This is a genomic window from Micromonospora sp. NPDC005291 (assembly GCF_040607415.1).
In the GTDB taxonomy this organism is placed as follows: domain Bacteria; phylum Actinomycetota; class Actinomycetes; order Mycobacteriales; family Micromonosporaceae; genus Micromonospora.
The window spans coordinates 286288-341435 of sequence record NZ_JBEXGR010000005.1; the positions used below are offsets into that span (position 1 = coordinate 286288).

56 protein-coding genes (2 of these 56 only partly in view) are annotated in these 55148 nt (G+C 71.9%); 30 read left to right on the plus strand and 26 right to left on the minus strand.

What is annotated here, in order from left to right:
* From ABZT18_RS09935 to ABZT18_RS09950, 4 genes are all read left to right on the plus strand, one after another.
* Positions 1–1292, plus strand: partial view of an NADP-dependent succinic semialdehyde dehydrogenase gene (locus tag ABZT18_RS09935; RefSeq protein WP_354993857.1) — the 3' portion only. Its footprint begins 124 nt before the window's first position; the window shows 1292 of its 1416 coding nt (coding positions 125–1416); its start codon lies off the left edge, out of view; its stop codon occupies positions 1290–1292.
* Between the two features lie 80 nt (positions 1293–1372).
* A complete protein-coding gene (locus tag ABZT18_RS09940) occupies positions 1373–2338 on the plus strand; it encodes a TIGR03885 family FMN-dependent LLM class oxidoreductase (protein ID WP_355250951.1) in 966 nt (321 codons plus the stop codon).
* Positions 2339–2376: 38 nt separating this feature from the next.
* The gene (locus ABZT18_RS09945; protein ID WP_354993855.1) at positions 2377–3948 is read left to right on the plus strand and encodes a Na+/H+ antiporter; all 1572 of its coding nucleotides are present in this window, start codon (positions 2377–2379) and stop codon (positions 3946–3948) included.
* Positions 3945–4202: a UBP-type zinc finger domain-containing protein gene (locus ABZT18_RS09950; protein ID WP_354993854.1), complete on the plus strand. Its 258-nt coding sequence runs from the start codon at positions 3945–3947 to the stop codon at positions 4200–4202. Before ABZT18_RS09945 ends, ABZT18_RS09950 begins: the two co-directional genes overlap by 4 nt.
* Before the next feature lie 58 nt (positions 4203–4260).
* Here ABZT18_RS09950 and ABZT18_RS09955 read toward each other — a convergent pair whose 3' ends face one another.
* Positions 4261–5460: an MFS transporter gene (locus tag ABZT18_RS09955; RefSeq protein ID WP_354994056.1), complete on the minus strand. Its 1200-nt coding sequence runs from the start codon at positions 5458–5460 to the stop codon at positions 4261–4263.
* A gap of 258 nt (positions 5461–5718) precedes the next feature.
* On the opposite strand from ABZT18_RS09955, the gene ABZT18_RS09960 reads away from it, so the two are divergent.
* A complete protein-coding gene (locus ABZT18_RS09960; protein ID WP_354993853.1) occupies positions 5719–6294 on the plus strand; it encodes a winged helix-turn-helix domain-containing protein in 576 nt (191 codons plus the stop codon).
* Positions 6294–7505, plus strand: coding sequence for an MFS transporter (locus tag ABZT18_RS09965; protein ID WP_354993852.1), 1212 nt, complete (start codon positions 6294–6296; stop codon positions 7503–7505). The genes ABZT18_RS09960 and ABZT18_RS09965 overlap by 1 nt, the downstream gene beginning before the upstream one ends.
* A gap of 69 nt (positions 7506–7574) precedes the next feature.
* Here ABZT18_RS09965 and ABZT18_RS09970 read toward each other — a convergent pair whose 3' ends face one another.
* A complete protein-coding gene (locus ABZT18_RS09970; protein WP_354993851.1) occupies positions 7575–10184 on the minus strand; it encodes a glycoside hydrolase family 9 protein in 2610 nt (869 codons plus the stop codon).
* 261 nt (positions 10185–10445) lie between these two features.
* On the opposite strand from ABZT18_RS09970, the gene ABZT18_RS09975 reads away from it, so the two are divergent.
* Positions 10446–11171, plus strand: coding sequence for a protein phosphatase 2C domain-containing protein (locus ABZT18_RS09975; protein WP_354993850.1), 726 nt, complete (start codon positions 10446–10448; stop codon positions 11169–11171).
* Between the two features lie 7 nt (positions 11172–11178).
* Here the strand turns inward: ABZT18_RS09975 and hrpB are convergent, their stop codons facing one another.
* From hrpB to ABZT18_RS09990, 3 genes are read right to left on the minus strand one after another with little or no spacing between them, the layout of a single operon-like run.
* Complete coding sequence (gene hrpB, locus ABZT18_RS09980; protein ID WP_354993849.1) at positions 11179–13770, minus strand: ATP-dependent helicase HrpB; 2592 nt, start codon at positions 13768–13770, stop codon at positions 11179–11181.
* A gap of 29 nt (positions 13771–13799) precedes the next feature.
* The gene (locus tag ABZT18_RS09985; protein WP_354993848.1) at positions 13800–14000 is read right to left on the minus strand and encodes a DUF397 domain-containing protein; all 201 of its coding nucleotides are present in this window, start codon (positions 13998–14000) and stop codon (positions 13800–13802) included.
* Between the two features lie 41 nt (positions 14001–14041).
* Positions 14042–14866 (minus strand): helix-turn-helix transcriptional regulator, encoded by an 825-nt coding sequence (locus tag ABZT18_RS09990; protein ID WP_354994055.1) that lies wholly within the window; start codon positions 14864–14866, stop codon positions 14042–14044.
* A 183-nt stretch (positions 14867–15049) separates the two neighbouring features.
* On the opposite strand from ABZT18_RS09990, the gene ABZT18_RS09995 reads away from it, so the two are divergent.
* Genes ABZT18_RS09995 through ABZT18_RS10005 form a run of 3 tightly spaced genes read left to right on the plus strand, consistent with a single transcriptional unit; the run spans position 15050 to position 17824 of the window.
* Positions 15050–15676: a GPP34 family phosphoprotein gene (locus ABZT18_RS09995; RefSeq protein WP_354993847.1), complete on the plus strand. Its 627-nt coding sequence runs from the start codon at positions 15050–15052 to the stop codon at positions 15674–15676.
* Between the two features lie 46 nt (positions 15677–15722).
* Complete coding sequence (locus ABZT18_RS10000) at positions 15723–17237, plus strand: APC family permease (RefSeq protein ID WP_354993846.1); 1515 nt, start codon at positions 15723–15725, stop codon at positions 17235–17237.
* Positions 17234–17824: a GNAT family N-acetyltransferase gene (locus ABZT18_RS10005; RefSeq protein WP_355250954.1), complete on the plus strand. Its 591-nt coding sequence runs from the start codon at positions 17234–17236 to the stop codon at positions 17822–17824. The genes ABZT18_RS10000 and ABZT18_RS10005 overlap by 4 nt, the downstream gene beginning before the upstream one ends.
* Before the next feature lie 124 nt (positions 17825–17948).
* On the opposite strand, the gene ABZT18_RS10010 is transcribed toward ABZT18_RS10005, so the two are convergent.
* Entirely contained in the window at positions 17949–18773 is an 825-nt protein-coding gene (locus ABZT18_RS10010; RefSeq protein ID WP_354993844.1) for a SigB/SigF/SigG family RNA polymerase sigma factor, read from the minus strand.
* A gap of 319 nt (positions 18774–19092) precedes the next feature.
* Between ABZT18_RS10010 and ABZT18_RS10015 the strand changes: the two genes are divergently transcribed.
* Positions 19093–19845 carry a hypothetical protein gene (locus ABZT18_RS10015; RefSeq protein WP_354993843.1) on the plus strand — a complete coding sequence of 251 codons (753 nt, stop codon included), beginning with the start codon at positions 19093–19095 and terminating at the stop codon, positions 19843–19845.
* Here the strand turns inward: ABZT18_RS10015 and ABZT18_RS10020 are convergent.
* Positions 19794–21383 (minus strand): phospholipase D-like domain-containing protein, encoded by a 1590-nt coding sequence (locus ABZT18_RS10020; protein ID WP_354993842.1) that lies wholly within the window; start codon positions 21381–21383, stop codon positions 19794–19796. The genes ABZT18_RS10015 and ABZT18_RS10020 overlap by 52 nt on opposite strands.
* A 133-nt stretch (positions 21384–21516) precedes the next feature.
* Here ABZT18_RS10020 and ABZT18_RS10025 point away from each other — a divergent pair, with 133 nt between their 5' ends.
* Positions 21517–21645, plus strand: a complete 129-nt coding sequence (locus tag ABZT18_RS10025; RefSeq protein ID WP_354993841.1) for a hypothetical protein — start codon at positions 21517–21519, stop codon at positions 21643–21645.
* Between the two features lie 37 nt (positions 21646–21682).
* Here the strand turns inward: ABZT18_RS10025 and ABZT18_RS10030 are convergent, their stop codons facing one another.
* Both ABZT18_RS10030 and ABZT18_RS10035 read right to left on the minus strand, forming a co-directional pair.
* Positions 21683–22669, minus strand: a complete 987-nt coding sequence (locus tag ABZT18_RS10030; protein WP_354993840.1) for a pirin family protein — start codon at positions 22667–22669, stop codon at positions 21683–21685.
* 9 nt (positions 22670–22678) lie between these two features.
* Positions 22679–23161, minus strand: coding sequence for a MarR family transcriptional regulator (locus tag ABZT18_RS10035; protein ID WP_355250957.1), 483 nt, complete (start codon positions 23159–23161; stop codon positions 22679–22681).
* Between the two features lie 86 nt (positions 23162–23247).
* Between ABZT18_RS10035 and ABZT18_RS10040 the strand changes: the two genes are divergently transcribed.
* On the plus strand, positions 23248–23793 hold the full coding sequence (locus tag ABZT18_RS10040) for a GNAT family N-acetyltransferase (protein WP_354993838.1): 546 nt from the start codon (positions 23248–23250) through the stop codon (positions 23791–23793).
* Here ABZT18_RS10040 and ABZT18_RS10045 read toward each other — a convergent pair.
* A complete protein-coding gene (locus ABZT18_RS10045) occupies positions 23783–24271 on the minus strand; it encodes an FBP domain-containing protein (protein WP_354993837.1) in 489 nt (162 codons plus the stop codon). The genes ABZT18_RS10040 and ABZT18_RS10045 overlap by 11 nt on opposite strands.
* Before the next feature lie 59 nt (positions 24272–24330).
* Here ABZT18_RS10045 and ABZT18_RS10050 point away from each other — a divergent pair, with 59 nt between their 5' ends.
* Entirely contained in the window at positions 24331–24900 is a 570-nt protein-coding gene (locus tag ABZT18_RS10050) for a WHG domain-containing protein (RefSeq protein WP_355250960.1), read from the plus strand.
* Between the two features lie 33 nt (positions 24901–24933).
* Entirely contained in the window at positions 24934–25521 is a 588-nt protein-coding gene (locus ABZT18_RS10055; protein WP_354993835.1) for a DUF1684 domain-containing protein, read from the plus strand.
* Positions 25522–25568: 47 nt separating this feature from the next.
* On the opposite strand, the gene ABZT18_RS10060 is transcribed toward ABZT18_RS10055, so the two are convergent.
* Positions 25569–26156, minus strand: a complete 588-nt coding sequence (locus ABZT18_RS10060; RefSeq protein WP_355250963.1) for a general stress protein — start codon at positions 26154–26156, stop codon at positions 25569–25571.
* Between the two features lie 122 nt (positions 26157–26278).
* On the opposite strand from ABZT18_RS10060, the gene ABZT18_RS10065 reads away from it, so the two are divergent.
* The 3 genes from ABZT18_RS10065 to ABZT18_RS10075 all read left to right on the plus strand — a co-directional run bounded on the left by ABZT18_RS10065 (position 26279) and on the right by ABZT18_RS10075 (position 31725).
* On the plus strand, positions 26279–28108 hold the full coding sequence (locus tag ABZT18_RS10065) for a glycoside hydrolase family 15 protein (protein ID WP_354993833.1): 1830 nt from the start codon (positions 26279–26281) through the stop codon (positions 28106–28108).
* A 150-nt stretch (positions 28109–28258) separates the two neighbouring features.
* Positions 28259–31141 carry a ricin-type beta-trefoil lectin domain protein gene (locus tag ABZT18_RS10070; RefSeq protein ID WP_354993832.1) on the plus strand — a complete coding sequence of 961 codons (2883 nt, stop codon included), beginning with the start codon at positions 28259–28261 and terminating at the stop codon, positions 31139–31141.
* Positions 31142–31224: 83 nt separating this feature from the next.
* Entirely contained in the window at positions 31225–31725 is a 501-nt protein-coding gene (locus ABZT18_RS10075) for a metallophosphoesterase (RefSeq protein ID WP_354993831.1), read from the plus strand.
* Positions 31726–31817: 92 nt separating this feature from the next.
* Here ABZT18_RS10075 and ABZT18_RS10080 read toward each other — a convergent pair whose 3' ends face one another.
* The 3 genes from ABZT18_RS10080 to ABZT18_RS10090 all read right to left on the minus strand — a co-directional run bounded on the left by ABZT18_RS10080 (position 31818) and on the right by ABZT18_RS10090 (position 32936).
* On the minus strand, positions 31818–32033 hold the full coding sequence (locus ABZT18_RS10080; RefSeq protein ID WP_354994054.1) for a DUF3072 domain-containing protein: 216 nt from the start codon (positions 32031–32033) through the stop codon (positions 31818–31820).
* 277 nt (positions 32034–32310) lie between these two features.
* Entirely contained in the window at positions 32311–32664 is a 354-nt protein-coding gene (locus ABZT18_RS10085) for a hypothetical protein (RefSeq protein WP_354993830.1), read from the minus strand.
* Positions 32661–32936: a hypothetical protein gene (locus tag ABZT18_RS10090; protein WP_354993829.1), complete on the minus strand. Its 276-nt coding sequence runs from the start codon at positions 32934–32936 to the stop codon at positions 32661–32663. Before ABZT18_RS10090 ends, ABZT18_RS10085 begins: the two co-directional genes overlap by 4 nt.
* A 252-nt stretch (positions 32937–33188) precedes the next feature.
* Here ABZT18_RS10090 and ABZT18_RS10095 point away from each other — a divergent pair, with 252 nt between their 5' ends.
* The 3 genes from ABZT18_RS10095 to ABZT18_RS10105 all read left to right on the plus strand — a co-directional run bounded on the left by ABZT18_RS10095 (position 33189) and on the right by ABZT18_RS10105 (position 35361).
* Positions 33189–33986 (plus strand): helix-turn-helix transcriptional regulator, encoded by a 798-nt coding sequence (locus tag ABZT18_RS10095; RefSeq protein WP_354993828.1) that lies wholly within the window; start codon positions 33189–33191, stop codon positions 33984–33986.
* The gene (locus ABZT18_RS10100) at positions 33973–34161 is read left to right on the plus strand and encodes a DUF397 domain-containing protein (RefSeq protein ID WP_354993827.1); all 189 of its coding nucleotides are present in this window, start codon (positions 33973–33975) and stop codon (positions 34159–34161) included. The genes ABZT18_RS10095 and ABZT18_RS10100 overlap by 14 nt, the downstream gene beginning before the upstream one ends.
* 240 nt (positions 34162–34401) lie before the next feature.
* Positions 34402–35361, plus strand: a complete 960-nt coding sequence (locus ABZT18_RS10105) for an FAD-dependent oxidoreductase (RefSeq protein ID WP_354993826.1) — start codon at positions 34402–34404, stop codon at positions 35359–35361.
* 50 nt (positions 35362–35411) lie between these two features.
* Here the strand turns inward: ABZT18_RS10105 and ABZT18_RS10110 are convergent, their stop codons facing one another.
* The 3 genes from ABZT18_RS10110 to ABZT18_RS10120 form a co-directional block, all read right to left on the minus strand.
* Positions 35412–36707, minus strand: a complete 1296-nt coding sequence (locus ABZT18_RS10110; RefSeq protein ID WP_354993825.1) for a cation:proton antiporter — start codon at positions 36705–36707, stop codon at positions 35412–35414.
* Positions 36708–36812: 105 nt separating this feature from the next.
* The gene (locus ABZT18_RS10115) at positions 36813–37490 is read right to left on the minus strand and encodes an HAD family hydrolase (RefSeq protein WP_355250966.1); all 678 of its coding nucleotides are present in this window, start codon (positions 37488–37490) and stop codon (positions 36813–36815) included.
* A 27-nt stretch (positions 37491–37517) separates the two neighbouring features.
* Positions 37518–39656 carry a SpoIIE family protein phosphatase gene (locus tag ABZT18_RS10120; RefSeq protein ID WP_355250969.1) on the minus strand — a complete coding sequence of 713 codons (2139 nt, stop codon included), beginning with the start codon at positions 39654–39656 and terminating at the stop codon, positions 37518–37520.
* A 199-nt stretch (positions 39657–39855) separates the two neighbouring features.
* Here ABZT18_RS10120 and ABZT18_RS10125 point away from each other — a divergent pair, with 199 nt between their 5' ends.
* Positions 39856–40665 (plus strand): hypothetical protein, encoded by an 810-nt coding sequence (locus ABZT18_RS10125; RefSeq protein ID WP_354993822.1) that lies wholly within the window; start codon positions 39856–39858, stop codon positions 40663–40665.
* Between the two features lie 67 nt (positions 40666–40732).
* Here the strand turns inward: ABZT18_RS10125 and ABZT18_RS10130 are convergent, their stop codons facing one another.
* Positions 40733–41086 carry a DUF6401 family natural product biosynthesis protein gene (locus tag ABZT18_RS10130; RefSeq protein ID WP_354993821.1) on the minus strand — a complete coding sequence of 118 codons (354 nt, stop codon included), beginning with the start codon at positions 41084–41086 and terminating at the stop codon, positions 40733–40735.
* Positions 41087–41248: 162 nt separating this feature from the next.
* Here ABZT18_RS10130 and ABZT18_RS10135 point away from each other — a divergent pair, with 162 nt between their 5' ends.
* Entirely contained in the window at positions 41249–41698 is a 450-nt protein-coding gene (locus tag ABZT18_RS10135) for a hypothetical protein (protein WP_354993820.1), read from the plus strand.
* On the opposite strand, the gene ABZT18_RS10140 is transcribed toward ABZT18_RS10135, so the two are convergent.
* On the minus strand, positions 41695–41904 hold the full coding sequence (locus ABZT18_RS10140; protein ID WP_355250972.1) for a hypothetical protein: 210 nt from the start codon (positions 41902–41904) through the stop codon (positions 41695–41697). The two genes, ABZT18_RS10135 and ABZT18_RS10140, sit on opposite strands and share 4 nt — an antisense overlap.
* 158 nt (positions 41905–42062) lie before the next feature.
* Here ABZT18_RS10140 and ABZT18_RS10145 point away from each other — a divergent pair, with 158 nt between their 5' ends.
* Entirely contained in the window at positions 42063–43370 is a 1308-nt protein-coding gene (locus ABZT18_RS10145) for an MFS transporter (RefSeq protein WP_355250975.1), read from the plus strand.
* On the opposite strand, the gene ABZT18_RS10150 is transcribed toward ABZT18_RS10145, so the two are convergent.
* The 4 genes from ABZT18_RS10150 to ABZT18_RS10165 all read right to left on the minus strand — a co-directional run bounded on the left by ABZT18_RS10150 (position 43328) and on the right by ABZT18_RS10165 (position 45695).
* On the minus strand, positions 43328–43585 hold the full coding sequence (locus tag ABZT18_RS10150; protein ID WP_354993817.1) for a hypothetical protein: 258 nt from the start codon (positions 43583–43585) through the stop codon (positions 43328–43330). The genes ABZT18_RS10145 and ABZT18_RS10150 overlap by 43 nt on opposite strands.
* A 98-nt stretch (positions 43586–43683) precedes the next feature.
* The gene (locus ABZT18_RS10155) at positions 43684–44145 is read right to left on the minus strand and encodes an SRPBCC family protein (protein ID WP_354993816.1); all 462 of its coding nucleotides are present in this window, start codon (positions 44143–44145) and stop codon (positions 43684–43686) included.
* A gap of 52 nt (positions 44146–44197) precedes the next feature.
* Positions 44198–44614, minus strand: a complete 417-nt coding sequence (locus ABZT18_RS10160) for a DUF2795 domain-containing protein (RefSeq protein ID WP_354993815.1) — start codon at positions 44612–44614, stop codon at positions 44198–44200.
* Between the two features lie 100 nt (positions 44615–44714).
* Positions 44715–45695 (minus strand): YihY/virulence factor BrkB family protein, encoded by a 981-nt coding sequence (locus tag ABZT18_RS10165; protein WP_354993814.1) that lies wholly within the window; start codon positions 45693–45695, stop codon positions 44715–44717.
* A gap of 175 nt (positions 45696–45870) precedes the next feature.
* Between ABZT18_RS10165 and ABZT18_RS10170 the strand changes: the two genes are divergently transcribed.
* Complete coding sequence (locus ABZT18_RS10170; protein ID WP_355165992.1) at positions 45871–46272, plus strand: ChaB family protein; 402 nt, start codon at positions 45871–45873, stop codon at positions 46270–46272.
* Positions 46273–46342: 70 nt separating this feature from the next.
* On the opposite strand, the gene ABZT18_RS10175 is transcribed toward ABZT18_RS10170, so the two are convergent.
* Entirely contained in the window at positions 46343–47776 is a 1434-nt protein-coding gene (locus ABZT18_RS10175) for an aldehyde dehydrogenase family protein (protein ID WP_355250978.1), read from the minus strand.
* Positions 47777–47848: 72 nt separating this feature from the next.
* Here ABZT18_RS10175 and ABZT18_RS10180 point away from each other — a divergent pair, with 72 nt between their 5' ends.
* Positions 47849–49456 carry an NAD(P)/FAD-dependent oxidoreductase gene (locus ABZT18_RS10180; RefSeq protein ID WP_355250981.1) on the plus strand — a complete coding sequence of 536 codons (1608 nt, stop codon included), beginning with the start codon at positions 47849–47851 and terminating at the stop codon, positions 49454–49456.
* A gap of 56 nt (positions 49457–49512) precedes the next feature.
* Here the strand turns inward: ABZT18_RS10180 and ABZT18_RS10185 are convergent, their stop codons facing one another.
* Both ABZT18_RS10185 and ABZT18_RS10190 read right to left on the minus strand, forming a co-directional pair.
* Complete coding sequence (locus ABZT18_RS10185) at positions 49513–50280, minus strand: polyprenol monophosphomannose synthase (protein WP_354993810.1); 768 nt, start codon at positions 50278–50280, stop codon at positions 49513–49515.
* Between the two features lie 184 nt (positions 50281–50464).
* On the minus strand, positions 50465–50911 hold the full coding sequence (locus tag ABZT18_RS10190) for an SRPBCC family protein (protein WP_354993809.1): 447 nt from the start codon (positions 50909–50911) through the stop codon (positions 50465–50467).
* Positions 50912–51179: 268 nt separating this feature from the next.
* On the opposite strand from ABZT18_RS10190, the gene ABZT18_RS10195 reads away from it, so the two are divergent.
* The 4 genes in view from ABZT18_RS10195 to ABZT18_RS10210 are tightly spaced (each overlapping or abutting the next) and all read left to right on the plus strand, a layout consistent with a single transcriptional unit that may run on beyond the window.
* Complete coding sequence (locus ABZT18_RS10195; protein WP_355251022.1) at positions 51180–52742, plus strand: HAD-IIIA family hydrolase; 1563 nt, start codon at positions 51180–51182, stop codon at positions 52740–52742.
* Positions 52739–53713 (plus strand): glycosyltransferase, encoded by a 975-nt coding sequence (locus ABZT18_RS10200; RefSeq protein WP_354993808.1) that lies wholly within the window; start codon positions 52739–52741, stop codon positions 53711–53713. Before ABZT18_RS10195 ends, ABZT18_RS10200 begins: the two co-directional genes overlap by 4 nt.
* Positions 53698–54915, plus strand: a complete 1218-nt coding sequence (locus tag ABZT18_RS10205) for a glycosyltransferase (RefSeq protein ID WP_354993807.1) — start codon at positions 53698–53700, stop codon at positions 54913–54915. The genes ABZT18_RS10200 and ABZT18_RS10205 overlap by 16 nt, the downstream gene beginning before the upstream one ends.
* A protein-coding gene (locus ABZT18_RS10210) for an SIS domain-containing protein (protein ID WP_354994052.1) crosses the window boundary here: on the plus strand, positions 54912–55148 show its start. The gene runs 480 nt beyond the window's last position; only the first 237 of its 717 coding nucleotides appear in the window; it begins with the start codon at positions 54912–54914; its stop codon lies off the right edge, out of view. Before ABZT18_RS10205 ends, ABZT18_RS10210 begins: the two co-directional genes overlap by 4 nt.

A 55148-nucleotide genomic window follows, 5' to 3' on the forward strand; every position in this document is an offset into this window, starting at 1 on the left:
AGACCACCGTCGACCAGCGTGCCCGGTGGATGAACGCCGCGGCTGACCTGCTCGACGCCGAGCGCGACGAGATCGCCCGGATCATGACCACGGAGATGGGCAAGACCTACGTCGCGGCGCAGGCCGAGGTGACCAAGTGCGCCGCGGCTGCCCGCTTCTACGCCGACAAGGCCCCGGCGTTCCTCGCCGACGAGCCGGCCGACGCCGCGGCCGTTAAGGCGATCCGTGCGTTCATCCGCTACCAGCCGATCGGCGTGGTGCTCGCGGTGATGCCGTGGAACTTCCCGCTCTGGCAGGTGATGCGCTTCGCCGCACCGGCGCTGATGGCCGGCAACACCGGTCTGCTCAAGCACGCCTCGAATGTGCCGCAGACCGCGCTGCTGCTGGAGGACGTGTTCCGTCGGGCCGGCTTCCCCGAGGGGGCCTTCACCACCGTGCTGGTCGGCTCGGACGCCGTCGACCGGATCCTCAGCGACCCCCGCGTGCGCGCCGCCACGCTCACCGGCAGCGAGCCCGCCGGTCGGTCCATCGCCCAGATCGCCGGGCGGGAGCTGAAGAAGACCGTCCTCGAACTCGGCGGCAGTGACCCCTTCGTGGTGATGCCATCGGCCGACGTGGACCGGGCCGCCGAGGTGGCCACCACCGCCCGCTGCCAGAACAACGGCCAGTCCTGCATCGCCGCGAAGCGGTTCATCGTGCACACCGACGTCTTCGACGCCTTCGCCGAGAAGTTCGCCGCGAACATGGCCGCACTGCGCGTCGGCGATCCGATGGACCCGAACACCGATGTGGGGCCACTGGCCAGTGAGCGTGGCCGCGACGAGGTGCACGCCCAGGTCCGCGACGCGGCGGACAACGGCGCGACCGTGCTCTGCGGCGGCGAACCGCCAGCCGGCGACGGGTGGTTCTACCCGCCGACCGTGGTCACCGACCTCACCCCGGAGATGCGGATGTGGTCCGAGGAGGTCTTCGGCCCGGTCGCCGGCCTGTTCCGGGTGTCGTCGTACGAGGAGGCGATCGAGGTCGCCAACGGCACCAGCTTCGGGCTCGGCTCGAACGCCTGGACGCGGGACTCGGCCGAGCAGGAGCGCTTCGCCACCGACCTGGACGCGGGCAACGTCTTCATCAACGGGATGACCACGTCCTATCCGGAGTTGCCGTTCGGCGGTGTGAAGAACTCCGGTTACGGGCGGGAGCTGTCCGCGCTGGGCATGCGAGAGTTCTGCAACACCAAGACCGTCTGGGTGGGCGAGGGCGCCGCCTCGGCCGGCGCCGGCGCGCACGCCGAGTAGCGCACGCCGAGTAGCTCACGCCGGGTAGCTCACACCGCGGTACGCATCAGCGGGGGCGGTCGTGGGTAGGAAGTGCCGGCATGACGTTGTTCGGTTTTCACGCCTCGCACGAGCAGATCGGTCCGCGCGCCCTGTTGGAGGCGGTGATACACGCCGAGCGGGCCGGCTTCGACGCCGCCATGTGCTCCGACCACTTCTCCCCGTGGAGCGCCCGGCAGGGCGAGTCCGGCTTCGCCTGGTCCTGGCTGGGCTCCGCGCTGCAGGCCACCGGTATGCCGTTCGGCGTGGTCAACGCGCCCGGCCAGCGGTACCACCCGGCGATCATCGCGCAGGCGATCGGCACCCTCGGCGCGATGTACCCGGGCCGGTTCTGGGCGGCGCTGGGCACCGGTGAGGCCAGCAACGAGCACATCACCGGCGACCCGTGGCCGCGCAAGGACGTCCGCGCCGCCCGGCTGCGCGAGTGCGTGGACGTGATCCGGGCGCTGCTCGCCGGGGAGGAGGTCAGCCACGACGGCCTGGTTCGCGTGGATCGCGCCCGGCTGTGGACACGCCCCGAGCAGCCGCCCGCGCTGGTCGGTGCCGCCGTCAGCGTGGCCACCGCCCGCTGGTGCGCCGAATGGGCGGACGGCCTGATCACCGTGAACGCCCCGGTGGCGCACCTGCGCGAGATGATCGACGCGTACCGCGGTGCTGGCGGGCGCGGGCCGCTGCACCTGCAGGTGCACGTCTCCTGGGCGCCGGAGCAGGCGCAGGCGGAGGCGATCGCGTACGACCAGTGGCGCAGCAACGTGTTCCCTCCGCCGGTCTGCTGGGATCTGGAAACCGCCGAGCACTTCGACGCGGTCTCGGCCGACGTGCCGGCGCGGCGCGTCGCCGAAGTGGTGAACGTCTCGGCTGACCTGGGTCGGCACGTCGGCTGGCTGGAGGAGTACCTGGAGCTCGGCTTCGACCAGATCGCCCTGCACCACGTCGGGCAGGAGCAGCGCGGCTTCATCGACGCGTTCGGTGCCGAGGTGCTGCCCAAGTTGCGCCGGGCTGGCTGATCGAGGTCCGGACCGGCGGACCCCTAGGCTCGTACCCCATGGAAAGCCTGTTTCCGGTCGTCGTCTTCCTGGCGATCGCCACCCTGGGCGCTGCGCTGGCCCGCCGGCTCGGTCTGCTCGCGCCGATCGTGCTGGTCGTACTCGGTCTGGCGCTCTCCTTCGTGCCGGGCTTCCCGCAGGTGGAGCTCGACCCGGAGTTGGTGCTGGTCGGCATCCTGCCGCCGCTGCTCTACGTCGCCGCGCTGGAAACCTCGGTGCCCGCGTTCAAGAACAACATCCGGCCGATCCTGCTGCTCGCGGTCGGCCTGGTGCTGTTCACGGCGTTCGTGGTCGGGTTCGTGCTGCACCTGCTGCTGCCGCAGCTGCCGTTCGCGATCTGCCTGGCCCTCGGCGCGGTGGTCGCCCCGCCGGACGCCGTGGCCGCAACGGCGGTCGCCCGGCGGGTCGGTCTGCCCCGGCAGGTCGTCACCATCCTGGAGGGGGAGAGCCTGGTCAACGACGCCACCGCGCTGGTGCTGCTGCGAGTCGCGACGCTGGCCACGATCGGCTCGGCGGTCGGCACGGCCGAGGTCGCGATCGAGGTGTTGCGGGCCACTGGTGGCGGCATCCTGATCGGGGCGCTCGGCGCGTTGGTGTTCGGCTTCTTCCACCGGAGGATCAACGACCCGCTGCTGGACAACGCGCTGTCGTTGATCATCCCGTTCGCGGTGGTGTTCACGGCCGAGGCGGTGCACTCCTCCGGTGTGGTCGCGGTGGTGGTCACCGGGCTGGCGCTCGGCCACAAGCTGCCCCAACTGCTGTCGGCGGCCTCCCGGTTGCAGGTCGGCGCGTTCTGGCGGCTGGCCCGGTTCCTGCTGGAGGGGCTGGTGTTCCTGCTGGTCGGCCTCCAACTGCGGGAGGTGCTGCGGGACCTCGACGAACCGATCGGCTCACTCACCACGATCACCCTCGCGGTGCTCGCCACGGTCTTCCTCACCCGGTTCGTCTGGCTCTTTCCGGCCACCTACCTGGCCCGGCTGGTGCCTCGGATCCGCCGCCGGGACGAGGCCCCGTCGCCGAAGTTTCCGATCATCATCGGCTGGGCCGGGATGCGGGGCGTGGTGACCCTCGCCGCCGCGCTGGCCCTGCCGCTGACTCTGGCCGACGATGAGCCGTATCCCAGGGCGTTGTTCATCTGGCTGGCCTTCGCGGTGATCGTCTTCACCCTGGTCGGCCAGGGTGCCACGCTGCCGTTGGTCGCCCGCCGGTTGAAGCTGCCGCAGGACGATCCGGTGCAGGACGCGCTGTCCGCGGCCGGTGTGCAGCAGCAGGCGAGCCGGGCCGCCCGGGATCGCCTCGACGAGTTGGCCGAGGGTGCCCCGGAGGCGGTGGTGGACCGGCTGCGCCGAGCGGTGGAGGACCGCACGAACATGGCCTGGGAACGGCTCGGTGGCGCTGAGCGGGAAACCCCGTCGCAGGCGTACGGTCGGCTGCGACAAGAGATGATCGACGCCGAGCGGGACGTCTTCCGGGCTGCCCGGGACGCCGGTCGGATCCCGGAGGAGGTGTTGGTGCGGGCCTATCGTGACCTGGACCTGGAAGAGTCGTTGCTGCGGGAGGTCGAGAAATGAGCTGTCAGCACCTGACCGAGGCCGGTGCCGCCGAGGCGCGTACCCCCGACGAGTGCGCGGACTGCGTCGCCATCGGCGACACCTACTGGGTGCACCTGCGCACCTGCCTGAGCTGCGGACAGGTCGGCTGCTGCGACTCGTCGCCGAACCAGCACGCCAGCAAGCACTACGAGTCCACCGGTCACCCGGTGATCCGCTCGGCGCAGCCCGGCGAGGCATGGCGCTGGTGCTACGTCGACGAGGAGATCGGCTGACCGATCCGGCTGCGGCCGGACGGCGTACACGTCGAGGTCGTCGTGGGGGACGGCCTGGTCAGCCATGTGCTAGCGCGCGCCGGGTGAGCGCGGGACTGGCCAGGCCCACCACGGCGAAGAGCGCTCCGACGGCCAGCCAGCCGGGCACGCCACCGTCGAGCACCACCAGCGTCAGCAGGGCCGGGGCGACGGCGCGGGCCAGACCGGCGAGCATCCCGTCGGCCCCCTGGTAGGCGCCGATCGCGTCCGGCGGCGCGAGATCGTAGGCCAGTCCCGCCCCGGCGGTGCCGTGCCACAGGTCGCCGACGGTGTAGACGACGGTGGCGAGCAGCAGCAGCGCGACCGCCGCAGCGGTGGGCAGGCCGGCGGTCACGGCGTACAGCAGCATCGCCGTGGCCAGCACCAGGCCGGCTCGGCGCATCTTCCGGGCGGCCGGCGCGGCGGTGTCCGCGCCCCGACTCAGCCGCACCGCCAGCAGCACGGTGAGCACGGTGTTGGTCAGCAGCACCGCGGACACGATGGGCGGGGGTGCGCCGAGCAGGTTCACCGCCCAGAGCGGCACCACCAGCGTGAGCACCGTCTGATGGAGGGCGAGCACCGCCGACGCGCCGCTCACCGCGAGGAAGCGGCCGTCACGCAGCGGCCGCCCCCGGCGGAGGGCGGCGGCCGTGGACGGACGCGGGGGTGGGGCAAGGGCCGGCAGTCGCATCAGCAGGGCCGCCGACACCAGATAGGTGGCCGCGTTGCCGACAACCAGGATCTGGTACGCCAGCCGCGTATCGGCAGCCAGCGCGACCCCGGCCAGCCCCGCCCCGGCCGCGATGCCCAGGTTCGCCACCGCCCTCAGCGTGGCGAAGGCGTGCACCCGCCCCTGCGGACCGGCGACGGCGGCCACCAGCGCGGCCCGGACCGCCAGGTTGCCCGAGACCAGCAGCGCGTCCAGTGTGGCCACCAGCAGAAAGACCGGAAACGAGCCCACCAACAGGTACGTAACGGCGACGGCGGCCTGCGCCAGTTGAAGGACCGCCCGGAGGGTCCGTGGGTCGCGGCGGTCGGCCAGCCCGCCGAACGGCACGCTGGCGGTGAGGCCGACCAGCCCGGCGAGGGTCAGCCCCAACCCGACCTCGGTCGGGCTCAGCCCGACGATGCGGGTGAGGTAGAGCGCCGAGCCGGTGACCCACAGCCCGGCGCCGACCGTGTTGGCGAGGGTGGCCAGCGACAGAGTGCGCAGTCGGCCGGGTGGCGGGAACGGCGACAGTGACCGCCAGCGGCCCGACCGGTCGCCGGATCGCGTCGCCCCGGTCTCGTGGCCCGCCACGGTCCGACTCTAGGTCGTTCGTCGAGTTCGGTGGGGCCCGCAGGGGACCGGCGAGCCCGAGGATCGGCATCGAGCCAACCCGATCCGGCGAGCGCGGTGGCCGTCGGCGTGCGACCGCGTCGCAGTGGTGCGAACCGCTGCCCCACCGTTGCCGCACAAGCATTGACCAACAATCGTTGGCCAACATATCTTGGCTAAATGCCTACCCCGCATCCGAAGCAGATCACCGACCCGCGGGCGTTGCGCGCGCTCGCCCATCCGATCCGGCTCAGGTTGCTTGAGCTGCTGCGCGTGGACGGCCCGGCAACCGGCAGGAAGCTGGCAGATCTCACCCGCGAGTCAACGGCCTCGATCAGCTACCACGTCGGCCAACTGGTGAAATGGGGTCTCGTCGAGCAAGCCCACGATCTGCGGCGTGGCCGGGAGAAGCCCTGGCGAGCGACCAGCCGAGGGATCACCTGGACCGCAACCGGGGACGGGTCGCCGGAGTTCGCGGCCGCCTCACGGGCATTGCGGGAGCAGTTCATCGTCCGGGGGATCGCCGCGTTGAATCAGTTCCACCGTCACGAGGACGAGTTCGAGGTCACGTGGCAGGAGGCGGCCTGGCTCGGCGCGGACATGGGCTACCTCGACCCCACCGAATTGTCCGAGGCGACGGAACGGATCAAGGCCGTGATCGCGGAGTACACCGACACCGCACGGCCCCGCAAAGAAGGCGCTCGGCAGGTCGCGTTCTTCGCCTACGCCGTGCCCACGTACGAGGGTCCGAGCTGATGCTGCGCACGCCGGGCCTGTTCGCACTGTTCACCGCGAAGTTGCTGTCGACATTCGGATCCTGGCTGACCCTGCTCGCACTGCCGTGGTTCGTGCTGGTCACCACAGGCTCGCCGGTGCAGATGAGCCTCGTCCTGGCCGCCGAGTTCGTGGGCGTGGTGATCGTCGGTCTGTTCAGCGGCAGGCTGGTCGCCGTACTGGGCGCACGGCGAACCATGCTGATCGCCGACGCCGCCCGGGTGCCGCTGATGGCGTCGATTCCGTTGCTGCATCTGGCCGGTGGGCTGACCCTCCCGATCCTGCTGATGGCGTCGTTCGGGCTCGGCGTATTCACCACGCCGTACGTCTCGTCGCAGCGGCTGATCCTGCCCGAACTGCTGGGTCCCGTGCGGAGCGCGGACGAACGACTCGTCGGCCGCGCCAACGGCCTCGTCGACGCCGCCACCAGGATCGCCGCGCTCGCCGGTCCCGCCGTTGGTGGCATCCTCATCGCGCTGCTCGGCCCTGCGCAGGTCCTCTGGATCGACGCCGGAACCTACTTCGTGTCGTTCCTGGTCCTGCTCGTCTTCGTGCGGCCACCCGCGAACGGTCTCGCGCGGGGACCAGGGAAGCACCCCGCGAAGGGCGGTCTGCGCCAAGTGCTGAGCGACCCCCCGCTGCGTCTGTTCGCCGCCGCGCTGACCCTGGTGACGCTCACGATTACCGCGATCTTTCTGTGCCTACCGGTGCTGGTTCTGAACGACCTCGGTGGCGGACCTCGCACGCTGGGCCTGCTCACCGCGGCGAACGGGGCCGGGCTCGCGCTCGGCAGCTTGATCGCGGTCACCGCTCTGGCCCGGATGGGCACCACCGCCCTGACCGCGGCGGCGGTACTGCTGTGCGTGCCGCTGTGGCTGCTGCTCGTCCAACTGCCGTTGGCTGTGGCCGTTGGGTTGTTCCTCAGCGGGCTGGCGACTCCGGTGCTCGCGACGACACTCATCACGCGATTCACGGTGCGCACCCCGCCTGATCAGAGGCCGCATGTTCTGGCTGCGGTAACGAACACCGAGAACCTTGCCGGGTTCGTCGGTGCCGTGGCCACTGGACCGGCGCTGCAGTTCGCCGGCGTGCGCCCCGTCCTCGCCACCATCGCGGTCCTTGCGGGCGCGGGCGCCGCGATCTTCGTTCGAGGGCTACGAGTGTCACCGGTCGTTTCCTTCGCGTCACCGTAGGGGGCCCGTGCGCGGTGTGGCGTGTACGGCTGGTGGCCGCCCAGAGGGAGCGGCCACCAGCCGTACCGGTCAGGAGAGCGAGCAGGCTGCTCCGTTGACGGTGACCAGGCCTGGGTCGGGGTTGGCCCCGCCCGCGGTGGTCGCGTTGAAGCCGAACGTCACCGTGCCGCCGGGCGCGATCTTGGCGTTGTACGACTCGTTGCGCGCGGTCACCGTCGCGCCGGCCTGGGTGACCTTCGCCAGCCACGCCTCGCGGACCCGCTGGTCGCCGGTGAACGCGAACCGCACGCTCCAGCCGTTGACGGTCGCGGCACCCGTGTTCTGGATGGTCAACTGCCCGGTGAACCCGGTGCCGCCCTGCCAGGCGCCGTAGTTGGTGTATCGCACCGCGCAGGTGGTGGCCGGCACCGCCCCGGCGTCACCCTGGTCGGCCAGGAACGAGGAGATCCAGGCCAGGGCCGAGTTCCAGTTGACCGCCACCTCGTTGGTCGCGTACGAGTTGATGTCGTCGACGTAGCAGAACATCGGCGCACAGCCGGCGAGCAGTTGCGCCGCGAACGGGTCCTGGAGGGCCGCGTTCGGGCCACCGGCGAGGGAGCCGGCAGGCGGTCGGGGCAGGCTCGGGTCGAGCTGGTGGCCGAAGATCCGGCTGTGCTGGTTCTGCGCCGCGTGCTCGCCCCAGCCGGTGACGTAGGAGATGTTCAGGGCATTGCGACCAAGGATGTAGTCCATCGCCTGCACAGCGCCGTCCCGGTAGGTGGCGTTGCGGGTCAGGTCGAAGGCGGTGGCCAGCACGACGGCGTTGTTGATGACGTTGCTGTTGCCACCCCAGAAGTAGCTGTTCGGGTCCCCGGGCATCGGCAGCCCGTACGCCTGTCGGCGCAGCTCGGCGAGGTACGCGTCGGCGGCGGCGGTTACCGAGGCGCGGACCCGGGCCAGATCGGCGGCGGGCAACCCGTTCGGCACGGTGGCCAGGTCGAGGCGGCCCAGCGCGGCGACGCTCTGCCAGCCGAAGCCCTGCGGGGTGAACACGTCAGCGGTGTGGTGCGGCGAGGCGGTGAGGTCGGTCAGGTAGTTCTGCGCCCCGGTGGTCAGGTACAGCTCGACCGCCGCCCAGTAGAACTCGTCGGTGACGTTGGTGTCGTCGTACGCGCCGCCGCCGGTGCTGTCGCTCGGGCTGGCGTACACCGCTGGGTGGGCCTTGGCCGCGCTGTAGGCCGTCTTCGCGGCAGTGGCGCAGCGGCCCGCGAAGGCCGCGTCGTAGGGGGCGTAGAGCCGCGCGCACTGGGCGGCGGTGGCGGCCAGGTTGAGGGTGGCGGCGGTCGAAGGCGGGTGCAGCTCACGCGGCTGCGGGTCGTCGTGCGGGGCGAGCGGCAGCCCGGTCCAGTTCTGGTCGTGGATCTTGTGGTGGACCATGCCGGCCAGTGGCTTGCCGGCCGGCACCTGCATGCGCAGCAGGAACTCCAACTCCCAGCGGGCCTCGTCGAGGATGTCCGGCGCACCGTTGCCGCGTTCGGGAACCCGCAGGGTGTTGTCGCCCAGCGCTGCGCCGCCGGCCGCGGTGGCCGCCGTCTTGGTCCGCTCGAAGGTGTTCAGCAGTTGGTAGGTGGCGATGCCGCCGTTGACCACGTACTTGCCGTGGTCGCCGGCGTCGTACCAGCCGCCGCGCACGTCCAGCGAGTAGTCGCAGACGCCCGGCTGGCAGGGCACGCTGGTGTCGCCCTGGTTGGGTGCCACGCCGAGGTGCCCGGCGGGGCGGGCGTACTCGTCGCCGATCAGGTCGCCGTCGATGGCGATGCCGCTGCGCTGGGCGTAGAAGAACTGCAACGAGTCGGAGCGCAGTTGGTTGTAGAGGGCGCCGGAGATGTCGAACGGGTGGCTGGTCTCACCGTCGACGGTGAGCGTCAGCCCGCTGCCCGGGGTGCGGTAGCTGGAGAAGTCGGCCGTCTGTACGTTCTGCCCGGAGGCGGCGTCGACGCCGCGTGTGGTGGTGGTGCCGCTGGCCACGACAGTGCCGACGGCCGAGCGTAGCTGCCAGGGCATAGGTTCGGTGGCCGCGGTGACGACGGTGGCGTTCTTCGGGCCGCCGGGCAGGTAGCCCACCTGGTTGACGCGCACCCGTGGCCCGGTGTCCGGCACGTACGGCTCAGGTGGCTCGCCACCGCGCAGCGAGACGTCGTCCAGGCAGATGGTCTGCGCCTCGGCGGCGCCGCCGACCTGGAAGATCAGTTGAGCGTTGGGGTTGTCGTCCGGGACGGTGAAGGTCTGCTCGACCCGCTGGGCGGTGCCGGTGGCGGCGGCGTCCACGGCCGCGTACGTGGTGTACGGGGCACTGCCGAGCTGCAGTACGGCCTTGATCGCGCCGCCGGGGGTGGCGGAGACGGCGAAGCCGAGGGTGTATTCGGCACCCGCGATCAGGGGTACGCCGTCCTGGCCGATGCCGGCGTCCCACGGGTTGGCCAGCCCGCCCGCGACCGTGGTGCAGAGCCGGCCGTCGGTGACCGCGAGCGGTCCGGTGCCAAAGGAGAACCAGGGGCTCACACCGGCGCTGAAGTCGCCGTTGTCGATCTGCTCGGGGGCGTCCGGTGGTGGGTCGGCGTGGGCCGCGCCGGCGCCGGCGCCGGTGAGGGCCAGGATGGTCGCCGCGGCGAGCAGGAGGCGGCGTCGGGATGGCGTCACGGGGAGTCCTTCCGGGACGGATGCGGGACGGTGATGGTGGCGGATAGCTGGGAGCGCTCCCAGGTATCGGCTCGATGTTTCCAGCGCCGGTCCGTCATGTCAATTGATCTGGTTGGATGGGTTGTGGCATTCGACGAGGGCGGCCAGCCCGGCGGGTACGCCGCGACGCGTCGACGCGTGGACGTGAGATTGGCCGCGCCACGCGCCGTGGTCCCGATCTCCTAGAGACAACTGCGCCCTTCGCCTGGCAGGCTGCCACCCATGACCCTGAAGCTGCGTTCCGTGGGAACGAGCGACCGTGGGCTGATCCGCAGCGGAAACCAGGACGCCCTGCACGCCGGAACCTGGCTCGTCGCCGTCGCCGACGGCATGGGCGGGATGGCCGCCGGTGACCTGGCCAGCGCCCTCACCATCGACGCGATCGCTCCGCTGGACGTGGAGACCCCCGAGGACGCCCTGGTGGCCGCGCTCGAGGGTGGCATCGCGCTGGCCACCTCCCGGATCCAGCAGGCGGTCGCCGAGGATCCCGAGCGCCAGGGCATGGGCACCACGCTGACCGCCCTGCTCTTCGCCCGTACCGGAAGCTGTCTGGCCCTCGCGCACGTCGGCGACTCCCGGGCCTACCTGTTCCGCGAGGGCGTGCTCAAGCAGGTCACCCGTGACGACACGTTCGTGCAGATGCTGGTGGACCAGGGCGTGATCACCCCGGACCAGGCCAGCAGCCATCCGCGCCGCGCGGTCGTCACACAGGCGTTGCAGGGCGACGAGGTCACCCCGTCGTACGCGACGATGGTGCCCCGGGCCGGCGACCGGTGGCTGCTGTGCAGCGACGGCCTCTCCAACGTGGTCCGTCCGGACACCCTCACCGAGGTGCTCACCGGCTACCCGGACCGGGGGGCCTGCGCCGGCAAGCTGATCGACCTGGCGCTGCACGCCGGTGGGCCGGACAACGTCACCGTCGTGGTGGCCGACGTGGTGGAGGAGTAACCGGCGTTCAGCGCCGACGTGGCGTGGCCCGCCGGGTGGGTGTCGCGGTTCCCGGGTCCTCTGGCCACGGATGCCGGGGATAGCGACCGCGCAGCTCGGAGCGGACCTGCGGATAGCCGGTACGCCAGAACGAGGCCAGATCGGTGGTGACCGCCACCGGCCGGCTGGCAGGGGAGAGCAGGTGCAGCAGCACCGGCACCCGCCCGTCGCCGATACGGGGGGCCGCCGCCCAGCCGAACGTCTCCTGGAGCTTCACCGCCAGCACCGGTGCCGCCGGGTCGCTGTAGTCCACCCGGATCCGAGAACCACTCGGCACCTCGATCCGCTCCGGTGCCAGTTCGTCCAGCTGGGCGGCCTGCTTCCACGGCAGCAGCCGGCGCAGCGCCGACGTCACGTCCACCCGCGCCAGGTCGGCGCGGCGCCGGGCGGCGGCCAGCTCCGGGCCCAACCAGGTCGGCGCGGCGTCGAGCAACGCCTCGTCGCTGACATCCGGCCACTCGGCGCCCAGGTGGTGCCGGCCGAACGCCAGCCGCTCGCGCAGTGCCCGCGCCGCCGGTGTCCAGGGCAGCAGTCCCAGCCCTTCCTGGCGCAGACCGGTCAGCAACGCCGCGGCCACCTCCGCCCGGTCCGGCCGGTCCAACCGCCGCTGGAGCAGCTCGATCGCGCCCAGCCGGGTCACCTCCCGTGCCACCACGTCCCCGTCGGACCAGCCAACCTCGCGGCTCGTGCGGAGCAGCGGGCCGGCCGCCTCCCGGGCCGTCGCCTCGTCCAGCGGCGAGGCCCGGCGGATCCGGGCCGACGGGGCGCCCGGGGTGCGGTCCGCGACGGCCACCGCCAGCCAGTCGGACCCGGCCAGCCCCGACCCGGCCGCCAGCTCCGCGGCGGTTCCGCCAGTCATCAGGTACGCCGACCCGCCCGGCCGCCGCACCCGGGCCAATCGTTCCGGGTACGCCAGTCCGACGAGCAGCCCGGCGGCGAGATCGTCGCTCAGCCCGGTGGAGTCGGTCCGCTCGGTGGAGTCGGCCCGTCCGCCGGTTGCCGGTCCGGCCGCTCGGCCGCCCCGGCCGGATCTGGTGCGGCCCCCGGGCGGGGTGTCGACGGGCAGCGCGGCGCGCAGCCGACGGACCTCGGTGCGCCAGCGGGCGGTCGCGCCGGCGTCGACGCCGCTGCGCAGCCGGCGCCAGCCGGCGACCAGGTCGTCACCGGGGCCGGCCGCGCTCTCCTCGGCGAGCAGGGCGACCACCTCGGCCGCCCGGTCGGCGCCGACCCGACCGGCGCCGTCGAGCAGCGCCCTCGCCAGCCGTGGGTGCGCGCCGGCGGCGGCGATGGCCCGACCTCGCGCGGTGATCCGACCGTCGGCGTCGACCGCGCCCAACGTTTCCAGGGTGTCCCGGGCCACCGTCATCGCGGCGGTCGGTGGTGCGTCGGGTAGCGCGAGCCCGACGCCATCGGGCCGACCCCAGGCGGCCAGCTCCAGCGCGAAGCCCGTCAGGTCGGCGGTGGCGATCTCCGGTTCGGCTCGGGCGGGCAGCCGCTCATGGGTCGCCGCGGACCAGCACCGGTAGACGTACCCGGGGGCCTCCCGGCCGGCCCGGCCGGCCCGCTGGGTGGCGGCGGCCCGGGAGACCGGCACGGTGACCAGCGCACCCAGCCCACGGGCCAGGTCGATGCGGGGCACCCGGGACAGCCCGGCGTCCACCACGACCCGCACGCCCGGGACGGTCAGGCTGGTCTCGGCCAGCGCGGTGGCCAGCACGACCCGGCGGCGATCAGCGGGACGCAGGGCCGCATCCTGTTCGGTGCCGCGTTGACGGCCGTGCAGCGGCAGCAGCGCAACGGTGTCCCGCAGGTCGGCCAGCCGGCCGATGACCGCCGCGATCTCACCGGCCCCGGGCAGGAAGACCAACACGTCGCCGTCGCGCTCGCGCAGCGCCCGTCGGACGGTGGCGGCCACGTGGTCGAGCAGCGCCCGGTCCACCGGCCCGGCCCCGGGCGGAGCGATCGGGCGCGCCGTCGGCACCCAGATCCGCTGGACCGGGTGCAGCGCCGAGTCGGCCCGTACCACCGGGGCCGGGGCGGGCCCGCCCAGCAGCGCGGCGAACCGATCGGTGTCCGGGGTTGCGGACATCGCCAGCAGCCACAGATCCGGCCGGAGTGTGGCCCGTGCTTCCACCGTGAAGGCCAACGCGAGGTCCGCGTCGAGCTGTCGTTCGTGGCACTCGTCGAGCAGCACCGCGCCCGTGCCGGGCAGCTCCGGATCGTGGTGCAGCCGCCGGACCAGCAGGCCGGTGGTGACCACTTCCACCCGGGTGGCCGGGCCGACCCGGCGCTCGCCGCGGACCGCGTAGCCGACCCGCTCACCGACCCGCTCACCGAGCAGTTCGGCCATTCGCCGAGCGGCGGCACGGGCCGCCACCCGGCGGGGTTGGGCGATCACCACCCGACCGGTCACCCGGTCGGCCACCGCCAGCGGCGCGAGGGTGGTCTTCCCGGTGCCCGGCGGAGCCACCAGGACGCCGGCGCCGGCCGCGTCGAGTGCCGCGACCAGCGCCGGCAGCACCGGGCGTACCGGCAGGTCCAGGGTTACGTCGGAGAGCACGGGCCCAGTCTCGCACCGGTGTGGGTGCCTCAGTGGCGACGGACCTCACCGACGCCGAGCACGAAGGCCCGCCAGGCCGACGGGCCGAAGGTGAGCACCGGGCCGGAGCGGTCCTTGCTGTCCCGGACGGCGGCCTGACCATCGGGTGTCGCGACCTCCACGCAGTTGCCGTTGCCGCTGCTGCGAGTGCTGGTGCGCCAGTCCGCCCGGGTCGGGTCGTGCTCCGTCATCCGCGGTACCTCTCGTCTGCGTCGGCGTGCCGCAGAAGCGGTCACGCAAAGTTACGAGAAGCCTGCTCTAGACGGATCAACGACGCCGCCGGATCGAGCGCCAACTGGCACAGCTCCTCGTGCAGAAGGCTATACCGGAGCACCTGGTCGACATCCTCCAGCGCCAGTCCCATCGTGAGGTTATCCAGGTAAATGACGGACGCGTCGGCGGCATCGGCGAAGTTGAGGATCACGTACGGGGTGCTCATCGCGGGATGGCCGCCAGCCGCGAATGGAAGTACCTGAATTACTACGTTGGGTAACTGCGCGATGCGACTCATGTGGACCAGCTGCTCGGCCATCACCGCAGCGCCGCCGACGGGGCGCAGCAGCACCGCCTCATTGAGAACGACCGATAGTTGGACCGGGTCCTCGCGGCGCAGCACCTCCTGTCGGTGCAGTCGGGCGGCGACCTTGCGCTCCAGGCCGTCCTCGCCCGCGGTGCGCCGGAAGATCTCCCGGGCGTACGCCTCGGTCTGCAGGAGCCCGGGCACCGACTCCGCCTCGTACGTGCGCAGCGCCGCCGCCTCGGCCTCCAGGCCGACGTAGAACTCGAACCACTCGGGCAGTACGTCGCTGTAGTTCTGCCACCAGCCGCGCTGCTGTGCCCCGCGGGCGATCTCGATCAGCGCCTCGGCGTCCGCCCCGGTCACCTGGTAGAGCGCGAGCGCCGCCCGGACGTCGCGCGGTTTGATGCCGATCTGCGCGTTCTCGATCCGGGAGAGATTGCTCTTCGACATGTCGAGCTGGCGGGCGGCCACATCGAGGGTCATGCCCGCGCGTTCCCGGAGCTGGCGGAGCTCTCTGGCGATGCGTCGGCGGCGCACGGTCGGGCTGGCAGCGGGTCGGATGGCGGGGGTGGCGGTCACCGTCCGAGTCTGCCACGACAAGATCCGCAGGTCGCGCCTGTACGGAGTGCAACTTTCAAATCTGGGAGTTGCATTGCAGTAGCTGTCGGTGCATCCTTTCCCGGTCGCGATCACTGTGGACACACCTGTGCGGGAGGACCGTTGCTCATCGCCGACGAGTTCTTTTTGATCGCGCACAACGACAGTCGTGGCAAGGCCAAACTGCACCCGGCGGCGACCGGGCTCGGACTGGCCGGCGGGCTGCTCGGCGAACTGATCCTTTATGGACACATCACCGTCTCGGGCGGGCAGGTCAGCGTCATCGACCGGCGCCCACCGGCTGACGCGCTGGCGCACACCGTGCTCGACCAGCTGATCGGCGAGTCCCAGCACCAGGAGCTGCGCACCTGGCTCAGCTTCCTGGCGCAGAGCGCGACGACCTCGGTGGGGGAGCGGCTCGCCCGCGCCGGGGTGCTGCGCCGCCAGGAGAGCCGCCGGCTGATGCGCACATCGGTCAGCTATCTCCCGATCGACCTCAACGCCGTGGCCTGGCCGGCCACCCGGCTGCGGGCCCTGCTGGACCGGCCCGACCCACCGAGCGTGCCGGACGCGTTGCTGCTCGGTCTGGTCGTGGCCGCCGGGTTGACCCGTGAGGTGCTGTGGAGCGCCGGACCACGCGCCCACCACCGGCTGAGTGTCCTCATCCCCGCGCTGCCGGCACCGCTGAAGGAACTCGTCGGACACACCGAGGCCGCCGTCGGCGCCGCGGTGCTGCGCGGCTTCCCCTGATCCCCCGGTAACCCCCAACCCTCACCTCGACGACCGGAGTAGTCGTATGCGCCCGACATCGACAGTCGACAGACCCAGCAACGTCTCCGAATCTCTCGCCCGGGGCCGCCTCGGCATCCCCTCGGTCATCTTCTTCGTGCTCTCCGCCGCCGCGCCGCTGACCGTGGTGGCCGGTGTCGTCACCACCGGGTACGGCGTCGTCGGCGTGACCGGCATCCCGCTGGCCTTCCTGGTGGTCGCCGCGGTGCTCGCCCTCTTCTCGGTGGGCTACGTGGCGATGTCCCGTCAGGTGGAGAACGCCGGTGCCTTCTACGCATACGTCTCTCGCGGCCTGGGCCGCCCGGCTGGCGTGGCCGCTGCCTGGGTGGCGCTGACCGCGTACAACGCGCTCCAGGTTGGGCTCTACGGGACCATCGGCGTCGCCGCCGAGCCGGTGCTCGACCGGATCTTCGGCGGGCACCCGCACTGGTCGATCGTCGCCCTGGTGGCGTGGGCACTGGTCGGCGTGCTCGGCCTGCTCCGGGTGGACCTCAACGGCCGGGTGCTGGCGGCGCTGCTGATCGCCGAGATCGTGGTGGTCCTGGTCTTCGACCTTGGCCAGCTCGGCAACCCGGCGGGCGGCGAGGTCAGCTTCGCCGGGTTCTCGCCGGACAACCTCCTCGTGCCCGGGGTCGGCGCTGTGCTGGTGCTGGCCATCCTCGGGTTCGTCGGCTTCGAGTCCGCAGTGGTGTTCAGCGAGGAGAGCAAGGACCCGAAGCGGACGGTGCCGCTGGCCACGTACCTCTCGGTGGCGATCATCGCCGGGCTGTACGCGCTCTCGTCCTGGACCATGGCCGTCGCCGTCGGGCCGGACAAGATCGTCGCCGAGGCGGGGGAGCAGAGCGTCGGGCTGATCTTCAACCTTGCCGGCGCACACCTGGGGGACACCGCGGTCACCATCGGCCAGGTGCTCTTCCTGACCTCGGTGCTCGCCGCGATGATCTCGTTCCACAACACCACGGCCCGTTACGCGTTCGCGCTCGGCCGGGAGCGGGTGCTGCCGGCGGTGTTCGGGCAGACCTCGCCGCGGACCGGCTCGCCGCGAGCGGCCTCGCTGGCGCAGAGCGTGTTCGGCCTGCTGGTCATCCTGCTCTACACCGTCAACGGCTGGGATCCGGTGATCAAGCTGTTCTTCTGGGTCGGCACCACCGGCGGCTTCGGCGTGCTGCTGCTGATCGCCACCACCTCGGTCGCGGTGATCGCCTACTTCATCCGCTCCGGCGGCGGCGAGACGCTGTGGCGGCGGGTCATCGCACCCGGCCTGGCCACCGTCGCGCTCGTCGTGATCATCTGGCTGGCGGTGTCGAACTTCGCCGACCTGCTCGGCGTCGCGCCGGACTCCCCCCTGCGTTGGGCGCTGCCCGCCGTGTACCCGGTGGTTGCCGCCCTGGGCGTCAACTGGGCGCTGGTGCTGCGGAGTAACCGCCCGGACACGTACGCCCGGATCGGCCTCGGCGCGGCGAGCGCCGCCTCCGTCGTCAAGCCGGAGGCGCCGCCGGCCAACGTGGAGGCGAACCGATGAGCGTGGTCATCGAGCAACTCGGACCGGAGGAGACCGGCCTGGTGGCCGGCCGGATCGCCGAGGCGTTCACCGCCCTGGAGGTGACGTCCTGGCTGGTGCCCGACGCGAGCAAGCGGGAGGCTGTGCTGGCCGGGGATTTCGAGATCCTGGTCGGGCACGCGATGCGGCATGGCCTGGTCCACGCCACCGAGGACCGGGCCGCGGTCGCGGTCTGGTTTCCGTCGGTCGGTGAGCCGGCTCCGCCACCCGTGGACTACGACGCCCGACTGGCTGCCGCCTGCGGCGAGTGGACCGACCGGTTCCAGCATCTCGATGAACTGTTCGCGGCGAACCACCCCCATCCGGATCACCACCACCTGGCGTTCCTGGCGACCCAGCCGGACCGGCAGGGTCAGGGGTTGGGCACCGCGCTGATACAGCACCACCATGCCTGGCTGGACGCCAACGGGATGCCGGCGTACCTGGAGGCGAGCAGCCCTCGCAGCCGGGACCTGTACGCGAAGTACGGCTACCTGGCCGGCGAACCGTTCCGGGTGCCGGACGGCACGCCGTTCTGGCCGATGTGGCGGGAGCCGGTCGGCCGCTGACGGGACCGGCCGGGTCGGAACGACCCGGCCGGCACGCCCTGCGGCCACGTTGTCACGCTCATGTGACGACGTGGACACGAAAGAGGGCCGGGTCCGCCGACCCGGCCCTCTTTCGGTGAACTGCTCAGTACGTGCCGTCGAGCTGACCGCGCAGCTTGGTCAGCGCCCGAGTCAGCAGCCGGGAAACGTGCATCTGCGAGACGCCGATCTGGTCGGCGATCTGCGACTGGGTCAGGTTGCCGTAGAAGCGCAGCGTGAGGATCTTCTGCTCGCGCTCGTCGAGGGTGGCCAGCGCCGGGCCGAGGGCGACCCGCAGCTCAGCCAGCTCGAACTCGGTGTCCTCACCGCCGAGCATGTCGCCCAGCTCGGTGGCGCGCTCGCCGTCACCGGTCGGCGTGGACAGCGACACCGCGTTGTACGCGCGGGCGCCCTCCAGGCCCTCCAGCACCTCTTCCTCGGTGAGCTTGAGGTGGGCGGCGATGTCGGCGACCGTGGGCGAGCGACCGAGGGTCTGCAGGAGCGAGCTGTTGGCGTCGGAGATGGCCAGCCGCAGCTCCTGGAGCCGGCGGGGCACCCGGATGTCCCAGGTGCGGTCGCGGAAGTGCCGCTTGAGCTCGCCGATGATGGTGGGAATCGCGTACCCGGCGAAGTCGACACCGCGGGACGGGTCGAACTTGTCGATGGCCTTGATCAGGCCGATCGCGGCGGTCTGGGCCAGGTCGTCGGTCGGCTCGCCGCGCCCGCTGTAGCGGTGGGCCAGGTGGTTGGCCAGCGGCAGCCAGGCCTCGATCGCCCGGTCCCGCAGTGCGGCGCGCGACGGGTGGTTGGCGGGCAGCGCGGCCATCGCGTTGAGCAGATCGGCGGCGCTGTCGGTGAGAGCGCGCGGGTCAAGCTTGGTGGTGACCTTCGCAGCGGTGCTCGGCTGCTCGGTGATCGTTGGCGCGGTCATGGGTGGTCCTCCCTGCACCTCGTCCGCGGACAAAAAAAGGTGACGCTTTGGTTTAGCTTCCTATCGGCCGTTCGGGACTCACCTTAACCTGATCGTCTCCCGGAAATCTAGCCGAAAGGCTGATGTACTTAAGGTGTGTTGAACCGCAAAAGGCGCAAACAGGGCGAAAGCTCCGGGCGTTGTGGGGATCCTTACACGTCGTCCACGCCGAGTGGTCAACATGGAATCCGACATCGGGGCAGGAGTGTCGTCTATCCGTCCTTGTCCCGCTGGCGGGACCGGCCTAGCGTCGCGGGTACATACCCGGTTCGGAGGCACCGTGCTCGATCCAGCCGCTCCCCAGCTCGTCGTGAACAGTCGCACGCTCTACGTCAGCTGGCTGCCGGCGGATCCGGACGCGGTCGCCGCACTGGTCCCGCCCGGTCTGTGCCCCCGCCCCGACCACCAGGTCTTCCTCAACCAGTACATCGTCGAGGACGAGACGCAGACCTCCGGCTTCGGCGCGTACTCGCTGACCTACGTCGGCGTCTCGCTGGTCGGCGTCGACGCGCCCGGCGGCCTCAACCCGGGCGGCTGGTGGACCCACTACGTGGCCTCCAGCCGCCGGGTCCGTGAGTACGCTGCCGCCCGCGGTGCCCCGGTGCTCGCCGGCCGGACCCGGATCGAGGTGAGCGGTGAGGCGCTGCTCTCCGAGACGAAGATCGACGGGACGCCGTTGATCCGGGCCCGGTGCCGAGTGGGGGAGACCGGTCACGTGATCCGCAGCGGGCACCACCGCTACTTCACCCGCCGCGACGGCCAGCTCCTCAGCTCGGTCTACCCGTTCGTCGCCGAGCCGGTCGCCCCGTTCGAGATCGAGTCGGTGGAGTTCCTCCAGCCCGGGCACCCGATGTACGCGCTCCGCCCGGCCAACCCGCTGACCATCGGCTTCGGCTACTACTCGCCACGATCCTCGTTCGCCTACCCCGGTGGGCTGAGCGTGCACCCGGTCGTCGCCGCGCCGCAGCCGGCCCGATCGGTTCACCAGGTGCCGGCCAGCCTCGCCCGCAGCGGCCTGCCGTCCGGGTCGTAGACCAGCCGGTACACCGGCAACGCCCAGACGCGGGTGTACCACGGCAGCCGCGCCGGGCGGTGCGGGCGCAAACGACCGGGCGGGCGCTCGCCCACCTGGCCGTCGTCGTACCACTGTTGCAGCGCGTCGGCGGCGGCCGTGACAGCCTCGACGGCGTCCGCCGGATCGAGCAGGTCGGCGTCGTCCGCGCCGTCCGGGTCGCGGTCCAGGTGCTCGCGCCACAGCCGCAGTCGCAGGTCCCGGGCGAAGGCCCGCGCGCCGTCGCCCTGCCCAGCGGGGTCGGTGGGCTCCCGCTCGTCGCGGGTGTCGTCGAGCACCGCGCAGGACAGCTCGCTGTCGTGCGTCCAGGATCGGCGGTTGAAGTTGTCGCTGCCCACGCTGGCCCAGACGTCGTCGACCACGCACACCTTCGCGTGGACGTAGACCGGGTCGCCGACGTGGTTCTCGACGTCGAACACGTGCACCCGGTCCGGTGCGGCTCGCTCACACAGCGACAGCGCCTGCTCGCGCCCGACCATGTTCGGCGGCAGTGCCAGCTTGCCGTCCACGTCCGGGTGCCGGGGCACCACAGCGATCAGGTGCAGCTCCGGGTTGTCCCGCAGCGCGTGCGCGAACAGGTCCGCGACCTCGGCCGACCAGAGGTACTGGTCCTCCAGGTAGATCAGCCGGCGGGCGCGGCGTACCGCCTTGGTGTAGCCCCGCGCCACGGTCCGCTCGCCGTCGGGGGCGAACGAGTAACGCGGGCGGACGGCGGGGTAGGTGCGCAGCACCTGGATCTGGTGCGGGCCGCAGGGCGGCGGATCGGCTGGTTGCTCGGGCAGCGGGTCGGGGCGCAGGTCCGCGCCGCGCAGTCGATCCCGCAGGTAGGCCATCGGGTTCTCCGAGTCCAGTGGCATCGGGTCGGTCCAGCGTTCCCGGAACAGGGTGTCCAACGCGCCGACCACCGGGCCACGCACCGCGAGCTGCACGTCGTGCCAGGGCGGGTGAGGGCCGTACCGGGGGGACATCTGTACCGGCTGCGGGTCGCCGTGGTGCGCGGCGTCGTCGCGGCGGCTGTGGCACAGGTCGATCCCACCGGCGAACGCGATGTCCCGCTCCGGGGAGCCCTGGTGCCGAAGCACCACCAGCTTCTGGTGGTGTGAGCCGCCGCGCCGGACCCGTTGGTCGAGCAGCACCTCGCCGCCCGCCGCCGCGATCGTCTCGCTGAGGTCGCGGTTCTCCGCCTCGCTGTAGGCCAGCACGTCGAGGTGCGAGCGCCAGATCAACCCCTTGACCACCACCCCGCGCTGGGCGGCCTGGGCGAAGAGCTGGGCCACGGTCGGGCCGTCCGGGCGTAGCCGCTGGTCCGGGTCGCCCCGCCAGTCGGTGAAGAACAGATGGTCGCCGGAACCCAGCGCCTCCACCTCGTCGACCAGCCGGTCGAAGTAGGCGGCACCGTGAATCAGCGGCTCAGCGAGGTTTCCCGTGGTCCAGACGGGTAACCCGGAGACCGGGTTGGCGCGTTCCTGAGCGGTGAGGAACCAGTCCTGCAATGGCAACGTCCAGCCCCCTGGAGGTCGGCAACGTCCTCACGGTAGGGCCCCCGACACGGGTCCGCACGCCAGGCCGGAAGACCGGTGACCTGGCCAACGCCATCGGAAGCGACGCGACAACAGCCGAGGAGACCACACCATGCCCCGCGACACGACGAATCCCGTGACCGAGTACCGCGAGCCGGCGGTGGAGAGCGAACGGGGTGCGCTGGTAGCCGTGTTGGTGATGGTGATTCTGGGAGTCGCCGGGATTTTTGTGGTCTCCTGAGGCGGCGCTGGCGCCGATCTCAGCGGTTGGCCGTGGGTCAGGGCCGAGTGCCCTGACCGCCGGTGTGTGGCAGCCGCTCGGTGGGGATCACCCCGAGGCGGCCGGCCTGGAAGTCCTCGAATGCCTGGATCAGCTCGTCCCGGGTGTTCATCACGAACGGGCCGTACTGCGCCACGGGCTCCCGGATCGGCTGGCCACCCATGATGTAAAGGTCCAGCGCAGGGGTGTTGCTGTCCTGCCCGGTGTCGGCGCTGAACCGCAGCGCGTCACCCGGACCGTGCACCGCGAGCTGGCCGGTGCGCACCGGCCGCCGGTCGGTGCCGACCGTGCCGCGTCCGCCGAGGACGTACACCAGGGCGTTGAACTCGGGCTGCCAGGGCAGGTCGACCTGCGCCCCCGGCTGCACGGTGACGTGCGTGATGGTGATCGGGGTGAAGGTCGAACCCGGGCCGCGGTGCCCGGCGAGCTCACCGGCGATGACCCGGATCAGCGCGCCGCCGTCGGGCGTGGTGAGCAGCGCCGACTCCCGACCCCGGATGTCCTGGTAGTGGGGCGGGTTCATCTTGGCCGAGCGGGGCAGGTTGACCCAGAGCTGGGTGCCGTGGAAGAGCCCACCGCTCATCACCAGGTGCTCCGGCGGGGCCTCGATGTGCAACAGACCGCGGCCGGCCGTCATCCACTGAGTGTCGCCGTCGGTGATGGTGCCGCCGCCACCGTGCGAGTCCTGGTGGTCGAAGACGCCGTCGATGATGTAGGTGACGGTCTCGAAGCCCCGGTGCGGATGCCACGAGGTTCCCTTGGGCTCGCCCGGCGCGTAGTCGACCTCGCCCATCTGGTCGAGGTGGATGAACGGGTCCAGGTCGGTGGTCGACACCCCGGCGAAGGCTCGACGGACCGGGAAGCCCTCACCCTCGAAGCCGGTGGGTGCGGTGGTCACCTTGCGGACCGGGCGGAACGTGGTGGACTCGTCCAGCCGGGGCAGGCGGGGCAGGACGAGAACGTTGTCGACGGTGATCGCGGGCATCGGAGGTTCCTAACTCGTGGCGTGGGTGGTCGAGCTGGCCCGGGATGCCCGCAGGCGGTCACCGATCCGGCCGAAGACCCGGGTGAGGCAGGCGACCTCGGCATCGTCGAGGTCGTCCATCAGGTAGGTGCGCACCGATGCCAGATGGTGCGGTGCGGCTTCCCGCAGGGCGAGCAGCCCGGCGGCGGTGAGCACCGCCTCGCTGCCGCGTCGGTCGTCGGGGCAGGGCTCCTTGCTGACCATGCCGCGGCGCTGCATGGAGGAGATCTGGTACGTGAGTCGGCTGGGAGAGAAGATGAGTCGGCTGGCCAGCTCGCCCATCCGTAGCCGCTGCCCCGGTGCTTCGGAGAGCAGGACCAGCACGTGGTAGTCGGCGAAGCTGAGGTCGCTGTCCGCGCGTAGGTCCTCTTCGACCTGGGTGTAGAGACGCTGGCTTGCCTCGATGTAGGCGCGCCAGGCGGCCTCTCGGGTGCTGTCCAGGCTCTCGGTCACGTTCCCGACGATAGCACTCGTACAAATTTTAACTAGTGCCACATTGGGCGGGCGGGGCCTGGTGTGATGTGCCAGACTCCGGCCTCGTGGAACACGTGGAACTCGCCGCTGCCGACCTGTTGTTGCGTCCCTGGCGGGACGAGGACGCCCCGGCGGTGCGCGGTGCCCTGCGCGACCCGGCGATCGCCCAGTGGAATCCGCAGGGTGGCGGCCCGATCGACGACGAGGTCGCGCTGCTGTGGGTTCGCCGCCGGGCCGACTGGTCCTCCGGCGGCCACGCCTCGATGGCGGTGACCTCGGCCGCCGACGGCGAACTGCTGGGCTCGGTGTCGCTACACCGCATCCACGAGGGCGACGCGTCCATCGGCTACTGGACGATGCCGGCGGCGCGCGGGCGCGGGGTGGCGGTGCGCGCTGTCGTCCGGCTCACCGACTGGGCGTTCGCCGACCTCCGGCTGCACCGGGTGGAGTTGTGTCACGCGGTGGCAAACCCGGCCTCCTGCCGGGTCGCCGACCGGGCTGGCTACCCCGCGGAGGGGACGCTGCGCGAGTCGTACCAGTACGGCGACGGTCGCCGCTACGACGAGCACCTGCACGCCCGCCTGGCCACCGACCGTCAGATCACTCGTTGACCTTGCGGAGGAATGCCGCGAGGGTGGACCTGACGCGGTCGATCCTCTGCGGGAGGGGCAGCGGCTCGGGCATGGGAGGCCCGGCCTGCTTCTTTCCCCGCAGATAGAGCGAGCAGGCCAGGTCGGAGCACATGTACGTGCCGACGGAGTCGCCCTGCCGTCCACCCGGACCGGCCTTGCGGGCGGTCATCAACGAGACGCCGTCGCCGAGGTGCGTGGTCAGGCAGAGCGAGCACATGCTTCTCCGCACGCGCCCGATCTGGTGCGTCGCGGCCCGCAGCACCACTCCGACGAGCTTGCCGTCGGTTTCGGCGAGCAGATAGGCCCGCTGCGGTGCCGCTGGGTCCCGCCAGCCGAGGAAGTCGAGGTCGTCCCAGGGGCGCGCTGCAAGATCGTTCGGTACGGCCAGCCGCTTCGCCTCACCCTTGGTGCAGTTGACGAAGGACGTGCGGATGACGGATTCGGTCACGGCTAACATAGGTAATAGACTAGCCATCTTAGGCAAACCATTAATAAGGCTAGGTTGGGGTGTGCGGCATGGCACGTGCGGGGGTGACCGCCGAGCGCCTGACCCTGGCCGCGGCGGAGCTGGCAGACGAGATCGGCATGGCGAACGTGACCGTCGCCGCGCTCGCTCGCCATTTCGGCGTCAAGGACGCCAGCCTGTACTTCCACATCAGGAACGGGCGGGACCTGCGGGTCCGGGTGGCGCTGCTGGCGCTCGGGGAGCTGGCCGACCGGGTCGCCGCCGCGCTCGCCGGCCGCGCCGGCAAGGACGCGCTGGTGGCCTTCGCCAACGCGTACCGCGACTACGCGAGGCAGCACCCCGGTCGGTACGCCGCCATGCAGATCGACCTGGACCCGGAGACGGCCGCCGCGAGCGCCGGCGTCCGGCACGCCGAGATGACCCGGGCGATCCTGCGGGGTTACCGGCTCTCGGAGCCCGACCAGACCGACGCGGTACGGATGATGCACAGCACGTTCCACGGGTTCGTGAGCCTGGAGACGACCGGCGGCTTCCGCCACACCCCGCGTACGGCGGACGACTCGTGGTCGCGCACCCTGGACGCTCTCGACGCCGTTCTGACCAACTGGCCGCCGCAGTGAGATCCCACGGCGCGACGGCATAGGCTCGGTGGCGTGGATGATCTGGAGCTCGCCGACTGGCGGGAGCGGGTGGCCAGGCTGTACCTGTCCGACGTCGACCTGACCGGGTTCCGTGCCGGCCGCGACGAACTCTTCGCCAGCCACCCGCAGAGCCCGATTCCCCCGGCGGAGCGTCCCGACTTTGCTGGGGTGCGCTACTTTCCGGCCAACCCGGATGCCGTGGTGGAGGCAGCGCTGCGCCCGGCCAGCGGCGAGCTGCGAGTCGACACCGGCGGCCCGGACGGCGTGGTCGCGTACCGGCGGGTGGCGGTGGCCGAGGCCCCCTGGGGGCCGCTGACCCTGTGGTGGATCGAGGCGTACGGGGGCGGGCTGTTCGTACCGCTGCGCGACGGCACCTGCGGGCGGGGGACGTACGGGGGAGGCCGGTACCTCACCGACACCGTGAAGGGCACCTTCGGCCGGGGCGTCGAGCTGCTGCCCGGCGACCGAGTCCGGCTGGACGCCAACTACCTCTACAACCCGAGCTGTGCCTACGACGACCGTTGGGCCTGCCCACTGGCGCCACCGGAGAACCGGGTCGACGTCGAGATCCGCGCCGGCGAGCTGGCGTACCACGACTGAACGGCCGCCCGCCCCGAGTGTTGCCGGGACGGGCGGTCGGTCGTCGCTCAGCGGGCGTCCGTGGCCGAGCTGGGCATCTGCATCCGACCCAGCAGCTGCCGGGCCTGGTCGGCGAGTTGCGCGTCGACGGTCACCGCGTACTGGCCGGCGCGCAGTGAGCTGGCCGAGGTGAAGTCGCGCTGCCCGCCCGTCATCGCGTGGGCGACCGCGCCGAACACGGCACCCCAGATCGCACCGATGACCAGCCCGACCAGGATCACCGCCAGCCAGTTGCCGACGGTGAAGATGCCGAACAGCAGGCCGATGAAGAGCCCGAACCAGGCACCGGTGCCGGCGCCGAGCAGGCCGGCTCGTCCGGTGGTCATCCGCCCGAGCACCGTTTCCACCAGGGTGAGGTTGGTGCCGACGATGGCGCTGTGCTCCACCGGGAAGCGGTTGTCGGCCAGATAGTCGACGACCCGCTGCGCGGCCGGATAGTCCGGGTACGAGCCGATCGTCACGGTGGGCGGGCCGGTCTCCGGCCCGCGGCCGTCACCTGTCGGCGTCGACAGGCGGCCGGCCGGCCCGGCTGGAAGCAGGTCGCCACCCTGTGTGCCGGACCGCCAAGCGGCGGTCGGCCCCGAAGCTGACGTCATGAGCATCCTCCCTCGTCAGCCTGCCGGGTTCCCGTCCACGCCGACCGGTAACGCCAGCCAGCACGGTGAATGCGGTCCCCTCCTGGGGAGAATGCGCGCGGTCGGCCCGGGTAGCCAGTCAGGTGGAGAGCGGACAGATCAGCGACTACGGGTTCCTCGCCGACGGCCGCAGCGCGGCGCTGGTGGACCGCTCGGGCTCGGTGAACTGGTGGTGCCCGGGCCGCTTCGATGCGCCATCGGTGTTCGCGCGACTGCTCGGCGAGGGCGGCGGGCACTGGTCGATCCGCCCCGAGGGGGACTTCACCGTCGAGCGCTGCTACCTCGACGACACCCTCGTGCTGCGGACCGTCTTCCGCACCAGCCAGGGGGAGGTGGCACTGACCGACGCGCTCGCCTTCGAGCCCGGCGCGCGTGGGCACGACATCGGGCTGCACTCGCCGCAGGTGCTGGTCCGCAGCGTGCAGGGCCTCTCCGGCGAGGTGCCGATGCGGGTGCACTACCGACCCCGCTTCGAATACGGGCGGACCACCGCGTACCTCGTCGAACGGGACGGCACGCTGGAGGCCATCGCCGGGGCCGCCCGGCTCACGTTGCGGGGCAGCGTGCGGCTGAGCTGCAGCGACGCCGAGGCCACCGCGACGTTCACCGCCCGCGCCGGCACGACCCACAACTTCTCCCTCGGGTACGCCCCGACCTACGACGCCCCGGCACCAGAGGTGCCGGACGCCGACCGGACCATCGCCGACACGGTCGACGGGTGGCGCTCCTGGGTCCGGCAGCACGAGTACGACGGCCTCTACGGCGAGCAGGTCCGGCGCAGCGCGCTGGTGGTGCAGGGCATGACATACCGGCCCAGCGGCGCGGTGGTGGCCGCGGCGACCACCTCGCTGCCGGAGAAACTCGGCGGCGACCGGAACTACGACTACCGCTACGTCTGGGTGCGGGACTTCAGCCACACCCTTCGGGCGCTGTGGCGGTCGGCGTGCTTCGACGAGGTGCGGCGGCAGTTCGCCTGGTTGGGTCGGGCGATGGGCATGATCAACGACCAGCCGGTGCCCATCATGTACGGGGTGCTGGGGGAGCGGGACCTCACCGAGCACCGCCTGGAGCAGCTCGGCGGTTACCGGGACAGTCCGCCGGTGATGATCGGCAACGACGCGTGGCGGCAGCGGCAGACCGACATCTTCGGCGAGGCGTTGGATGCCGCCTGGCTGATGCGCGACAAGCTGGAGCCGTTCGACCCGGAGGTCTACCACCTGCTCCGGGTGCTCGCCGACCAGGCTGTGCAGGACTGGAAGCTACCGGACGCGGGGATGTGGGAGGAGCGTGGAATCCAGCACCACCACGTGTCCTCGAAGGTGCAGTGCTGGGTCGCCCTGGATCGGGCGGTCCGCTTCGGCGACCGGCTCGGCCAGCCGCAGGACGTGGCCCGCTGGGCCGCTGCCCGCGACGAGGTGCACGCCGCCGTGTTCGAACGGGGGTGGAACGACCGGCTCGGGGCGTACACCGGGAGTTTCGATTCCGACGACATGGACGCGTCCGTGCTGGTGATGCCGTTGGTGGGGTTTCTACGGGCCGACGATCCGCGGATGCGCTCGACGATCCGTGCCGTGGAGGAGAGGCTGTCGCACGACGGCCTGCTGCGGCGCTGGGACGGTGACCCGGCGGGGTTCGTCATCTGCTCGTTCTGGTTGGTGGGTTGCCTGGCGCTGGCCGGTGAGCGGGACCGGGCGCACAAGTTGTTCGACGCCCTGGCTGGTCGGGTGAACGACCTGGGTCTGTTCGCCGAGCAGATCGACCCGCTGACCGGGGAGCAGTTGGGCAACTTCCCGCAGGCGTTCTCGCACATTGGCCTGATCAACGCTGCCGGTGTGCTCACCGACGTCGAGCGGGACCCGGCGCTGCGCGACTGCGGTATGCCTCCGGCACACTTCACCCCGACGCGCGGCTGAGCCGTACTTTCATCCAGATGTTGGCATCTTTCTATCTATTGAAGCGAAGTTCTATCGCCTTCCAGTGAAAGACGTTAATGTCCGGGACACCACGGTGCTCCTCCAGTCGGCGGGAGCGGCACCGAGATCCCCCGGACAGCTGGAGGTCTCGTGTCCCGCACTCCGCGCCGACGTCTCGTCGTCGCCACCACCCTGTTCACCCTTCTCGCCACCCTCTTCCTGGCCCCGCCGGCCACCGCCGAGCGTCCGGCAACCGCATCCCCGGCGCGGGCGGACGTGGCCCTGGCACCGCCCGCCACCGTCGGCTTCGAGAAGATCGCCCTCGACGGCGGGCTCGCCATGGGGGAACCCATCGAACTGGCCGTCGCCCCCGACGGCAAGGTCTTCTACATCAACCGGGGCACCAGCAGCGCCGGCGGCCAGGTCCGCCTCTACAACCCGGCGACGAGTTTCACCACGGTCGCGCTGACCCTGGCCCTGGACGCCCGGTTCGAGGACGGCCTGATCGGCATCACCCTGCATCCGAGCTTCGCGAGCAACCGCTGGGTCTACCTCTTCTACTCGCCCAAGGTCACCCCACTGGTCAACCGGATCAGTCGGTTCACCTTCAACCCGTCCACCCTGCTGCTCGACCCGGCCAGCGAGGACATGCTCATCGAGTGGCCCACCGAGCGGGACCTGTGCTGCCACTCGGCCGGCTCGATGAGCTGGGACGCCGCCGGCAACATGTACTTCGCCGTCGGCGACAACACCAACTCCGGCGGCGACTCCGCCGGGATGGCCCCGATCGACGAGCGGACGAACCGCAACCCGCAGTACGACGCCCAGCGCACCTCCGGCAACACCAACGACCTGCGCGGAAAGATCAATCGGATCCACCCGGAGAACGACGGCAGCTACACCGTCCCTTCCGGCAACCTCTTCGCCGCCGGCACCGCGCGAACCCGCCCGGAGATCTACGTGATGGGCGTGCGTAACCCGTACCGGATCTGGGTCGACCGCAAGGCCAACAACACGCTCTACTGGGGCGAGGTCGGCCCGGACGCCGGCGTCGACCTCGCCAACCGGGGCCCGGCGGCGTACGACGAGTTCAACCGGGCCACCGCGCCCGGCAACTACGGCTGGCCGTTCTGCGGCGGCCCGAACGTCGCCTACAACGACTGGGATTTCGGCGCTGCCGCACCGCGCGGCTGGTTCCCGTGCGGCGGCTCGACCGGCCCGGTCAACAACTCGCCCCGCAACACCGGTCTGCAGCAGCTCCCGCCCACAAAGCCGGCGCTGGTCTGGGAGCAGCACGGTGGCAGCGAGGACTGGCCGGCACTGGACAACCCGGGTGGGTGCGGTTCGCCCAACCACGTCGAGGTCTACCACTACGACCCGAACCTCGTCTCGGACGTGAAGTGGCCGGCCTACTACGACAACAAGTGGCTGATCTCCGAGTACTGCCGCAACTGGATCAAGGAGGTCCAGTTCGACAACGGCAACCCGTCCACCGGCGCGCCGACGGTGATCGAGCCGGTGCTCTCCGGCATGAAACTCGTCCACCCCATCGACTGGCAGTTCGGCCCGGACGGCTCGCTCTACCTACTTGAGTACGGCAGCGGCTACTTCTCCGGCGCCGTCGACGCCGGTCTCTACAAAATCAACTACGTCCAGGGTGGCCGCTCGCCGGTGGCCAAGGCCACCGTCAACAGGGACAACGGCCTGGCCCCGCTGGCCGTGACCTTCTCCAGCGCCGGCAGCACGGACCCGGACGGCGACCCGCTGACGTACGCCTGGGACTTCACCAACAACGGCAGCCCCGACTCGACCGCCGCGAACCCGTCCTTCACGTACTCCGCCAACGGCAGCTACAGCGCCCGGCTCACCGTCAGCGACGGCACCGGCCGCAGCGCGACCACACTGGTGCCGGTGGTCGTCGGCAACAACCGGCCGACGGTCACCCTGAACGGACTGCCCGCTGGCGGGCTCTTCGACTGGGGGCAGGACCTGACGGTGAGCGCCACCGCCAGCGACCCGCAGGACGGCACGCCAGCCTGTTCCACGGTGGTCCTCCGGGCCGCACTCGGACACCAGGAGCACGCCCACGAGGAGGGGGAAGGGACCGGCTGCGGCGCCACCTTCAACACCGGCCCGGTGCACGCCGGCCCCGACTCGGTGCTGTTCTTCGTACTCCGGGGCAGCTACGTCGATCGCGGCGCGACCGGCTCGGCCGTCCTGACCGGGGAGAAGGACATCAGCCTCTACCCGAAACAGTGGCAGGCCGAGCACTTCGTCCAGCTCAACGGGCCCAAGGTGATCGACCAGGCGGCGGCCGAGGGCGGCAAGCGACTGGGTGACATCCAGAACGGCGAGAACGTCCGGCACCACGCGGTGAGCCTCAAGGGGATCACCGGAGTCCGGGCACGGGTCTCCTCCGGCGGCCCCGGGGGCGCGCTCTCCTTCCGGTACGACTCACCCACCGGCACCGAGGTCGCCCGGATCGCGGTGCCGAACACCGGCGGCTGGGACAACTACACCGATTTCAGCGCCACGGTGACCAAGCCCGACGACGGCACCCACGACCTGTTCCTGGTCTTCACCGGCGGCAGCGGCGCGCTGCTGGACGTGGACAGCTACACCTTCACCGGGCCGGGGGTCGGCGTTGGCGGGCCGCGCTCCGGGGAGGTCAAGGCCCTCGGCAAGTGCGCGGACATCGCCTCCAGCCAGACCGCCAACGGCACCCCGGTGCAGACCTGGACCTGCAACGGCACCGCCGCGCAGCGCTGGACCCTGCCCGGCGACGGCACGGTGCGCGGCCTCACCAAGTGCCTGGACGTGAAGGCGAGCGGCACCGCCGAGGGCACGCTCGTGCAGCTCTACGACTGCAACGGCAGTGGGGCCCAGCAGTGGGCCGCCCAGCCGGACGGCAGCCTGCGCAACCCACAGTCCGGGCGCTGCCTGGACATCCCCAACTCCGACCTCACCGACGGCAGGCAACTGCGGATCTGGACCTGCAACGGCACCGGGGCGCAACGCTGGACCCTGCCGTGACCGGCCCCTGATTCGTGGGGCGGAGTCCGGCCGTCCACCCGCGTCCCCGGGTGGGCGGCCAGGGCTCGGGGGAGAATGCCGGGATGCGGCTCGTACTCACGACGGACACCCACCTACCAAAGCGGGCCCGGGATCTGCCTGGGGCGCTCTGGACGGCCATCGAGGAGGCGGACGTGGTGGTGCACGCTGGCGACTGGGTGGACGAGGCGCTCCTCGACGCGATGACCGTACGTTCGCGCCGACTGATCGGGGTGTACGGCAACAACGACGGCCCGGCGCTGCGCGCCCGGCTGCCGGAGGTGGCTCAGGTCGAGCTCGACGGCCTGCGGGTCGCGGTGGTGCACGAGACCGGGCCACGGACCGGCCGCGAGGAGCGGTGCGCGGCCCGGTTCCCCGATGTCGACCTGCTGGTGTTCGGGCACTCGCACATCCCGTGGGACACCGAAGCGCCCGGTGGGCTGCGCCTACTCAACCCCGGCTCACCCACCGACCGCCGCTCCCAACCCCACGCCACCTACCTCACCGCCGAGATCCGCGCGGGCAGCCTGGCTCAGGTGCGCCTGCACAGTCTTCCCCGCCCCTGACCCCGCGATCTTGCACTTGCTGTCGGTGTATCGCGAGGAATGTGTGTTATGTCGCGACAGAAAGTGCAAGATCGCGCAGGGGTGGGGTGGGGTTACTGGCCTCGGCCTGTTTGGGCTTGGAGTTCGTCGATCTGCTTGGACGCCTCGGCCTTGGTGAGGTCGTCCGGGAGGTCCGCGTCGGCCTCACGGGCTAGCGTGTTCAGGTAGGACTCCTGCGCCGCCGTCGGCGGCTCGTCGCCGGTGACCCACTCGTCGGGGTCCTTGATCGCGCCGCGCGGGTCGGCGTGCTCGTTGCTGCGGTCCGTCATCGTCATCACCCTCTCTTCGAACAGGTGTGCCAGTACCCCGATACTCGGTGGTTCATGCTCGCCGACGGCCGCTGCCGCCCCGCCGCCGTCTGGTGGTGACCCGCTGTGGACCGGGCGCGTCGACTGCTCGATCATCTCGGCCTGCGGACGCCGAATGCGCCGGTACCCGCGTGGAACGAAGTGGGCCAGCCTTATCGAGGTTGGCCCGCCCGTCCGATCGGGCTGTCGTTCGGGAGCTTCAGTGTGTACGGGCGCTCGGGCCACTTGCTGAGGGCACCTATGCGCCGCCGGCACCCTCGGAGGGATCGACGGCGGGCTTGCGGAACGGCCCCCACGCGACGAAGCGCTCGTACAGCTCTCGCGGGGTCGGCCCGTCGTGCGGGTTCAGGTGGTACAGATCCTTGGTCGCCTCGTAGAACATGCCCGCCAGGTAGATCGAGAGGCCGGGCCTGTTGTCCTCGAACTCGGCCCTGAGTAGAAGCTTGGCCTCCGCGCAGGGCCACGGCTGGCCATCCACCCGGCAGAACCACATCGGACGCAGTGGGGTGTGGGGCTTCCGCGTGCGGTGATCGCGCGGGCGGCTGGGCTTCGGGCCGGCGAGGGGCGGTGGCGCCTGAGTGCTGAGGCTCATTGGGTCGTCTCCTGCCTACGGGTCACCATCTCGGCGGCCAAGGTCCAGTTGATCTCTGTTGGGGCGTTCCACGAGGGACTGAAGGGCGGTACGAACCCGCCGACCAGGGGCGGGTCATACCGCGTGACCCGCTGCGCCGGGGCGTCGTTGGTCCGCTTCGACTTGCGGGCGGTGCGGCAGAAGGGGCACGCGCACTTGCGGCCACCCGGGAAGCGCTTCGACCGATGCGGCCGGTGCCTCGGCTGGGCCAGATCGGCATCGTCGTCATCCACGGACGCACCCCTCCTTGCAGTTGCACGGAGTCCGGGCCGCGAACTCCAATCCCCCTCCACGACCCGGACCCCGAATCCTCGGGGCGCGGTGCCGAGGTACCAAGGGGGAAGCAACTCGGCACCGCGCACTTCACAGTCTGGTGAGGACGCCGCTACCCTCGGAAGGCGTTCTCGCTGGTCTCGGTGATGGTCTGGTGTTCACCGTCCGGATCTGGTGACGCTTGGTGATCTTGGCGAACCCCTGGAGGACCCTTGGAGCGCGAGCAGACGGCCGATATGATCCGTGCCCAGCTCCGCAGGCAGCGCACGCTGACTGGCATGAACCAGGATGAATTCGGCAAGCGCACGAACTACTCGGGCTCGACCGTGTCCGCCGTGGAGACTGGCACCCGCGCGTTGGACCTGCCATACGCCCGGCGTGCGGACGAAATCCTGGAGACCGGGGGCCTGTTCGAGTACCTGCTGAAGGAGGCGCAGCGCGACGGGCAGCCGAGCTGGTTCAAGCCCTGGCTCGATGCCGAGCGCGCCGCGAAGCAGCTCCGGTACTTCAACCCAACGCTCATCCCCGGCCTGCTCCAGACGGCGAATTACGCGCGAGCGGTCCTGCGCTTCGATGACACTCGCCCGGAGGATGAGGTCGAACAGCAGGTCGCCTCTCGGCTGGAGCGTCAAGAGGTCCTGCGACGCGAGCGACCTCCGCAGGTGATCGCGGTTATTGATGAGTCCGCACTGCGCCGGCTTGACGCGATCATGGTCGAGCAGCTTGCGCATCTGCTGAGGATGTCGGAGCTGCCTCACATCCACATCCATGTGATTCCAGCCGCCGCCGGCCTACACGTCGGGCTGTCCGGGCCACTGGCCTTGGCCATGCTTCCGGACGGCGCATGGGTCGGACACCTGGAGAACCAGCTTGCAGGCACTCCCGTGGATGTTGAGGGTGGAGTCGCTACGCTGATGGCGAGATGGGAGAGCGTGAGGGGCGTAGCCCTCCCGCACAACCTATCGGTAGCCCTCTTGAAGGAAGTAGAGAGCCAGCATGGACCTCAGTAGCGCTCAGTGGAAGAAATCAACCCGCAGCGGAACGAGCGGCGGCGACTGCGTTGAGGTGGCCGACAACCTGCCTGGAGTGATTGCCGTCCGCGACAGCAAGGACCCGTCCGGCCCGGTGCTGGCCTTCGAGCCGACCACCTGGCAGTCGTTCGTCGGGTTCGCCAAGCAGTCCTAACAGGACGAAAAGGCAGGTCTTTCAGCGTGATGCTGGGGGCCTGCCTCGTTGTTGGGCGCCTTCGCCTCACGGGTGGCGATCGAGCCCAGCGCGTGGCCGATGGAAGGCCCAAGCCTCAGGGCCAGGCCAAGCAGCCTGGCGTGCCTGGTGTAGAGCACGTAGAGCGCTGGCGGGTCATCGGTCGGGTCGATCAATGGGCGAGGCGCTTCATGCCCACGGACGGCGACCTACGATCACCGGATGAGCGTGGACCGGTCGGGTGTGGTGGTGGTCGGGGCGGGCATCGCCGGGGTGGCCTGCGCGGTGGAGCTGACCCGGGCCGGGGTGCCGGTGCAGGTCCGGGAGCGGGGGCACGTCTGCGGTGGCCGGATGGCCAGCAAACGCTTCGAGGGTCGGCCCGCGGACATCGGTGCCGCATACTTCACCGCCACCGACCCGGACTTCGCTGCCGTGGTCGAGCAGTGGGGCGCCGCAGGCCTGGTCCGCGAATGGACCGACACCTTCCAGGCGTACGACCGGAACGGGCACCACGACGTGCCCGGGCCGATGCGCTTCGCCGCCCCGCGTGGGCTGCGCTCGTTGGTCGAGCACCTGGCCGGCGCGGTGCCGGTGACCGTGGACCGGCTGGTGCTCAGCGTGGAGCCCGGGCCGGCCGTGGACGGCGCGCCGTGCGCGGCGGTCGCCCTGGCCATGCCGGGCCCGCAGGCCGCACTCCTGCTCGACCCGGCCCTTACCGACGCCACCCGGGTCGTGCAGGCGCAGCGCTGGTCACCGTCACTGGCCGCGGTGCTGCGCTTCCCGACCCGGCGCTGGCCGGACATCCGTGGCGCGTTCGTCAACGACCACCCGGTCCTCAACCTCGTCTGCGACGACGGCGACCGGCGCGGTGACGGTGCCCCGGTGCTGGTCGCGCACACCGTGCCGGAGTTCGCCGCCGGGCACCTGGCCCAGCCCACCGGGGCCGGCCCGGCGATCGAGCAAGCCGTCCGGGACCTGCTGGGGTTGCCCGAGCAGGCCGTCCACGTGCACGTGCATCGCTGGACGTACGCGAAGCCGACCAGCGGCGCCGGCGGCGACACCCACCACCTGGATGCCGACGGGATCGGCCTGGCCGGCGACGCGTTCGGCAAGCCCCGGGTCCAGAGCGCCTGGCGCTCGGGCCGGGACCTCGGCCGTGCCCTGGCCGCCCAACTGGCCTGACCGCGCCTGGCCTGACCGCGTCCGGCTCGCCGGGGCGGGTGGTCGCGTGCTCAGGCGTGCCCGGCCGTGGCGACGGGCCGGGCATCAGCGTCACGTTCGCTCGGGTCGGAGGTCCGCTCGCCCTCCCGGTCCAGCAACTGCATGACCGGCGTCGCCGTGATGCCGTGCACCACCACGGACACGAGCACCACCAGCCCGACGGTCGCCCAGAGCAGTTCGGCCTGCGGGAAGTCGGCCTTCGTGGTGGCGTACGCGAGGTAGTAGAACGAGCCGACGCCCCGGATGCCGAACGACGAGATGACCCAGTGCTCGGCCGGCCGGCCCGGCGCGCCGCGCAGTGACAACCAGCCCATCAGCGGCCGAATCAGGAACACCAGCGCCAACCCGACGGCAGCCGCAGGCCAGGTCAGCGGGACCAGCAGGCCACCCACGATCGCACCGCCGAGCAGCAGCAACAGCACCAGGGTGAGCAGCCGTTCGACCTGCTCGGCGAAGTCGTGCAGCACGGAGTGGAACTCGTGGGTCCGCTCGGCGGCCCGGATCGCCCGGGCGGCCACGAACACCGCCAGGAAGCCGTACCCGCCGATCACCTCCACCAGCCCGTACGCCAGGAACGTCGCGGCCAGCGCCAGGAAGCCCTCGGCGTGCCGGGCCAGCCGCAGCTTGCTGGGCGCGCGGAAGAACAGCTTGCCGAGCAGCCAGCCGATGAGCAGGCCGCCCCCCACCCCGGCGCTCACCTTCCAGAGCACGTCCACGGCGAACCACTCGGCCAACCAGTCGCGCGGGGCGAGGCTGGTCGAGGCGATGGCGATGGCGGCGTAGACGAACGGGAACGCCAGCCCGTCGTTCAGGCCAGCCTCGGAGGTCAACGCGAAGCGGACCTCGTCCTCGGAGTCCTCCACGTCCGTCGGCTCGCCGACCTGCACGTCGGCGGCGAGCACCGGGTCGGTCGGGGCCAGCGCGGCGCCCAACAGCAGTGCGGCGGCCGGCACCAGCCCCGCCCACCACCAGCCGAGCAGTGCCACTGCCGCGATGCACAGTGGCATCGCGATGGCCAGCAGTCGCCAGGTGGACGACCACCGTCTCCAACTCAACGGCCGATCGATCTTGAGCCCGGCGCCCATCAGGGCGACGATGACCCCGATCTCGGTGAGGTGCGTGGCCAACTCCGGGTGGGCCAGCGGGTCCGGTGTGGGCAGTCCGACGGGCAGCAGGAACACCAGCATGCCGAGGGCGAGGAAGGCGATCGGCATGGACAGTGGGCGCTGCTCCAACACCCGCGGCAGGATGCCCGCGAGCAGAGCGCCCAGGCCCACCAGCGCGAACGCCACATCTACCGGCTCCACGGCACCATCCCTCCGCGCACCCGCGCGGCGCGGGCAGGCGGAGACAGACCTTGCCCCACAGGGCCGCCGGCTATGCGCGTACGAGCCGGTGAACCGGAGTGAGCCTCAGCGCGGTCGGGTCAGCGGCGAGTTTGCCAGTTCGGCCAACAGCGCGCCCGGGTCGTCGTACACCGCCACCGCGCCAGCGCCGGCCAGCTCGCCGCGGCTGGTGCCGCCGCACGTCAACCCCACACACGGGATGTTCAACCTGCCGGCCGCGACGACGTCCCACACCGAGTCGCCGACGAAGACCACCCGCTCGGCGGCCAACCCGGACTGCTCCAACGCGGCCACCAGGATGTCCGGGGCCGGCTTGCTCTGCTGGGCGTCCGCCGAGGAGGTGACCGTGTCGATCACATCGTCGGCGGCCAGCGCCCGTCGCAACGCGCCGACCTCAGGTTCCGAGGCGGAGGTGGCGAGCACCACCCGTAGCCCTCGCTCCGCGCAGGCGCGCAGCAGGTCCGCAGCCCGGGGAAGCGGCGTGAGCCGCTCCCAGTACTCGGCGTACAGGGTGTCGTGCGCGTCGCGCAGCTTCGTGTCGGCGTCGCGGTCCCGCTCAGGGCCGAGCAGGTGGTCGAGCAGCTTGTCAGATCCCATCCCGATCGAGCGGTGCACCATCGCCATCGGCACCGGCTGATCGGTCTGGCGTAACGCCTCCCACCAACTCACGGTGTGCAGGTAGGTGGTGTCGACCAGGGTGCCGTCGACGTCGAAGAGGACCCCGGCGAGCCCGTCGGTACGCATGGCGTCCTCCTACCCGTTCGGGTGGTCTCAGGGGCGCTCGGCCGGCGGGGTGAGGATCTCGAACCAGACCGTGGAGCCGCGGACCGCCGGGTCGGTGCCCCAGGCGTCACTGAGTTCCTCGATCAGGCCGAGACCGCGCCCGCGACTGCTCAACGTGTCGGTGCGGGTCCGGGTCACGGTCCCCCGGGTGCCGGAGTCGGCGACCGAGACCAGCAGCCGCTCGGGACTGAGGTCGATCTCCACCCGGGCGGCGGTGCCGGCGTGCAGCAACGCGTTGGTGGTCAGCTCGCTGGTGCACAGCACGGCCGCCCCGATCACCGACTCGGGCACCTGCCACTCGGTGAGCTGGCCGGTCATCCAGTGTCGGACCCGGCTGGGCGCGGTCGGCTCCGCGGGCACCTCCATGCTCGCCGAGCGACTCGGCTTGAGCGCGTGCTCGACCGCCAGCACGGCCACGTCGTCCTCGGTGCCGCCCGGTACCGCTGCGGTGGCCACCGCGCAGAGCGCGCGGGGGTCGCCACTGGCGGCCTTGCCGACGGCGTCGCCGAGGGTGGCCAGCCCGGCACTGAGGCTGTGCCGGCGACGCTCCACCACCCCGTCGCTGAACAGCAGCAGGGTGTCACCGGGGCGGAACGCGACCGTGGTGGTGCCCGGCCGGCCGCCCAGACCCAGCGGAGGGCCGGCCGGCACGTCGACGTACTCGGCGTGGGAGCGGCCATCCGGGTCGCTACGGCGGATCAGCGGCGCGGGGTGACCGGCGCTGGCCAGGGTCAGCTCCCGCCGCTCCGCGTCGATCACCCCGAACGCCACGGTGACGAAGAGCTCGTGTGTGCCGGCCTCCGCGCCCAGGCTGGTCACCAGCCGGTCCAGCCCGGCCAGCACCGCGTCGGGCGCCGGGTCGGCCAGGGCCAGCGCGCGCAGCGCGGCGCGGACCTGCCCCATCCGCGCGGCGGCCTGCACGTCGTGCCCGGCGACGTCGCCCAACACCACGCCGAGGCCGCCGTTGGGCAGCAGGAAAGCGTCGTAGAAGTCGCCGCCGGCGGCGTTGCCGTCCACCCCCGGGTCGTAGCGTGCCGCGATCCGCAGCCGGGGCAGGTCCGGCAGGTGCTCCGGCAACATGCTGCGTTGCAACAGTTGAGCGGTGCCGTGCTGGGTCTCGAACCGGCGGGCCCGCTCCGCGGCCTGGCCGATCAGCTCGGCCGAGGCGGCCAGGAGCGCCCGCTCGGCGGGCGACCAGGTGTGCGGCACCTGGTAGCCGACCGCCAGCCCACCGCGGACCACCGACGTGCCCAGGGGCAGGGCCGCCATCGAGCGGATCTTCTGGTCGTGGCGGTCCACCGCGGTCTCGCGCAGCGGTTGCCCGTCGCTGGCGAACGTCGGGCCGCCGGAGCGTGCCGCCTGCACCACCGGAGCCGACCAGTCCGCCGGCGCGCGCCGCCAGAGCGGGGGAAGTCGCTCGTCGGCCTCGTCCAGCAACTCGCCACGGACCCGGCGCACCATGCGCCAACCGCCGCCGCCCTCGTCGACCCCGAACGAGGCCTGGTCGGGGTCGAACGTGGTGATCGCGTACCGCAGCGCCACCCGGGCCACGTCGTCGAGGGTGAGCGTGCCGGCGAGCGCCGCGGCCACCTCGCTGAGGCTCTGCAACTGCTCGGTGACGTGGGTGGTCTCGGCCGCGACCATCAACACGCCGACGATCTGCCCGGCGCTGTCGCGCACCGGCGAGTAGCCCCGGGTGAAGACCGCCTGCTCCACCGTCGCGGAGTGCCCACGGGCCAGCGGGACGGTGGATTCCTTCTCCAGGAACGGCACGCCCTGCCGGTAGGTGCGCTCGATCACCGCACCGAGACCGGGCAGCGCCCAGATGTCGGCGAACACCTCGGCGGCCGGACGGCCGAGGGCGCCCGGGTGCTTGGTGCCCAGCAACTCGGCGTAGCCGGCGTTGTAGAGCAGGACGAGGTCGTCGCCGTACGCCAGGGCCATCGGCATCGGCGAGGCGAGGATGAGCTCGACCACGGCCCGGATCGCCACGTCCCAGCCCTCGGGTGGGCCCAGCGGGGTGCCGGCCCAGTCGTGGGCGAGCACGGCAGCGGGCGCGCTCGGCCCGGTGGATGCGCCTGGGCCCGGAGTTGCTGGCGTGGGGACTCGCCCGACCGTTCCTGGCATGTCCGCAGCCTAGTCGGCCGATCGGAAAAGGCATCCGATCATGGCGGCGGGCCGTCGTCGCCCTCCTCGCCGGTGGCCGTTCGGGCAGTTCAAGGCCCCTGTCCGGCGGCTTGTCGCAAAAAATGGGGCGTGCTGCGCGGACTGCCACTCCGGTTGCCGGGTATGCGCCCGGCGCAGTCCATGCGACAGGAGGGACATCATGCTGAAAACCCTCGCGGTCCGGCAGGCCGATATCGGTGATGCCATCGCCGACACCTGGAGGTCGGTGCTGCTCTTCATCCCGAAGGCAGTGGCCTTCATCGTCATCCTCGTGGTCGGCTGGCTCATCGCCAGAGCGGTCCTCAAGATCGTGGACACGGTGCTGGAACGGGTGCGCTTCGACGAGGCGGTCGAACGCGGAGGCATCAAACGGGCACTGGAGAGAACGAAGTACGACGCCAGCGACATCCTGGCCAGACTGGCGTACTACGCAGTCCTGCTGTTCACCCTGCAGTTCGCCTTCGGCGTCTGGGGACCCAACGCGATCAGTGACCTGATCAGCGGTGTGGTGGCGTGGCTGCCACGGGCGTTCGTCGCGATCATCGTGGTGGTGGTGGCGGCCGCGATCGCCAACGCCGTCCGGGATCTGGTCACCGGGGCGCTGGGAGGGCTCTCCTACGGCAAGGTCCTGGCCGACCTGACGGCGATCTTCATCATCGCTCTCGGCGTGATCGCCGCGCTGAACCAGGTGGGTATCGCCACCACGGTGACCACCCCGGTCCTGATCGCGGTGCTCGCCACGGTGGCCGGCATCCTGATCATCGGTGTCGGTGGTGGTCTCGTGAAGCCGATGCAGAACCGCTGGGACGGCTGGCTGGATCGGGCGGCCAAGGAAGCTCGGGCGGTGCAGCAGCAGCGTCAGGCCACGGCGGCCGGGCGTAGCGACGTGGAGCGCCAGATGGCCGACCGTGGGGGCGACCGCACCCAGGCCATGCCCCAGGTGGACGAGGCCCAGCAATACCGCTCGTAGCGGCGGGAACGGCACGGCCGGTGGGAGGGTGTTCCGCGTGCGACGCGGAATGCCCTCCCCGCCCGCGTCAGGCCCGGTCGAGCGAGCGGGCCAACGCGCAGACCGCGAGCAGTCGGGTGAGCAGCCACTCCGGGTGGCTCCAGTCCACCGGCCCGCTCGGCGGCGCCCAACCGTGCTCCAGGGCGGCCACGCGGACCCCCTCGGCGTAGCCGGCGAGCGTCGCTGCGGTCAGCGGTTGACGGTCACCGTCGAGGCTGTCGCGTACGGCGGCCGCGTGCTGGTCGACGAGGGCCAGCAGCCCTGGTCGAGCGGCGGCGGCGGCGAGCCCGACGGTGCCGACGGAGACGGTGAGGGCGGCCAGGGTGGACCGCGCCGAGTCGACGGCGGTACGGGAGGCGACCCGGTTGAACGGCACACGCATGGTGACCGAGGCTAACCGACCGGTGACCGCGTCGACCTCGGCCGCTCGGCGGATGTCGGCTGTGCCACTGGGCGACCGGGGCTGACCGCGGGGGTTGATCCGGCACAGACGGGGCAGCAGGAGAACCACCCGCACATGGCGGCACACGGCACGGAGGCACGGATGGGACAGCAGACGGACGGACCGGACGAGCAGCACCGGCGGCCGGCCGGGGTGAGCGACGCGACGATCGCCGCGCTCGGCAAGCTCAGCGAGGCGCTGGAGTGCGTGGAGCGGGCCCGGGGGCATCTGTATTCGCTGCACCAGCTGATCGGGCATGCCGACCTCATGCTCGACGACGCGGTGGAGCAGTTCCGCGCCGCCGGCCATCCGCAGCTGGCCGACCGGATCGACAGGGAGTTGCTGGGCCGCAACGTCATCGCCGGCCGGTGGACATTCCAGATCGTCGAGGATTTCGACGACGGCTACCACGCGCTGTTCCGGGAGTTGGACCAGCAGGCCCGCGACGAGTTGGTGGGCGGGCGACGCCACCTCTACGAGGCGGAGATGAAGGAACGCCGCCGCAGCCGGGGCCGGCCGGGGCACGAGGCCCGACCGGGCAGCGAAGGTTAGTCGCCGGTCGCGCCTGCCGGGCGCCGCCGTGCCGCGTCGTCGGCGATGATCACCGTGGCCACCATCAGTGCGACGCACAGGCTGAACAGCCACGACTCGTCGGCGACGAGCCAGGCGGACACGGGTGCCTGCAGCGCGGCGAGCAGGAAGCCGAGCCAGGCGAACCGACGCTGACGCGATGAGAGGATTCCGGAGCCTTGATGCATTCCGAAATTCTTACGCGAACCAGCCGGCTTGCCGTCCTCCGATCGGCCGATTCTGGATGAGCTGTCCGTTTTTTCGACCATCCGGGCACGACTTCTTGCCGCCGCGAACGATCGGGTGCCTCCGGCGCTAGGGTGTCGCTGCGGCAGGATGGTGTCTCGTGTCCACCACGCCCTCGCGCCCTCGCGCCTCGCTGCTCCTGCTGGCCTACCTGGCGTTCGTCAGCCTCGGCCTGCCCGACGGTCTGCTCGGCGTCGGCTGGCCCTCGATCCGGGGCGACTTCGGCGTACCGACCGAGGCGGTCGGGTTGGTGCTCACCGCGGGCACCATCGGCTATCTCACCTCCAGCGTGCTGGCCGGGTTCACGCTGGCCCGGGTCGGTGTGGGTGCGCTGCTCGCCGGCAGCACCCTGCTGGCCAGCCTGGCGTTGACCGGTTATTCCCTGAGCCCTGCGCTGGCCGTGCTGGTGGGATGCGCGCTGCTGCTCGGGCTCGGCTCCGGTGCGGTCGACTCCGGGCTCAACGCGTACGCCGCCGGGGCCTTCGGCCCGCGCCACATGAACTGGTTGCACGCCTTCTTCGGCCTGGGCGTGGCGATCGGCCCGCTGATCATGACCGCCGCGCTGAGCGCAGGTCTCGCCTGGCGCTGGGGGTACGGCATCGTGGCCGCCGCCCAGCTCGTTCTCGCCGCCGCGTTCGCGCTCACCGTCCGGGCCTGGAAACGCAGCGTCCCGGGCGCTACCGAGACGGGCGCCGCCGCCGCGAGTGCGAGTGGCGGCACATCGCCGCAGGTTCGGGTCCCGGTCCGGGCGACGCTGCGGTTGCCGGCGGTCTGGTCGGGGACGCTCGCCTTCGTGCTGTACGTCGCCATCGAGGTGTCCGCCGGCCTGTGGGCGTTCCTGCTGCTGACCGAGGGGCGTGGCCTGAGCGCTTCGGTGGCCGGCGGCTGCGTCTCCGCGTACTGGGGCAGCCTCTTCATCGGCCGGGTGGTGCAGGGCGTGGTGGCCGAGCGGCTGGGATCCGGGCTGGTGCTGCGCGTCAGCCTGGCCGGAATGGCCGTGGGCGCGGTGCTGATCGCCATCCCCGGGCCGGCCGCGTTGGCGGTGCTCGGCCTGGTCGTGGTCGGCTTCGCCGCCGCACCGGTGTTCCCGCTGCTCACTCTCACCACCGCCGACCGGGTCGGCCCTGCGCACGCGGACCGGGCCATCGGGCTTCAGATCGGCGCCGCCGGCATCGGCGCGGCGCTCGTCCCGGCCGGGCTCGGCGTGCTGATCGGCAACACGTCTGTCGAGGTGCTGGGTTCGGCCCTGGTGGTGCTCGCGTTGGCGTTGATCGTGCTCTACGAGTTGGGTGCCCGCCGCTCGACCGGCCGGCCCGCCCCGGAGCTGGCCGAGCAGTCGGTCCCCGCCCAGCTCGCTGGGGAGTCTCAGACGTCGGGCCCGGTCCGGCCGGTGGTGGACGGACGGTAGGCGCGCTCCGGGTCGGTGGGCTCCTGGCCGCCGCCCTGGGCCTGCCCGTCACGGTCCGCCGCTGCCGGCCCGTGCCCGAATGCGGCCTCCTCGCCTGCGTCGTTGCCGGTCACGTCGTCGGCCTGCCCGTCGAGGCTGGAGCCCGACACGGCGCGCTCCAGCTCTTCCAACGGAAGTCGTTCCTCGTCCCGCCACACCCTGTTGTCGTCGGTCATGCCATCAGCCGTACCCGGGCGCGATGATCGCAAACGGTGCCGCGCGTACGGCGATGGCCGCCGGAACTCCGGCGGCCATCGCGTGTCGTTGCTCAGGATCACGGCTGCGGACGGTCCACCGAGCCGCGCCAGGCGCCGGTCTCCTGACCGCGCCGCTCGATGTAGGTCTTGAACCGCTCAAGGTCGCCCTTGGCACGCCGATCGACGATGCCGAGCTTGTCGCCGGCCTGCTCGACCACCCCGTGCGGCTCGAACTCGAGCTGCAGGGTCACCCGGGTCTTGTCCTGGTCCAGCCGGTGGAAGGTCACCACGCCGGCCTGCTGGGTGCCGCCGGTCGAGCGCCAGGCGACCCGCTCGTCGGGAAGCTGCTCGGTGATCTCGGCGTCGAACTCACGCTTCACCCCGGCGATGTCCACCGTCCAGTGGGTCATCGTGTCGGAGAGCTGCCGGACCTCCTGCACGCCCTCCATGAACTCGGGGAACTCCTCGAACTGCGTCCACTGGTCGTACGCGGTGCGTACGGGCACAGAAACGTCGACATGTTCGGTAACACCACTCATCGGGGAACCTCCTTCAGTCGCTGGTGGTCTCCCGGATCGGGGGGTGATCCGGTCACCAGCGAGTTGTCTCGTTCTTGTTGCCGAGCGCGGCCCACACCTCGGAAACCGTCTGGTAGAGGGTGCCGTCGGGCAGGCGTTCCAGCGCCGCCACGATGTCGTCCGGCGCCTCGTTCTCGCGTGCGCTGGCGATGAGCACCAGGCGGTCGCCCGGAAGGGCGCTCATCGAGATGAACCGGCCGAGCCGGCTGCGCTGCTCGACGTCTGTCGAACTCATCCCCTGCGGGGTGCCGGTACGCAGGTCACCGGCCGGGGCGGTGGTCGTCTCCGGCTGGTCCTCGCCAGCCGGTTCCGGCACTCGCGACTCGTCGACCCGAGAGCCCCCGGTCCCCGGCCCCTGTACGAGACCGCTGACCTCCTGACTCATCTGTTCGTCGATCCTCGGTCCGTGCTTGCTGTTGCCACGCTCCATGCCTTCTGCGCTACCCGGCACCCCGCCCGATAAACCGGCATCGGGCCACGCACCGGCCCTCGGCGCGGCCCGGTGCCGGACATCCGAGGCCGAACCGGGCTCAGTCGTCGGCGGGCTTGCGCGGCGGCAGCACCGGTTCCTCGGGGTCCGGGTCGCCGGCCTGCAACTGTCGCCCGCGCTGCACCTCGGCGTTGATCTGCACGCCCAGCAACAGCGCCGAGTTCGACAGGTAGAGCCAGACCAGGAACGCGATGGCCGCCCCCAGGCTGCCGTAGGTGGTGTCGTACGAGCCGAAGTTGGCCACGTAGAGGCCGAAGCCGAAGGAGCCGAGCGCCCAGGCGACCAGGGCCACCGCGCCGCCCGGGGTGAGCCAGCGGAACCGGGGCTGCCGCACGTTCGGCGCGATCCAGAACAGCAGCGACAGCAGCGCCAACATGATCATGGCGAGCACCGGCCACTTCGCCACGCTCCACATCGTGCGGGCCAGGCCCCCGGCGTTGATCAGGTCCCCGACCGCGTCGGTGACCGGGCCACTGACGATCAGGCCGAGGGCGACCAGCGCGAGCAGCACCAGCGTGATCGCGGCCAGGCCGATCTGCAGAGGCCGCAGCTTCCAGACCGGCCGGCCCTCGGTCACTCCGTAGACGGCGTTGGAGGCCCGGGTGAAGGCCCCGATAAAGCCCGACGCGGACCACAGCGCTCCCAACAGGCCGAAGCTCAGCAGCAGCTTGGGGTTGCTCTGCTCGACCACCACGGTCCGAATCACTCCGACCACGCCGCCCTCGGCCACCACCGACCCGGCACCCATCTGCTTCGCCAGGTCGACGACGGTGTCGACGGTCTGCTCGCCCTTGGAGACCAGACCGACCAGGGCCACCACCACGATGGCGGACGGAAAGAGCGCCAGGACCCCGTAGTAGGTCAACGCGGCGGCCCAGTCGGAGCAGTTGTCGGTGACGAAGTTCCGCACGCTGCGGACCACCACCCCACGCCACGTCCGCCAGCTCAGCTGCCGCATCCGGCGGGGCACCCGCGTGCCCTCCGTGCCGCCGACCGTCGTACCGGGCTCCGTGGTCGTCATGCCCGCTCCCTGTGCCCCGGCCACCGGATGACCGGTCGTCCGGTCGGGCCTGGCCCCGCCGTACCCGGATCGGGAAATCGAGAAACTCGCCCAGCGCCTGCGGGCACCGCGTACGGTTTGCCGCCCCCTCAGGGGGGAACGGTCATGGGAACCTTTCGACACGGAGGAGGACGAGATGCCCGGGCGCGAGGACATGCCCAGCACGCTGCGGCGCTCCCCGGACAAGGCGCAGCGCACCTGGGAGAAGACGCACGACTCGGCGGTCGAGACCTACGGCGAGGGGGAGCGGTCGCACCGCACCGCCTTCGCCGCGGTGAAGCACGAGTTCGAGAAGGTCGGAGACCACTGGGAGCCGAAGGGCCGCAAGGGCCCGAGCGACCAACAGGCCGCCGGCGGCGGGCCGGAACGGCGGGCACCCACCGCGGGTGGGGTGGACGCCAACGCCACCAAGGACCACCTGATGTCGGTGGCGCGCAAGCTGGACGTACCCGGTCGGTCCAGCATGACCAAGCCGGACCTGGTCAAGGCGATCGAGAAGGCCAACGACCGGGCCACCCGCAAGGCCCGCGGCGACTGACCGCCGCCGCACCGGAACACAACCGACGCGGTACGGGCGGACGCACCATCCCGGCGTCCGCCCGTACCGTTCACCAGTGCCCGCCTCCGGGGGCCTCGATGTGCACCGCCTTCGTGGCGGTGAACTCGTCCAGCAGTTCCGGGCCGTATCCGAAGCCCTGCCCGCTGGCCCGACGCGGGTGTGCGGCACCACCCGGCGCGCCCCCGAACACCGCGTTGACCTTGACGGTGCCCACCGGCAACTCCCGCCAGGCCCGTTGCGCGTGGCTCATCGACGCGGTCAACACCGTGGCGGCCAGCCCGTACGGGGAGTCCGCGGCGCAGCGCAGCGCCTCGTCGAACGAGTCGACCACCACCACCGGGGCGACCGGCCCGAACGTCTCCTCCCGCACCAGCGGCATGTCGTGCCGGCAGTCGGTGACCACGGTGGCCGGGTAGAACGACCCCGGCCCGTCCGGCAGCTCTCCGCCAGCACAGACCCGCGCGCCGTCCGCCACCGCCGCGGTCACCTGCCCGTGCACGTGGTCGCGGTGCCGCCTGTCGACCAGTGGGCCAAGCTCGGTGCCCGGGTCCCGGCCCGGCCCGACCCGCAGCGCGTCGGCGCGACGCACCAGCGCCGCCACGAAGTCGTCGGCCACCTCCCGGTGCACGTAGATCCGCTCCACCGCCACGCAGAGCTGCCCGGCGTTGGCGAAGGCGCCGAGCGCGGCCTGACCGGCCGCCCAATCCGGGTCGACGCCCGCGTCCACGATCAACGGGTCACTGCCGCCGTTCTCCAGCAGCGCCTTGGCGCCGGTGCGGGCCGTGGCGGCGGCGATCGCCCGCCCGGTCGCGGTGGAGCCGACGTGCGCGACCACGTCCACGTCCTGGCCGGCCAGCGCCGCACCGACCTCCGGCCCACCGGTGAGCAACGACAGCACCCCGGCCGGCAGCGCCTGGTCCAGCGCCCGGGCCAGCAGCCAGCCGGTCGCCGGGGTGCGTTCGCTGGGCTTGAAGAGCACCACGTTGCCGGTGACCAGGGCCGCGCCGAGCAGCCCGCACGAGACCGCCACCGGGTCGTTCCACGGGGTGATGGCGGCCACGACGCCACGCGGTTGCGGGGTCATGAAGTCCAGCGCGTCCGATGCGCCGTGCAGCGTCCGCCCGCCGCGCAGCGGGGCCAGCTCCGCGTACTGTCGCAGGGTGCCGATGCCCGCCTCGACGCCGCCGCGGGCATCCGCCAGCGGCTTGCCCATCTCCGCGGTGACGGCCGCCGCCAGCTCCTCGGTGACCGCGGCGACCGCGTCGGCGGCCCGGTGCAGCGCCGCCGCCCGCTCGGCCGGCGCGGTCGCCGCCCACTCCGAGGCCGCCTCGCGCGCCGCCTCCACCGCCTTGCCGACCTCATCGGCCGTGGCCACCGGCACCTGGCTCACCGGCGAACCGTCCGCCGGATCGTGGACGACCAGCTCGCCGCCCGCGCCGCCCGCTCCCCACACCCCGCCCACCAGCTGCGCAACCGTGTACATGCGGCGCTGGATGCCCCGGCGTCGGCGGGACAAACGCGTTTCGCCCGGTTGCACGCCGGGTAGGCGGATCGGATGACTACCACCGGCGCAGAGAGCGCGGACGCCGTCGTCGTCGGGGCCGGCCACAACGGCCTGGTGGCGGCCAACCTGCTGGCGGACGCCGGGTGGGACGTGGTGGTGCTGGAGGCGACCGCGGTGCCCGGCGGCGCGGTCCGCTCCGCCGAGGTGACCGCGCCCGGCTATCTCAGCGACCTCTACAGCTCGTTCTACCCCCTGGGGTACGCCTCACCAGTGTTGCGCGACCTCGACCTGGGCCAGCACGGGTTGTCCTGGCGGCATTCGCCGGACGTGCTGGCGCATCTGCTGCCGGACGGGCGGGCCGCGGTGATCAACCGGGACCCGCACGTCACGGCCGGCTCGCTGGAGCAGTTCGCCCCGGGCGACGGTAAGCGCTGGCTCAACGCGTACACCGACTGGCTCGACGTGTCCGAGCCGATGCTGGAGACCATCACCACGCCGTTCCCGCCGGTACGCGGCGGGCTGGGCCTGTTGCGCCAACTGCGGGTCGCCGGCGCGCTGCGACTGGCCCGGCGCCTGGTGGTGCCGGTCCGCAAGCTGGGCGACGAACTCTTCGACGGCCCCGGCGGGCCGGCCCTGCTGGCCGGCTGCGCCCTGCACACCGACCTGTCCCCGGAGGAGGCCGGCTCCGGGGTGTACGGGTGGTTGCTGGCCATGCTCGGCCAGCAGGTCGGCTGGCCGGTGCCCGACGGCGGCGCACAGCAGATCACCAACGCGCTGGTGGCCCGGCTACAGGCGCGCGGCGGTCGGATCCTCTACGGCGCCCGGGTCGACCGGGTGCTCACCGCCCGGGGACGGGCGATGGGGGTACGCACCGTGGGCGGGGCGCTGTGGCGGGCCCGCCGGGCCGTGCTGGCCGACGTCCCGGCGCCAGCGCTCTACCTCGACCTGGTCGGCGCGGCGGCGCTGCCGTCGCGGCTGGTGGAGGACCTGGCGCACTTCCGGTGGGACGGTTCGACGCTGAAGGTGGACTGGGCGCTCTCCGCGCCGGTGCCGTGGACGAACCCGCAGGTGGCCGGCTCCGGCACCGTGCATCTCGGCGCGGACCTCAACGGGCTGACCCGCTACGCCGGTGAGCTGGCCCGCGGCGAGCTGCCGCGCGACCCGTTCCTGCTGCTCGGGCAGATGTCGGTGGCCGACCCGAGCCACTCACCGCCGGGCACCGAGTCGCTCTGGTCGTACACGCACCTGCCGTTCCGACGGGACTGGCGGGCCGAGGACGTCGCCGGGCACGTGCAGCGGATGGAGGACGTGCTGGAGGCGGCGGCGCCGGGTTTCCGGCAACTGATCGTCGGCCGACACGTGGCCGGGCCAGCCGACCTGGAGAAGGGCAACCCGAGCCTGGTCGGTGGCACGCTCGGCGGCGGCACCGCCGCCGCGTACCAGCAGCTGTTCCTGCGCCCGATCCCCGGCCTGGGCCGGGCGGACACCCCGGTGGACCGGCTCTTCCTGGCCAGCGCGTCGGCGCATCCCGGTGGCGGGGTGCACGGCGCACCCGGCGCGAACGCGGCCCGCGCGGCACTGGCCCGCGACCGCGCGCTCACCGGCCGCGCCTACGCCGCCGCGATCGGCGCCGCGCACCGCGCCGTCTACCCGGACTGACCGCCCGCGCCGACCCGCCCGTCGCGACTCCGTCACGGACAGGCGGGATGCGCGGGTCAGCGGGTGATGTTGCGGTGCTTGCTGCGCAGGCGGAACGGCATCAGGGCGCTCTCCACCTTGGTGGCGGTGGTCATCTTGGACTCCCCGTCGCGCCGCTCCTCGAAGCGGATCGGCACCTCCAGGATGGTGTGCCCCAGCTTGGTGGCCAGGTAGTGCATCTCCACCTGGAAGCTGTAGCCGTTGGACTGCACCCGCTCCAGGTCGATGTCCCGCAGTGCGTCGGCCCGCCAGATCTTGAAGCCCGCGGTCAGGTCCCGGATGCGTACCCGCAGCAGGGTGTGCACGTAGAGGTTCGCCCAGCCGCTGAGGGCCCGACGGTACAGCGGCCAGTTCTCGTCCAGCTCGCCACCGGGCACGTAGCGGGAACCGATCACCACGCTGGCCTGGGTGGAGAGCAGCGCGCCCAGCATCCCCGGCAGCGCCGCCGCCGGGTGCGACAGGTCGGCATCCATCTGCGCCACGTACTCGGCGCCGCCCTCGATCGCCCGCCCCATCCCGTCCACGTACGCCCGGCCGAGGCCCTCCTTGCCGGCGCGGTGCACGACCTCGATCCGGTCCGGATGCTCGATGGCCAGCTTGTCGGCCACATCGCCAGTGCCGTCGGGGGAATTGTCGTCCGCGACGAGGATGCGCAGCCCCGGCAGCGGCAGTGCGAGCAGTCGCTCGACCAGCGCGGGTAGGTTGCCCGCCTCGTTGTAGGTGGGCACGACGACGGTCAGGCGTGCGTCCCGCCACGGCGACGGCAGCTGCACAGGCTCGATCATGTCGGACATCCTCGGTTTGCGGGCAGGGGCTCCTAGAAGGGTATCCAGTTGTCACATCCGGCTTGAAGAGGCACCCCTGCCGGGCGTTGCGGAAGGCGATCCACCGCAGCGCCCGGGCATCGATCCGCTGGTCGTCGCGCTGCCGGTCAACGCTTGCGACGACCGGTGTCGGCGCCGGTCTGCGTCACGCCGAGCCCTTCTGCCGCGTGGCGATGTCGGAGAGCCGGTTCAGCGTCTCCCGGTTACGCAGGTGCAGCACCAAATCATTGATCTTGTTGCGGACCCAGCGCAGTGGGCCGGCGGCGAAGTCCTCCCCGATACGGACCCGGGTGGCGCCCTCGCCGACCGGTTGCAGGGTGAAGGCCACGATCGCCTCGCCAGCCGGCCAGAGACCGGCCTTCAGCACGAGCCGGTGCGGCGGCTCGCAGACCAGCACCGTCGACGCGTCCTGCAAGGAGAACGGCCACGGCCCGGCCCGATGGTGCAGTTGGCTGCCCACCCGGGGCCAGGCGTCGTCCACGTCGCGCACGTGTGCCGTGCCCACGACCCAGTCGCTGTACGTCCACCCGTCGGCGAGCACGTCGAACACCTGCTGCGGGGGAGCTTCGATCACTTTCTCCACAATCGCCACTGGGCTCCCATACCCGCGCCGCGGCGGAGCTAACGGCCATCGCGTTAGCTTCTCCTTCGCGGCGGGTAAGGCCGACACGGGGCACCGCTGGCGGCGCTGGTCCACCGCGCCGACGACGACGTTTACTCCTCGGGGCGCAGGGAACCCGCCGGCTGTGCGACAGGACCAGGAGGATCCGTATCAGCGCAGGTCAGCCGGGGTGTACGCCGCTGCTGACCGCGCCGGTTCCGGGTCCGTCGGGAACCTCCGACCCGTCCTGTACGACGCCGTGTTGCTGGACCGCGACGGCACCCTGATCGAGGACGTGCCGTACAACGGCGACCCGGAGAAGGTGCGGCCGGTGCCGGGAGCTCGGGCGGGGCTGGATCGGCTCCGGGCGGCCGGGCTGCGGCTGGCGGTCGTGACGAACCAGTCGGGCCTGGCCCGGGGCTACTTCACCGGGGAGCAGATGCGGGCGGTGCACGCCCGCGTCGAGGAGCTGCTGGGCCGGTTCGACGCGTGGCTGATCTGCCCACACGACGACGCCGACAACTGCGACTGCCGCAAGCCGGCGCCCGGCCTGGTGCACGCCGCCGCCCGGGAGTTGGGCACGACCGCGTCCCGGTGTGTGATGGTGGGCGACATCGGCCGGGACGTCGCCGCCGCGCTGGCCGCGGGGGCCGCGGGGGTGCTGGTGCCCACGCCGGTGACCCGGCCGGAGGAGATCGCCGCCGCCGGATGGGTGGAAACCGATCTGCCGGCGGCGGTGGACGAGATCCTGCGCCGCCAACAGGCCGTGCAGCCCGCGACGCCGCCCGGTGACCCGGTGCGGACAGCGCTGGTCGTCCGGTCGGATTCGGTGGGGGACGTGCTGGTCACCGGGCCGGCGATCCGCGCCGTCGCGGCCGGGGCGCAGCGGGTGGTGCTGCTGTGCGGGCCGCGCGGACGTGCCGCCGCCGACCTGTTGCCCGGCATCGACGAGATCATCGAGCACCCGCTGCCGTGGATCGACCCCACGCCGGCGCGGGTCGACCCCGAGGCCATGCGAAGCCTGACCGCGCGCCTCGGCGCGGTCGGCGCGGATCAGGCGGTGGTGTTCACCTCGTTCCACCAGTCGGCACTGCCGCTGGCGCTGCTGCTGCGGATGGCGGGGATCGGTCGGATCGCGGCGATCAGCGACGACTATCCGGGCTCACTGCTGGACATCCGGCACCGGGTGCCGGCGGGCGTCCCCGAACCCGAACGTGCCCTCTCCCTCGCCGCCGCCGCCGGCCACCGGCTGCCCGACGACGACGAACCCGTGCTCCGGCTCCGACGCGACGCCGTGGCGCCACGCCCGGCCGACCTCGGCGACCCGGGGTACGTGGTGCTGCATCCCGGCTCGGCCGCGTCGAGCCGGGCCTGCCCGCCCGAGTTGGCGACCCGGATCGCCGGGGCGCTGACCGCCGCCGGGCACCGGGTGCTGGTCACCGGCGGCTCCGACGAGCGTGCGGTCACCGCCCGGGTCGCGGCGGCCGGCGGCACCGACCTGGGTGGCCGAACCGACCTGGCGGGGCTGGCCGCGATCGTGGCGGACGCCGGCGCGGTCGTCGTCGGCAACACCGGACCCGCGCACCTGGCCGCCGCCGCCGGTGTGCCGGTGGTGAGTCTCTTCGCGCCGACCGTTCCGTTCGGCCAGTGGGGGCCGTACCGGGTGCCCACCGTCCGGCTCGGCGATGCCGCCACGAACTGCCGGGACACCCGGGCAGCCAGCTGCCCCGTCCCCGGGCACCCCTGCCTCAGCGGCATCGACCCCGACGAGGTGGTCGACGCTCTCCGGACGCTCGCCGTCAGTGGTGGTGGTGGCCGATGAACATCCTGCTCTGGCACGTGCACGGCTCCTGGACCACGTCGTTCGTGCACGGCAGCCACCGCTACCTGATCCCGACCACACCCGACCGCGGCCCCTACGGCCTCGGCCGGGCCCGCACCTACCCCTGGCCGGACAGCGCCGTCGAGGTCACCCCGGAGGACCTGCCGGGCACCGACGTCGACCTGGTCATCCTGCAACGCCCCGAGGAGATCGACCGGGCCGAGGCGTGGCTGCGCCGCCGCCCCGGCCGCGACATCCCCGCCATCTACGTCGAACACAACACCCCCAAGGGCGACGTGCCCAACACGCGCCACCCGATGGCCGACCGCGACGACCTGCTCATCGCCCACGTCACCGGGTTCAACCAGATCTTCTGGGACACCGGCGACAGCCGCACCACCGTGGTCGACCACGGCATCGTCGCCCCCTCCGCGTCCTACACCGGAGAGCTGGACCGGCTCGCCGTGGTGATCAACGAGCCGGTACGACGAGGGCGGGTCACCGGCACCGACCTGCTGCCCCGCTTCGCCGAGATCGCGCCGCTGGACGTGTTCGGCATGGGCGTCGCCGGCCTGGCCGAGCACCTCGGGCTGCCCGCCGACCGGCTCACCAGCCACGACGACGTACCCCAGGAGCGGATGCACGCCGAGTTGGCCCGGCGGCGTGCCTACCTGCACCTGTGCCGGTGGACCTCGCTCGGGCTCAGCCTCATCGAGGCGATGGCGATCGGCATGCCCGTCGTCGCGCTCGCCACCACCGAGGCGGTGACGGCGGTGCCCCCGGAGGCGGGCGCCCTCGCCACCCGGACGGACACCCTGCTCGACGCCGCCCGCCGGTTCATCGCCGAACCGGCGACCGCGCGCCAGGCCGGCGCGGCGGCGCGAACGGCCGCGCGCGACAAGTACGGCCTCAACCGTTTCCTCGCTGACTGGGACCGGCTGCTGGAGGAGGAAGTATGCGGATCGCGATGATCTCGGAGCACGCCAGCCCGCTCGCCGTCCTCGGAGGGGAGGACGCCGGCGGCCAGAACACGCACGTCGCGGAGCTGTCCGCCGCGCTCGCCGCCGCCGGGCACGACGTGCGGGTCTACACCCGCCGGGACGCGCTCGACCTGCCGGTGACCGTCCGCAGCCCGGATGGGTACGACGTGGTGCACGTGCCGGCCGGCCCGGCCGAGCCGGTGGCCAAGGACGCGCTGCTGCCACACATGCGGGAGTTCAGTCGCTGGTTGATCGAGCGCTGGCGGGGCGGGGACTGGGTGCCCGAGGTGATCCACGCGCACTTCTGGATGAGTGGCCTGGCGGCGCTGACGGCCGGCCGGCAGGCCGGGGTGCCGGTGGTGCAGACGTACCACGCGCTCGGCACGGTGAAGCGCCGCTACCAGGGCGTGCAGGACACCAGCCCGGCCCGGCGGGTGTCCTATGAGCGGGAGTTGGGCCGCTCGGTGGACCGGATCATCGCGCAGTGCCGCGACGAGGTGGGCGAACTGGTCCGGATGGGTGTGCCCCGGTCCCGGATGACCGTCGTGCCCTCCGGGGTCAACCTCGCCACGTTCGCCCCGCTCGGGCCGGCCGCCGACCGCGAGCCGGGTCAGGCCCGGATCCTGACCGTGGGCCGGCTGGTCGAACGCAAGGGCTTCCAGACCGTGATCCGCGCGATGGCGCTGGTCCCGGACGCCGAGTGCGTGGTCGTCGGCGGCCCGCCCGAAGGGCTGCTGGAGACCGACCCGTACGCCCGGCGGCTGCGGGCCCTCGCTGAGTCGTGCGGGGTGGCCGACCGGGTGCACCTGGTCGGCGCGGTACCGCGGGAGGAGATGGGCCGCTGGTACCGCTCGGCGGACCTCCTGGTCGCCGCACCCTGGTACGAGCCGTTCGGGTTGACTCCGCTGGAGGCGATGGCCTGCGGGGTGCCGGTCGTCGGCACCGCTGTCGGCGGCATCCGGGACACCGTGGTCGACGGGACGACCGGTGACCTCGTGCCGGCGCGGGACCCGCATGCTCTGGCCACCGCGATCCAGGGGTTGCTCGACGACCGGATCCGGCGTTTCGCGTACGCGGCGGCGGCGCGCGAGCGGGCCCGGACGCGGTACTCGTGGGCGGCCACCGCCGAGCGGCTGGTCGAGGTCTACAGCGAGGTGGCCGCGGTGCGCCGGCCGACCCGGGTGGTGGCCTGATGCCGGCGGGGAGTCTGCTCGACACCCACCTGACGAATCTCTCCGCGGCGCTGGTGCCGTACCGGCGGTGTGAGTCGCAGCTGGCGCGCTGGGGCGCGGACCTGGCCCACCGGCTGGCCGCCGGAGGTCGCCTGCTGGTCGCCGGCAACGGCGGCAGCGCCGCCGAAGCCCAGCACCTCACCGCCGAGCTGGTCGGCAAGCTCCACCACGACCGTCAGCCGTTGTCCGCGATC

Excerpts from the sequence above, each read along its gene's own strand:
- ABZT18_RS09940 (WP_355250951.1), top strand. The coding sequence starts at position 1,373 with ATGACGTTGTTCGGTTTTCACGCCTCGCACGAGCAGATCGGTCCGCGC.
- ABZT18_RS09945 (WP_354993855.1), top strand. The coding sequence starts at position 2,377 with ATGGAAAGCCTGTTTCCGGTCGTCGTCTTCCTGGCGATCGCCACCCTG.
- ABZT18_RS09950 (WP_354993854.1), top strand. The coding sequence starts at position 3,945 with ATGAGCTGTCAGCACCTGACCGAGGCCGGTGCCGCCGAGGCGCGTACC.
- ABZT18_RS09960 (WP_354993853.1), top strand. The coding sequence starts at position 5,719 with ATGCCTACCCCGCATCCGAAGCAGATCACCGACCCGCGGGCGTTGCGC.
- ABZT18_RS09965 (WP_354993852.1), top strand. The coding sequence starts at position 6,294 with ATGCTGCGCACGCCGGGCCTGTTCGCACTGTTCACCGCGAAGTTGCTG.
- ABZT18_RS09975 (WP_354993850.1), top strand. The coding sequence starts at position 10,446 with ATGACCCTGAAGCTGCGTTCCGTGGGAACGAGCGACCGTGGGCTGATC.
- ABZT18_RS09985 (WP_354993848.1), bottom strand. The coding sequence starts at position 14,000 with ATGACGGAGCACGACCCGACCCGGGCGGACTGGCGCACCAGCACTCGC.
- ABZT18_RS10000 (WP_354993846.1), top strand. The coding sequence starts at position 15,723 with ATGCGCCCGACATCGACAGTCGACAGACCCAGCAACGTCTCCGAATCT.
- ABZT18_RS10005 (WP_355250954.1), top strand. The coding sequence starts at position 17,234 with ATGAGCGTGGTCATCGAGCAACTCGGACCGGAGGAGACCGGCCTGGTG.
- ABZT18_RS10010 (WP_354993844.1), bottom strand. The coding sequence starts at position 18,773 with ATGACCGCGCCAACGATCACCGAGCAGCCGAGCACCGCTGCGAAGGTC.
- ABZT18_RS10025 (WP_354993841.1), top strand. The coding sequence starts at position 21,517 with ATGCCCCGCGACACGACGAATCCCGTGACCGAGTACCGCGAGCCGGCG.
- ABZT18_RS10030 (WP_354993840.1), bottom strand. The coding sequence starts at position 22,669 with ATGCCCGCGATCACCGTCGACAACGTTCTCGTCCTGCCCCGCCTGCCC.
- ABZT18_RS10045 (WP_354993837.1), bottom strand. The coding sequence starts at position 24,271 with ATGTTAGCCGTGACCGAATCCGTCATCCGCACGTCCTTCGTCAACTGC.
- ABZT18_RS10050 (WP_355250960.1), top strand. The coding sequence starts at position 24,331 with ATGGCACGTGCGGGGGTGACCGCCGAGCGCCTGACCCTGGCCGCGGCG.
- ABZT18_RS10060 (WP_355250963.1), bottom strand. The coding sequence starts at position 26,156 with ATGACGTCAGCTTCGGGGCCGACCGCCGCTTGGCGGTCCGGCACACAG.
- ABZT18_RS10075 (WP_354993831.1), top strand. The coding sequence starts at position 31,225 with ATGCGGCTCGTACTCACGACGGACACCCACCTACCAAAGCGGGCCCGG.
- ABZT18_RS10080 (WP_354994054.1), bottom strand. The coding sequence starts at position 32,033 with ATGACGGACCGCAGCAACGAGCACGCCGACCCGCGCGGCGCGATCAAG.
- ABZT18_RS10085 (WP_354993830.1), bottom strand. The coding sequence starts at position 32,664 with ATGAGCCTCAGCACTCAGGCGCCACCGCCCCTCGCCGGCCCGAAGCCC.
- ABZT18_RS10100 (WP_354993827.1), top strand. The coding sequence starts at position 33,973 with ATGGACCTCAGTAGCGCTCAGTGGAAGAAATCAACCCGCAGCGGAACG.
- ABZT18_RS10105 (WP_354993826.1), top strand. The coding sequence starts at position 34,402 with ATGAGCGTGGACCGGTCGGGTGTGGTGGTGGTCGGGGCGGGCATCGCC.
- ABZT18_RS10115 (WP_355250966.1), bottom strand. The coding sequence starts at position 37,490 with ATGCGTACCGACGGGCTCGCCGGGGTCCTCTTCGACGTCGACGGCACC.
- ABZT18_RS10120 (WP_355250969.1), bottom strand. The coding sequence starts at position 39,656 with ATGCCAGGAACGGTCGGGCGAGTCCCCACGCCAGCAACTCCGGGCCCA.
- ABZT18_RS10125 (WP_354993822.1), top strand. The coding sequence starts at position 39,856 with ATGCTGAAAACCCTCGCGGTCCGGCAGGCCGATATCGGTGATGCCATC.
- ABZT18_RS10130 (WP_354993821.1), bottom strand. The coding sequence starts at position 41,086 with ATGCGTGTGCCGTTCAACCGGGTCGCCTCCCGTACCGCCGTCGACTCG.
- ABZT18_RS10135 (WP_354993820.1), top strand. The coding sequence starts at position 41,249 with ATGGGACAGCAGACGGACGGACCGGACGAGCAGCACCGGCGGCCGGCC.
- ABZT18_RS10140 (WP_355250972.1), bottom strand. The coding sequence starts at position 41,904 with ATGCATCAAGGCTCCGGAATCCTCTCATCGCGTCAGCGTCGGTTCGCC.
- ABZT18_RS10150 (WP_354993817.1), bottom strand. The coding sequence starts at position 43,585 with ATGACCGACGACAACAGGGTGTGGCGGGACGAGGAACGACTTCCGTTG.
- ABZT18_RS10155 (WP_354993816.1), bottom strand. The coding sequence starts at position 44,145 with ATGAGTGGTGTTACCGAACATGTCGACGTTTCTGTGCCCGTACGCACC.
- ABZT18_RS10160 (WP_354993815.1), bottom strand. The coding sequence starts at position 44,614 with ATGGAGCGTGGCAACAGCAAGCACGGACCGAGGATCGACGAACAGATG.
- ABZT18_RS10165 (WP_354993814.1), bottom strand. The coding sequence starts at position 45,695 with ATGACGACCACGGAGCCCGGTACGACGGTCGGCGGCACGGAGGGCACG.
- ABZT18_RS10170 (WP_355165992.1), top strand. The coding sequence starts at position 45,871 with ATGCCCGGGCGCGAGGACATGCCCAGCACGCTGCGGCGCTCCCCGGAC.
- ABZT18_RS10175 (WP_355250978.1), bottom strand. The coding sequence starts at position 47,776 with ATGTACACGGTTGCGCAGCTGGTGGGCGGGGTGTGGGGAGCGGGCGGC.
- ABZT18_RS10180 (WP_355250981.1), top strand. The coding sequence starts at position 47,849 with ATGACTACCACCGGCGCAGAGAGCGCGGACGCCGTCGTCGTCGGGGCC.
- ABZT18_RS10185 (WP_354993810.1), bottom strand. The coding sequence starts at position 50,280 with ATGATCGAGCCTGTGCAGCTGCCGTCGCCGTGGCGGGACGCACGCCTG.
- ABZT18_RS10200 (WP_354993808.1), top strand. The coding sequence starts at position 52,739 with ATGAACATCCTGCTCTGGCACGTGCACGGCTCCTGGACCACGTCGTTC.
- ABZT18_RS10205 (WP_354993807.1), top strand. The coding sequence starts at position 53,698 with ATGCGGATCGCGATGATCTCGGAGCACGCCAGCCCGCTCGCCGTCCTC.